Source organism: Streptomyces sp. NPDC047043 (genome assembly GCF_040644055.1).
GTDB lineage: Bacteria > Actinomycetota > Actinomycetes > Streptomycetales > Streptomycetaceae > Streptomyces.
The window spans coordinates 340,502-383,757 of sequence record NZ_JBEYVO010000005.1 but is presented as its reverse complement, the minus strand read 5'-3'; the positions used below and the strand labels follow the sequence as shown (position 1 = coordinate 383,757).

30 protein-coding genes, 1 tRNA gene and 1 pseudogene (1 of these 32 cut by a window edge) are annotated in these 43,256 nt (G+C 71.7%); 25 read left to right on the top strand and 7 right to left on the bottom strand.

Annotated features, from left to right (window positions below):
* The 17 genes and pseudogenes from ABZ880_RS10760 to ABZ880_RS10680 all read left to right on the top strand — a co-directional run.
* Positions 1-356, top strand: a pseudogene (locus ABZ880_RS10760) (hypothetical protein); the annotation flags it as partial.
* 52 nt (positions 357-408) lie between these two features.
* Positions 409-1,293, top strand: coding sequence for a DUF4255 domain-containing protein (locus ABZ880_RS10755; protein ID WP_361259931.1), 885 nt, complete (start codon positions 409-411; stop codon positions 1,291-1,293).
* A 33-nt stretch (positions 1,294-1,326) separates the two neighbouring features.
* The gene (locus ABZ880_RS10750; RefSeq protein WP_361259959.1) at positions 1,327-3,357 is read left to right on the top strand and encodes an ATP-binding protein; all 2,031 of its coding nucleotides are present in this window, start codon (positions 1,327-1,329) and stop codon (positions 3,355-3,357) included.
* Entirely contained in the window at positions 3,348-3,644 is a 297-nt protein-coding gene (locus ABZ880_RS10745) for a hypothetical protein (RefSeq protein ID WP_361259929.1), read from the top strand. Before ABZ880_RS10750 ends, ABZ880_RS10745 begins: the two co-directional genes overlap by 10 nt.
* Positions 3,641-10,207: a DUF4157 domain-containing protein gene (locus tag ABZ880_RS10740; protein WP_361259927.1), complete on the top strand. Its 6,567-nt coding sequence runs from the start codon at positions 3,641-3,643 to the stop codon at positions 10,205-10,207. Before ABZ880_RS10745 ends, ABZ880_RS10740 begins: the two co-directional genes overlap by 4 nt.
* 54 nt (positions 10,208-10,261) lie before the next feature.
* Positions 10,262-10,849 (top strand): HEAT repeat domain-containing protein, encoded by a 588-nt coding sequence (locus ABZ880_RS10735; RefSeq protein ID WP_361259925.1) that lies wholly within the window; start codon positions 10,262-10,264, stop codon positions 10,847-10,849.
* A 34-nt stretch (positions 10,850-10,883) separates the two neighbouring features.
* Complete coding sequence (locus ABZ880_RS10730) at positions 10,884-11,570, top strand: hypothetical protein (RefSeq protein ID WP_361259923.1); 687 nt, start codon at positions 10,884-10,886, stop codon at positions 11,568-11,570.
* An 11-nt stretch (positions 11,571-11,581) separates the two neighbouring features.
* Entirely contained in the window at positions 11,582-11,935 is a 354-nt protein-coding gene (locus tag ABZ880_RS10725; protein WP_361259921.1) for a hypothetical protein, read from the top strand.
* Positions 11,928-13,067, top strand: a complete 1,140-nt coding sequence (locus ABZ880_RS10720) for a hypothetical protein (RefSeq protein WP_361259919.1) — start codon at positions 11,928-11,930, stop codon at positions 13,065-13,067. Before ABZ880_RS10725 ends, ABZ880_RS10720 begins: the two co-directional genes overlap by 8 nt.
* 36 nt (positions 13,068-13,103) lie before the next feature.
* On the top strand, positions 13,104-13,640 hold the full coding sequence (locus ABZ880_RS10715; RefSeq protein ID WP_361259917.1) for a phage baseplate assembly protein V: 537 nt from the start codon (positions 13,104-13,106) through the stop codon (positions 13,638-13,640).
* A gap of 21 nt (positions 13,641-13,661) precedes the next feature.
* Complete coding sequence (locus ABZ880_RS10710; RefSeq protein ID WP_361259916.1) at positions 13,662-13,997, top strand: hypothetical protein; 336 nt, start codon at positions 13,662-13,664, stop codon at positions 13,995-13,997.
* Positions 13,994-14,386: a GPW/gp25 family protein gene (locus ABZ880_RS10705; protein ID WP_361259914.1), complete on the top strand. Its 393-nt coding sequence runs from the start codon at positions 13,994-13,996 to the stop codon at positions 14,384-14,386. The genes ABZ880_RS10710 and ABZ880_RS10705 overlap by 4 nt, the downstream gene beginning before the upstream one ends.
* A complete protein-coding gene (locus ABZ880_RS10700; protein WP_361259913.1) occupies positions 14,383-17,493 on the top strand; it encodes a putative baseplate assembly protein in 3,111 nt (1,036 codons plus the stop codon). The genes ABZ880_RS10705 and ABZ880_RS10700 overlap by 4 nt, the downstream gene beginning before the upstream one ends.
* The gene (locus ABZ880_RS10695) at positions 17,490-21,266 is read left to right on the top strand and encodes a putative baseplate assembly protein (protein WP_361259911.1); all 3,777 of its coding nucleotides are present in this window, start codon (positions 17,490-17,492) and stop codon (positions 21,264-21,266) included. The genes ABZ880_RS10700 and ABZ880_RS10695 overlap by 4 nt, the downstream gene beginning before the upstream one ends.
* Positions 21,266-23,428, top strand: coding sequence for a hypothetical protein (locus ABZ880_RS10690; protein WP_361259909.1), 2,163 nt, complete (start codon positions 21,266-21,268; stop codon positions 23,426-23,428). The genes ABZ880_RS10695 and ABZ880_RS10690 overlap by 1 nt, the downstream gene beginning before the upstream one ends.
* A 71-nt stretch (positions 23,429-23,499) precedes the next feature.
* Positions 23,500-25,056 carry a DUF6519 domain-containing protein gene (locus ABZ880_RS10685; protein ID WP_361259907.1) on the top strand — a complete coding sequence of 519 codons (1,557 nt, stop codon included), beginning with the start codon at positions 23,500-23,502 and terminating at the stop codon, positions 25,054-25,056.
* On the top strand, positions 25,056-25,943 hold the full coding sequence (locus ABZ880_RS10680) for a peptidoglycan-binding protein (RefSeq protein WP_361259905.1): 888 nt from the start codon (positions 25,056-25,058) through the stop codon (positions 25,941-25,943). The genes ABZ880_RS10685 and ABZ880_RS10680 overlap by 1 nt, the downstream gene beginning before the upstream one ends.
* Before the next feature lie 27 nt (positions 25,944-25,970).
* Here ABZ880_RS10680 and ABZ880_RS10675 read toward each other — a convergent pair whose 3' ends face one another.
* The 3 genes from ABZ880_RS10675 to ABZ880_RS10665 form a co-directional block, all read right to left on the bottom strand.
* Positions 25,971-27,341, bottom strand: coding sequence for a M1 family metallopeptidase (locus tag ABZ880_RS10675; protein ID WP_361259903.1), 1,371 nt, complete (start codon positions 27,339-27,341; stop codon positions 25,971-25,973).
* Between the two features lie 77 nt (positions 27,342-27,418).
* Positions 27,419-31,285, bottom strand: a complete 3,867-nt coding sequence (locus tag ABZ880_RS10670; protein ID WP_361259901.1) for a Pls/PosA family non-ribosomal peptide synthetase — start codon at positions 31,283-31,285, stop codon at positions 27,419-27,421.
* 324 nt (positions 31,286-31,609) lie between these two features.
* Positions 31,610-31,697: transfer RNA gene (locus ABZ880_RS10665), tRNA-Leu, on the bottom strand.
* Positions 31,698-31,896: 199 nt separating this feature from the next.
* Between ABZ880_RS10665 and ABZ880_RS10660 the strand changes: the two genes are divergently transcribed.
* The 3 genes from ABZ880_RS10660 (at position 31,897) to ABZ880_RS10650 (ending at position 34,503) form a co-directional block, all read left to right on the top strand.
* Positions 31,897-33,222, top strand: coding sequence for a M20/M25/M40 family metallo-hydrolase (locus tag ABZ880_RS10660; protein WP_361259899.1), 1,326 nt, complete (start codon positions 31,897-31,899; stop codon positions 33,220-33,222).
* Between the two features lie 138 nt (positions 33,223-33,360).
* Complete coding sequence (chpH, locus tag ABZ880_RS10655) at positions 33,361-33,594, top strand: chaplin ChpH (protein WP_361259897.1); 234 nt, start codon at positions 33,361-33,363, stop codon at positions 33,592-33,594.
* 132 nt (positions 33,595-33,726) lie between these two features.
* Entirely contained in the window at positions 33,727-34,503 is a 777-nt protein-coding gene (locus ABZ880_RS10650; protein ID WP_361259895.1) for a chaplin family protein, read from the top strand.
* A gap of 147 nt (positions 34,504-34,650) precedes the next feature.
* On the opposite strand, the gene ABZ880_RS10645 is transcribed toward ABZ880_RS10650, so the two are convergent.
* Positions 34,651-34,839 (bottom strand): DUF5703 family protein, encoded by a 189-nt coding sequence (locus ABZ880_RS10645; RefSeq protein ID WP_007380901.1) that lies wholly within the window; start codon positions 34,837-34,839, stop codon positions 34,651-34,653.
* A gap of 47 nt (positions 34,840-34,886) precedes the next feature.
* On the opposite strand from ABZ880_RS10645, the gene ABZ880_RS10640 reads away from it, so the two are divergent.
* A complete protein-coding gene (locus tag ABZ880_RS10640) occupies positions 34,887-35,594 on the top strand; it encodes a hypothetical protein (RefSeq protein WP_361259893.1) in 708 nt (235 codons plus the stop codon).
* A gap of 79 nt (positions 35,595-35,673) precedes the next feature.
* On the opposite strand, the gene ABZ880_RS10635 is transcribed toward ABZ880_RS10640, so the two are convergent.
* Together ABZ880_RS10635 and ABZ880_RS10630 are read right to left on the bottom strand one after the other, a co-directional pair.
* On the bottom strand, positions 35,674-37,821 hold the full coding sequence (locus ABZ880_RS10635) for a helix-hairpin-helix domain-containing protein (protein ID WP_361259891.1): 2,148 nt from the start codon (positions 37,819-37,821) through the stop codon (positions 35,674-35,676).
* Positions 37,818-38,804 (bottom strand): aldo/keto reductase, encoded by a 987-nt coding sequence (locus ABZ880_RS10630; RefSeq protein ID WP_361259889.1) that lies wholly within the window; start codon positions 38,802-38,804, stop codon positions 37,818-37,820. Before ABZ880_RS10630 ends, ABZ880_RS10635 begins: the two co-directional genes overlap by 4 nt.
* A gap of 112 nt (positions 38,805-38,916) precedes the next feature.
* On the opposite strand from ABZ880_RS10630, the gene ABZ880_RS10625 reads away from it, so the two are divergent.
* Together ABZ880_RS10625 and ABZ880_RS10620 are read left to right on the top strand one after the other, a co-directional pair.
* Complete coding sequence (locus ABZ880_RS10625; protein WP_361259887.1) at positions 38,917-39,972, top strand: LLM class F420-dependent oxidoreductase; 1,056 nt, start codon at positions 38,917-38,919, stop codon at positions 39,970-39,972.
* 236 nt (positions 39,973-40,208) lie between these two features.
* Positions 40,209-40,997, top strand: coding sequence for a ferritin-like domain-containing protein (locus tag ABZ880_RS10620; RefSeq protein ID WP_361259957.1), 789 nt, complete (start codon positions 40,209-40,211; stop codon positions 40,995-40,997).
* Here the strand turns inward: ABZ880_RS10620 and corA are convergent.
* The gene (gene corA, locus ABZ880_RS10615) at positions 40,994-41,989 is read right to left on the bottom strand and encodes a magnesium/cobalt transporter CorA (RefSeq protein ID WP_361259885.1); all 996 of its coding nucleotides are present in this window, start codon (positions 41,987-41,989) and stop codon (positions 40,994-40,996) included. The genes ABZ880_RS10620 and corA overlap by 4 nt on opposite strands.
* A gap of 62 nt (positions 41,990-42,051) precedes the next feature.
* Between corA and ABZ880_RS10610 the strand changes: the two genes are divergently transcribed.
* Entirely contained in the window at positions 42,052-42,738 is a 687-nt protein-coding gene (locus tag ABZ880_RS10610) for a histidine phosphatase family protein (RefSeq protein WP_361259883.1), read from the top strand.
* A gap of 69 nt (positions 42,739-42,807) precedes the next feature.
* Positions 42,808-43,256 carry the 5' portion of a DUF3090 domain-containing protein gene (locus ABZ880_RS10605; protein ID WP_361259882.1) on the top strand. Its footprint extends 142 nt past the window's final position, so 449 of the gene's 591 nt are visible here — the first part of the coding sequence; it begins with the start codon at positions 42,808-42,810; the stop codon falls past the right edge of the window.

The window sequence follows — 43,256 nt, the reverse complement described above, 5'->3', positions numbered from 1 at the left end:
GCCCTCGGGCGGCCGCGGGCCGGCGCTTGGCGGCACGGGGGCGCCCGCCCCGCGACCCCCCCCCGGCCGCGGCGTCCGGCCCCACCCCCCGGGCCCCGGCCGCCGCTTCCCCCGCCGCCGTGTCCGCGGCGCTGCGCCCCAGCGCCGCGGACACGGCGGCCGCACGCGACGCCGTACGGCAGGCCGCGGCCCGGCGGCCGGCCAGGGCCGCCGAGCAGGTGGTGCAGGTGCAGATCGGGCGGCTGGAGGTGACGGCGGGCCAGGCCGCCCCGGGGCCGCAACGCACGACCGCGGCGCCGGGCCGGGCCGGGGCGACCGTCAGCCTGTCGGACTACCTGGCCCGGGGGCGCGAGTGAGCCGCACGCACGAAGCCGCAGCAGGTACGAGAGGAACCGAGGAACTGACGTCATGAGCAACGCACTTGCCATCGCCCATGTCACCCAGGCTCTCGCCCTGCTGATCGAGAACAACGTGGGGCCGGAGTTCGGCGAGGCCGTCAAGGTCGAGCCGCGCAAGCCGCCCGCCGATCCGCAGCTCGAACAGCCCACCATCTCCGTGTTCCTGTACCAGGTCACGCCCAACACCTCGCAGCGCAACAACGACCTGCCGGCGCGCGCGTCCGACGGCACGCTGGTCAAGCGGCCCGCCGCGGCGCTCGACCTGCACTACTTGATCAGTGCGTACGGCGACGAGCGGGAACTGGTCGGCCAGCGGCTGATCGGCTCCGTGGTGCGCACGCTGCACGAGATCCCGGTGCTGCCGAAGGACGTCATCGCACAGGCCGGTGAGCGGCCCTTCCTGGCGGGCAGTGATCTCGCCGAGGCGGCGCAGCGGGTGCGGTTCACGCCGACGGTGATGGACGTCGACGAGACGTCGAAGCTGTGGGGGATGCTCTACCAGACCCCGTACACGCTGTCGGTGGTCTACCAGGCGGCGCTCGTCTTCATCGACGGCCGCGAGGGCCCGGTGCCGGGCAAGCCCGTGGAGCGGCCCGAGGTACGGGTGCTGCCGTTCGGGGCACCGGGAGCGCCGGTCCCTCCGGGGCCCGGGCCGAGGACTGACGCACCGTCAACTGACGGTGCACCCGGCGAGGTTGTGAAGACGGACGCCGAGGAGGCCGGTCCGTCGAGTGCCGGGAAGGCCGCGAAGGCACCTGCCAAGGCCGTGGCCAGGACCGTCGCCAAGGCCCCGGCCCGGGCCCGCAAATCCACTGCCCGGACGGGTAAGTCGGCGCAGCCCGAGCCCCGTAAGAGCGCGCCGCGCCAGGTGGGCGGCAAGGACACGGAGAACTGAGGCGGCATGACGACGACGGGGGCAGGTGAGGACATGGGGGCGCACGAGCCGGCGGCGACCGGCGCGGGCGGCGCGACGCTGACCGCTGAGATCCGGCGCGTCCTGGCCCGCGTCGACGCACACGCGGCGCGCGTGGCCGGGGCACGGGGCGGCGCCGACGGCTCGGATGCCGCGGCCTCCGGTGCCGAGGGGGACGCCGCCGCCTCCATGTCCCACGCGCCCGGCTCCGCTGTCGCCGCGCACGACTCTGCGGCCCCCGGCCCCGGCACCGCCCCGCTCGACGCCCTCGTCACCTGCTTCAGCATCACCCCCTTCGAGCGCGACCTCGTACTCCTCGCCGCCGCCCACGAGTTGGAGCCCACCGCAGCCGCCCGGTGCGCCGCAGCCTGCGGTGACCCCGAGCGGGCGTACCCGACCTTCTCGCTGGCCCTCGCCGCGCTCGCGGACCCGCACTGGAGTGCCCTCACGCCCGTGGCGCCGCTCAGGCGCTGGCGGATCGTCGAACTGGACGACGACTCGCGGCTCACGACCTCCCGGCTGCGGCTCGACGAGCGCATCCTGCACTTCCTGCTCGGCTCGCCCTATCTGGACGCCCGCCTGCACGGCCAGTTGCGCCGCACCCCGGTGCCCCAGGCGCTGACACCGTCGTACGACCTGGCCGCGAGCCGGCTCGCCGAGGGCTGGACGACGGGGGCGCCCGGCGACGCACCGCTCGTCGAGCTGACCGGCGGGGAACTGCGCAGCCGGGCCGACATCGCCGCCGCGGCGGCCGCCCGCGCCGGGCTCGGGCTCTACTCCATGAGCGCCGAGGACGTACCGTCCGAGCCCGCCGACCGCGACCGGCTGGCCCGGCTGTGGCAGCGCGAGGCGATCCTGCTGCCCGCCGCGCTGCTGGTCGAGGTGGCCGAGCTGGACCGCGACCAACGGGCGGCGACCGAGGCGTTCCTGGCCGGGGCCGCCGTACCGGTGGTGGTGTCGAGCGAGGACCCGCTGCGTACGGAGCGGTCGTACGGCGCACGAGTGGCCGTGCCGCTGCTGGACGACGAGGAGCAGTTCGAGCTCTGGGGCGAGGCGTTCGGGGACGTCGCCGACCTCGACGACGGTGAACTGCGGTCGCTGGTCGCCCAGTTCCAGCTGCCGCCGCATGTGGTGCGTTCGGCGGCCGCGACCGTTCGACGCAGGCTCCCGCAGGAGGACGAGCTGGACGCCGCCGGACTCGCCTGGCGGGCGGGCCTGGACGAGGCGCGGATCGGCATGGACGAGCTGGGGCGGCGGATCGAGCCGCAGGCCGGCTGGGGCGACCTCGTACTCCACGAGCGGCAGACGAGCGTGCTGCGGGAGATCGTCGCGCATGTCCGGCAGCGGGCAACGGTCCACCAGGAGTGGGGATTCGGGGCGACCCTGCGTCGCGGGCTGGGCGTCACGGCCATGTTCGCGGGCGGCTCCGGCACCGGAAAGACGCTGGCCGCCGAGGTCATGGCGAAGGAGCTCGGCCTCGACCTGTTCGTCATCGACCTCTCGCAGGTCGTCAGCAAGTACATCGGCGAGACGGAGAAGAACCTCCGCCGGGTCTTCGACGCCGCCGAACGCGGCGGCGCCCTGCTCCTGTTCGACGAGGCCGACGCGCTGTTCGGCAAGCGCAGCGAGGTCAAGGACAGCCACGACCGGTACGCCAACCTCGAGGTCAGCTATCTGTTGATGCGGATGGAGGCCTACCGGGGCCTGGCCGTCCTCACCACCAACATGAAGAACGCCCTCGACACGGCGTTCCTGCGGCGCATCCGCTTCGTCGTCGACTTCCCCTTCCCGGCCGAGCACGAGCGCGCCGAGATCTGGCGCCGGGTCCTGCCGGCGCAGGCCCCGGTGAAGGACATCGACCCCACGCTGCTCGCCCAACTCACCGTCGCCGGCGGCTCGATCCGCAACATCGCCCTGTCCGGGGCCTTCCTCGCCGCCGAGGAGGGCGACCGGCTGCAGATGCGGCACATGCTCGCCGCCGCCCGCACCGAGTACCTGAAGCTGGAGCGCTCGCTGACGCCGACGGAGGTCCGCGGATGGGTGTGAACCTCTCCCGGGACCGGGAGCCCTCGGCGATCCGCGTCGAGATCGGAGAGCTGGTACTGGACGGCTTCCGCGCCGACCCGGAGCGGGTCTCGGCCGCCTTCGAGAGCGAACTGACCCGGCTCGTACGGCTGCACGGCGTGCCCCTGGCCGCGAGCGGCCCACTGGCCGTGGACGCGCTGTCCGGGTTGCCGCCCCTGCCCGCCGGGCTGTCCGCGCGCCGTCTCGGGCAGGAGCTGGCGCGTGCCGTGCACGAGGGGCTCAGCGGGCACGGGGAGGTGAGCCGGTGAGTTCCCAGACCCAGGAGTCGAGTTCCGAGCAGTCGGCCGAGCAGCGCCGCCGCAAGCGCAAGGAGCGGGCCGCCAAGTCCCGTACCCCCGACCCGAAGAACATCGTCAGCGGCGCCGGACAGCCCCTCGACCCCGGTCTGCGACGGGAGTTGGAGGAACAGCTCGGCCACGACCTCGGTCGCGTACGGCTGCACACCGGCCGGGACGCCGGGCAGCTGACCGAGCTGCTCGGCGCGGACGCGGTCGCCGTCGGCCAGGACGTCTTCTTCCGCGAGGGCGCCTTCCGGCCCGGCACCGACGAGGGCCGGCGCCTGCTCACCCACGAGCTCCAGCACACCGTGCAGAACCCGCACGGCCTCGGCGCGCTGCGGGCCGGCCGCGAGCTGGGCGCCGTGAGCCTGCCGCAGCAGGCCGTGGAACGGGAGGCGGAGGCGGCGGCCCGGGCCCTCGTACAGCCCGATGTTGCTTCGGAGGCCCCGCAGGTCGAGGAGGGGCAGGCCACTCCCGGCTGGCTGCGGTACGCCACCGTCGACGCCGACCGGATGCGCGCCGAGGCCGTGGACCCGGCGACCCTCGTGGACCGGCTCGCGGGCAATGTGCTGCGCTCCCTGCGCGGCGACCCGACCGACGCCTCCGGCCGGGTACGGCTCCAACTCGGCCGGATGTCGGAGGAGTTGGAGGACGCGGTCGTCGAGCGGCTGGAGAACCGGCTGCTGACGCCCGAGTACGACCGGCTTCTGGAGATCGCCGACCAGGCCCGCCCGGGTCCGGTCGAACTCCAGCCCGCCGAAGCCCGGTTGCCCGAGGTCGACCTCTTCGAAGAGCTCGGCGTCGAGCGTGTGCAGTGGAAGAAGAAGCAGGAGTCGGACCGCGGTTCGGCCGACCGGCGTGCCGCCGACGCCCGCGAGGAGCAGAAGGACGCCAGGTCCCGCGACGAGAAGAGCGGCAGCGACCGCAGCCGGGCCCGTTCGGACGCGGCCACCGAGCAGCAGGAGGCCGCCCAGCGCACCGAGCAGGAGGACGAGCGCAACGCCTCCCGGCAGCACGACAAGGAGGAGGAACAGCAGGGGGACGAGCAGGCCGCCGCCGACCGCGACCGCACCGACCAGGCCGCCGACGAACGCGCCCAGGGGCAGCAGCAGGGCACCGAACAGGCCAAGGAGGAGCGCAAGGAGCAGCGCGAGCGCGAGGAGGCCGACCCGAAGCAGGCGAGCGCGCCCGGCGCCGACAAGCGCAAGCGGCAGGACGACCAGACGCAGCCCGCGGCCGGCTCCAGGCGCGAGGAACCGGACCCGAAGCAGAAAGCCCAGCCCGGCCCCGTACGCCCCGAAAAGGTCGACGAACGCGCCGAGCAGCCCGACTCGGCGCTGTCCGAGCACGGGCTCAACGACAAGGACGAGGACGGCGGCGCCGAGCCCGAACTCCGCGAGGAGGAACGGCCGTTGGGCCTCGAGGCGGGCGCCGACCAGGAGGTCGCCGGCGGCGAGGACGACGGCGACCGGGCGCCGGGCGCCGAACACGAGCTCGAGATCAAGCCCGAGGACTACCTGCCCGAGGCCGACCTCGACCTGTCCGCCGTGGCGACCGCGGACAAGCTTCAACCGGGCGCCGCCGAGCCGTCGTTGCCCTCCTTCCCGACCCCGCCGCCGACGAAGGCAGAGAAGACCGAGCAGGAGCGGGAGAAGCGGGACCAGGAGCAGGACGAGGACGACGCCGGACCCGAGCAGAAGGCCCCCGGCCAGGACGAGGGACCCGTCGAGGGCGAGGCGCCGCAGCCCGAGAACGGGCCCGCCGCGCAGGCCCGGGACCGGGGCACCAAGGACCTCCAGGAGACGGAGAAGCCCCTCGACCAGGAGGTCGGCCCGGACCTCGCGACCCAGGACAAGGACCGGCCCGAACCCGAGGCCGAGAAGCCCGACCCCGAGCAGCAGCAGGAGAAGGAACACACCAGGGAGCCGGAGTCCTCCGAGGATTCCCAGGCCGACGACGACGAGAAGCCGGACGCCAAGGACGCGCAGGAGGAGCAGAGGGAACAGCGGGAGCGTAAGGCCACGGAGTCCCGTACGACTGCCGCGTCCCCGGCGCCCTCCGTCGTGACCCCGGTCGCGGCGGCCGTGTCCCGGCCCGCCGGTGCGCAGACGCCCAGGACGCCGGTCGAGGACCGCGACCCCTCGCCCGCCGCCCGGCGCGGTGCCGAACCGCCCAGGTCCGAGCGCGAGGCGCCGCCCGCCAAGAGCCGGGTGCCCAAGGAGAGCGGGCCCGGCGCCGCGCCGCGCGGACCTGTGGGAGCCGCCGAGAAGACCACCGGGCCGACGACCGCCGCCGGTCCCGGTGCCGCGCCGTCCGCCGCGCAGGCGGCGGTGAGCCCGGCCGCCGAGCAGACCGACACGCCGGGACAGACGGCGGAGAGCGACGCGCCCCGGCCCGAGGCCTCGCTGGAGAAGGACGGCGGCGGCTGTGCACCGCCGGCGCCCGCGCCCGAGAAGGACGAGGGCGGGCAGGGCAGTTGCGGGGGCGGCGGTGGCGAGGCCGCGCCCGAGCAGAAGCAGGAGGAGCCGCCGGACGTCTCGGGGCAGGACCCCAAGGCGGCCGTGGCCACCGTGAGCAAGCTGGCACCGGACCAGGCGGCCGCCGCCATGCCCGGGGTCGACCGGGCCGCCGACAAGAAGATCGGCGAGGAGCAGCAGCGGCTGGATGCGGCGCCGCCCACGCGGGAACGTCCTTCGGGGGCGCCCCAGACGCGTTCGGCACCGCCCGAGGCCGCGCCGGCCGCGGCTCGGGTCACCGGCAAGGTGGAGCGGATCGGCCCGGAGGACCAGGGCGACAAGCAGAAGGCCAAGGGCGGCGACAAGGCAGAGGGCAAGCAGCCCACGGCCGACGTGGCGCCGCCGCCCGCCCCCGCCGTGCCCGACAAGGGACTCAGCGAGGCGGAGGCGAAGAACGTCGAGGCCGCGGCCGACGCCGTCCCGACCACCGACCCCGAGCTCGAGAACAAGACGGTCGGCCCGGCGCCCAAGATCCGCCTCGAGGGCGCCAGCGACCCGACGCGCACCGACGACCAGGCGAAGGCGCTCAAGGACAAGCAGTCCGACCTGCAGTCGACGGGTCGCGACGACGCGGCGAAGCCGCTCGGCGAGGACCAGATCTTCCCGAACGCCCCCGGGGAGCAGCTGCGGGGCAAGGCCTCCGGCGGTGCGGGCGGCGGCAAGGCGGGGGGCCTCGAGGCCACGCCTGCCCCGAAGGCCGGCGTCGGCGCGGTCGCCAAGCAGGAGAAGGGCGGCGAGATCACCGCCGGCGCGGGCAAGGCGCAGGGCGACCTCGACGCGAAGGACAAGGAACACCAGCAGAGCGAGCAGCAGGCCAAGCAGGACAAGCAGGCCGAGATCGACCGCGAGGTCGAGCAGAACACGGCACAGCAGACTTCGGAACGCGGCCGGGTCGCCCAGGAGACGCAGAAGCAGCGCGAGGACTGGCGGAACGAGCAGGACAGGAAGATCGAGGACGCGGACAAACAGTCCGACGACGAACACGGCAAGAAGAACAAGGAGATCGTCAAGGCGCGCGACGACAAGGACAAGGAAGTCGGCGAGCGCAAGGACAAGGACAACGCCTCGATCGACACCGAGCGGGAGAACGCCGAGAAGGAGGCCCAGAAGAAGAAGGAGGAGCAGAAGCCCTCCGGAGGCCTGCTCGGCTGGATCGCCGACAAGGTCGCCGACTTCTTCAAGGGCCTGCTCGCGGCGGTCACCGCGGTCTTCGACGCCGCCCGCAAGGCGGTCAACGGCATCATCGACAAGTTCAAGGAGTGGGCCAACCAGGCCATCGACTTCGTACGGGATCTGGCCGTCAAGGCGATCAACGCGCTCGCCGACGTCCTGATCGCGCTCGGCGACACGCTCCTGGCGGCCTTCCCCGAACTCCGCGACCGCTTCCGCAAGGCCATCGAGGGCCTGCGGGACGCGGCGATCGCGACGGTGAACCAGCTGGCGGACGGCCTGAAAAAGGCGGTCAACTCACTGCTGGACGCACTGGCCGCAGGCCTGAACAAACTCCTGGACGTCCTCGAAGCGGGCGTCAAGGCGGTCATCAAGGCCTACCAGGCCGTCATCGTCGGGGCGATCAAGTTCGCGCAGGCGGCGATCGAGGCGCTGGGGAAGTTCGCGGCGCTGGTCGCCGACATCGCACCGGACCCGGGCGGCTGGATCTCGAAGGCCGGCAGCTCGGCGAAGACCGGCATCACGGACCATCTCTGGGGCGCCATCAAGGTGGCGGTCAAGCAGTGGTTCGACACCAAGGTCGAGGGCATCCTCGGCCTCGGCAAGACGGTCATCGACGTCCTGGTCAAGGGCTGCGTCTCGATCAAACAGATCGGCAAGATGGCATGGGACGCGATAGTCGCCTCGCTCCCGATGATGATCGCGTCGCTGGTCATCGAGAAGGTCGTCTCGATGATCGTCCCGGCGGCAGGGGCGATCCTCACCATCGTCCAGGGCCTGATGGCGGCCTGGTCGACCGTCAGCTCGATCCTGTCGGCGTTCGGAAAGTTCTGGGCCTACCTCAAGGCGGTCAAGGCGGGCCCGGCGGCGTGCCTGTTCGCGGAGGCGGTCGCGGCGGGTGTCGTGGCCCTCCTGGACTTCATCACCAACTTCCTTCTCCAGAAGCTGTCTTCGGCGACAAAGGGCGTCGGCAAGCGCCTCAAGGGCATGGCCCAGAAGATCATGGAGGGCCTGAAGAAGGTCGGGGGCGGGGCGAAGAAGGCGGCGGGGTCGGCGGTGAACTCGGCGCGGGGGGCGCTGCGCAACGCGAGGCAGGCCCTGTCCAGGCCCGGCACCGCCGAACGACCGAAGGGCAGGCCGACACCGGAACCGAAGTCCCCGGTGAAGCCGAAGGACCACGCGACGCCGAAGGGGCCGGCGAAGAAGCCGGACGGGGCGGAGACGAAGCCGAAGGACAGGGCTGAGGAACCGGGCACGGACAGGACGCCGGAGCGGGATCCGGCGAAGGACAGGACGCCCGAGAAGGACAGGACCCCGGACAAGGAACAGGGTCCCGCCAAGGACAAGACGCCCGAGTCCGCGCCGAAGAAGAAGCAGAAGGAGATCGAGGGCCCCAAGCCGACCAAGCCCAAGAAGCCCAAGTCCCCGGTGGGCAAGGCCCTCTCGAAGGCCAAGGGCGCGGTCAAGTCCGCCCTCAAGAAGGTCGGCAACGCGGCGAAGACACTCGGCCGGAAACTGAAGAAGTCGAAGGTCGGCAAGGCGCTGAAGAACGGTGCGTCGAAGCTGCGGAACTACTTCAAGAAGAAGAAGGACCAGCTGCGCGACCACAAGCGACGGCAGCAGGAGCAGAAGAGGCGCAAACAGGACCAGCGGAAGAAGGACGAGAAGTCCAAGGAGTCGAAGGAGGCACGGCTCAGCAAGATCGCCGCTAGTCTCCGGCCCCGGGTGACCGCTCTGCTCAAACGCGGTGTCCCCGACGCTCCGTTGAGGGCTGCTCTTGCGGCCATGCGCGTGTGGTACCGACTCACCGATCTGGCTCGGGTGGGCGCGGGACGGTTCACCATCGATGCGAGGCTGAACCCGCAGGTCCAGATCCAGGACGGCGTCGAGGTGGATCGGGATCGCCTTCTGATCGAGCTGCGCCGTATCTCTGACGAAATCATCGAGGAGAACTCGACGAGAGGTACGGTCGGCCGGATCAGGGAGACAGCACCGACACCCGGTTCGCGAGACGAGGCGGGGAATACCCGGGAAATTCCGACCTACTCCATCCCCACTCGGGTTCGGATGCCGGCAGTTCTCGCCTTCGCGCGCAAGATGAGTTTCGCCGGGCCTGGTAAGAAAGAAATTCTTTCTTTCGAGGACCAGCCTTCTCCCGTCGAGGAGAACGGTGCGGTGACCGGTGTGGACTTCGAGCGCGCGGGCGTTGCACGACAGCAAGGAGCGTTCGGGAAATCGCTCACCAACAAAATCGTGAAGATGTTGCGTGGCGGCAAGGAAGTCAGGGATCAGCTCGACTACGACGCCATCGGCCAGGCCGTCAAGGCCAGCGGTGAGGGCCCGCAAGTCGCGAGCGATGTCATCAAGTACTTCCGGGGTAAGCGCGCGAGGCGTGAGAACAGCGAACTCGCCTCCTTCCTGGCCGTCCTGACGGTTGTGCAGGAGGGCCACCGGAATCCGTCCGCCGTGGCCACCGCAGCCATGACGTTCCAGTCGGCCCAGGCTGGACAGGACTTCAGGGAAGCGCTGACCGACATGCCCATGGCGCTGACTCGCGAGGAATACACGAACCGGCGCGGAAACACGGCGTACCGGGGAGGCGCCGTTCCCGCAGCGAACCAACTGAACCGATACCTCCGGCGCGCGGGGCAAGGAAGGGGAACCGAGCAAGGCCCCGGAGGACGGTTCGGCAGAGAGATGATGGAGCGTGAAATCCGGGCTGTCCAACAATGGATCAGCTACACCGGAAATCTGAATGTGGACACCGAGCAGGATGCCCAGAAGATTGAGCAGCAGATCTTCGAACAGATAAGGGCGCGGATACGGCGGGTCTATGGGATGTCATAGTGTCCGCAGTCGATCAGCCCCATGGCATGGGCAGCAACTACAAGGAGCAAGGCCGTGAATTCGACTCATCACCGGTCGGACCGCCTGGTCCTGGGCCGTTCACCCCAGGACGAGGCGGTGGAGGAGCTTGCCGAGGAACAGGGATGGCAGCGCGTCGAAGAGGTAACCGAGGACGGGGCGCGTCAGATCCTCTGGGCCGTCGGGCCCGGTACCTCCCTCACGTATGCCGAGGACCCTGTGTCGCACAACGCCTATGCCGTGCTGGTGAGCGAGGACAAGGAGACGTTCGAAGAGACCCTGGACGTCGTCCTCGACGAGCTCATGCCCTGGCAGCCCAGGGCACTGCTGTCGTCGATCGAGCAGGCCGAAGACGCACTGGCTCGTGCCCGAGCGGTGATCCGGGCCGGCCTCGGTGCCCCCGACCGCTATGACGAGCACTTCTTCACCCGGATCCGGGAAGCGTTCGAAAGCTCCGACAGATGGGTTCGGGAAGCCGCCGTGTGGGCCACGGCCTACTCGCCGTGGCCGCAGTACCGCCCGCTCCTCGAAGCCACGGTGCGGAACGACCCGGAGGAGAAGCTGCGCGCCGACGCGGCCTCGATTCTCGCCGGCTTTGATGCGCAAGGGGTGCAAGGCCCGTGACAGCAGCAGCCCGTACTCGATCGGAGAAGCGGCAGTGACCCGCTACGCAGACATCCCCAAACCCATCCGCTCCGGCCTGGTCGTAGTGGACCCCGACCGTGGCACCCCCCAACGAGTCATCGTCCTCCAGTTCAACCCCGACACCCTGGAGCGCAGCATCGCCCCCCAGTCCGCCGGGGACAGCGGTGATTCCGGCGCCGGAGGCAACGGCGGCGGGGACAGAAACGAGGCTCTCCGGCTCAAGGGTCCCGCCGAGGAGACCTGGAAGTTCACCGCCGAGATCGATGCGACCGACCAGCTCGAGATCGCGGCGCCCGACGGGATCCACCCGCAGCTCGCCACCCTCGAGATGCTCGTGCAGCCGACCACGGCGCAGCTGCGCGCCGCCAGCCGGCTGGCGCAGAACGGGACCATCGAGATCAGCCCGATCGAGATGCCGTTGACGCTGTTCACCTGGGGGAGCAAGCGGGTCATGCCCGTGCGGCTCACCGAGCTGTCCGTGAACGAGTCCGCCTTCGACGTGAATCTCAATCCGATCCGCGCCTCGCTCGGGATCGGCATGAAGATCCTCACCGTCAGTGATCTTCCCGCGGGGCACCGCGGTGCCGACCTCTACATGGCCCACCTCGCGCAGAAGGAACGCCTCGCCGCGGCAGCGCGCGGCGGCAGTCTCGGCGCCCTCGGGCTGCCGGGAGCAGACGTACTGAGCGGAAGGGGCTGAGGAACACCACCATGGCCGACATCGAGTCCTACGAGAGCGCCCTGGGCGCGATACCCGGCGCCCACCCCTACCCGCGCACGAGTCGCTACCACGACGTCGAGATCGGGGTCCATCGACAGCCCGACGGGACCGAAGTGCGTTACGCCAAGCGCCGGTTGCTGCCCCCGCTCGACGCGCTGGAGACGCAGGAACACGTCGTCGGCGCCGGCGAGCGGCCCGATCTGCTCGCCCAGCGGTTCTTCGGCGACCCCGGTCAGTGGTGGCGGATCGCCGACGCCAACCCCGTACTCGATCCACGTGAGTTGACGGACGAGGCCGGCCGGATCGTCGACGTCCCCGAGTCCGGGGGACACCGGCGTGTCTGAGCAGCCCGTGGGGCAGGGCCCCGTCCACATCACGCTCCTCATGGGGCCGAAGCTCGCCCGGCCCGTCCCGGCCGAGGTGACCGAGGCGCTGCTGTCCGCGCAGATCACCGCAACGGCCGGTGAGCGCAGCGGATTTCAGCTTGCCTTCGATCTGACGAAGAACGGAATCATCAACCGGCGGCTCCTGCCCGAGGGGTTCTTCGATCCCAAGACCCGGATCATCGTCACCGTGAGCGTGCGCGGGACTCCCGACGTGCTCTTCGACGGGCTCGTCGTCCGGCAGGAGGTCGGCGCCAGCAACCAGCCCGGGCACTCCACCCTCACCGTCACCGGCGAGGACCTCACCCTCCTCCTCGATCTCGAGGAGCGCACCGCCCGTTACCCCAACCTGCCGCCCTCCGAGCGCGTGCTGTCCATCCTGCGCCGGTACTCCGACTACGGCATCCGGCCCGACGTGTACGCAGAGAAGATCGCCCAGCCGCCGCACCAGGACCTGCGGGTGCACTACCAGACGGGTACCGATCTTCAGTACGTCACCGAGCTCGCCCGGGCCAACGGCTACACCTTCTACCTCGAGCCCGGGCCCAACCCCGGCCAGTCCTCCGCCCGTTGGGGGCCGGAAGTCCGCCTCGGCATCCGTCAGCACGCCCTCAACGTCAACATGGACGCCAATACGACCGTCGACCAGTTGACCTTCGCCTACGACGGGACGGCGCGGGAGGAGCCGCAGGCCCGCTGGCAGGACCCCGGGACCCGGCAGTCCACCCTGCTGCCGCAGCCGCCGATCAGCCCGCTGCGGCCGCCCCTCGGCCGCCGCCCCACCCCGGCCCTCAAGCGCAGGACCCTCTCCGGCACCGCCAAGCAGCAGCGCGAACAGGCCGAGGCCGAACTCCTCGCCCGCGCAGCCGTGTCCGCCGACGTCGTCTCCGGGTCCGGCTCGCTGGACGTCAACCGGCACGGCTACATCCTGCAGCCGCGCCAACTGGTCGGCGTGCGCGGCTCGGGACGGGCGTACGACGGCGACTACTACGTCAAGTCCGTCACGCACAACCTGCGCCCGGGCTCGTTCCAGCAGAACTTCACCCTCTCCAGGGAGGGCCTGGAAGCCCGCAGCGACTACGTCCGGCCGTAAGTGCCGTAAGTCCCCACCGATCAGGAGCAGTTCAGCATGGCGGCACCCAACAATCGCTACCTCGGCAAGTTCCGCGGCCGGGTGGTCGACAACAACGACCCGCTGCGCATCGGCCGTATCACCGTCGATGTGCCCGACGTCCTCGGCGACGAGGCGTCCACCTGGGCGCTGCCCTGCCTGCCGTTCACCGGGCCCGAGGCCGGACAGTTCGTGGTGCCGCCACCGGGGGCCGGTGTGTGGGTGGAGTTCGAGCAGGGAGACCCCAGTTTCCCTGTGTGGACCGGGTGTTGGTACGGCGCCGCCGAGGAGCTGCCGCCCGACGCGCGCCGTGAGCTGCAGGCGAACTCGCCGAACAAGCCGGTCGTCGTGCAGACACCGGGCGCGCACAAGTTCGTGATGAACGACAACGCCGGTGCCGAGCAGGGGATTCTGCTCCAGGCCCAGGGCGGGGCCTACATCCGCATCACCAGGGAAACTGTGATCATCGCCAACGGAGCAGGTGCCGAAATTCTGCTGCGTGGCGATCAAGTCACCATCAACCAGGGTCAGTTGACCGTGGCCTCGAAGCGATAGCAACACGGGGGAGAAGAGAAGTTGTCCGGGAGTCTGCTCGACGCCGGCGCCGTGATCGGCTGCCCGCACGGCGGTCGCGCCACCGCCGCCACCACACCCTCCGGCGGCGTACGCATCGGGGGCGCCGCCGTCGCCACGGCCGCGCACGCGTACGTCGTCACCGGCTGCCCCCACACCGTCGGCCGGGTGCCCTCGCCGTGCGTCTCGGTCCGCTGGACCGCCGACGGCAGCGGCGTCACGGTCGACGGTGCCCCCGTGCTGCTCGACACCTCCGCGGCCCAGTGCTTCACGGCGGCCTTCGTGCCGCAGGGACCGCCCGTGGTCCAGGCCGCACAGCGAAAGGTCACCGTCCGATGAGCCGTCAGACGCGCCGGCACCCGCGCACCGACATCGCGTTCCCCTTCCGCGCCGACCGCCGCGGGCGCACCGCGCACGCCGACCACGCCGCGCACGTCCACGACCTCATCGAGCAGTTGCTCTTCACCAGCCCGGGCGAACGCGTGATGCGCCCCGACTTCGGCTGCGGACTGCTGGACCTGGTCTTCGCGCCGAACAGCCCAGAGCTCGTCAGCACCCTCGAGCTCTCCGTGCAGGCCTCGCTCCAGCGCTGGCTCGGCGACCTCATCGACGTCGTGGCCCTGGACGTGGTGAGCGACGACAACGCCGTTCGGGTCCATCTGTCGTACGTCCTGCGGGCCACCGGCACCCGGACCGACGACGTCTTCGAGGGGAGGGCCACCGCATGACCACCGTCACGTCCCGCCGCGCCAAGGTAAGGGCCGCCCAGCTCAACGGAGTCGACGCCGTGGAGGTCGGGGACGACGGGCTGCTGCTCACCGTCACCTTCCTCGGCAAGGCCCCGCACGGCCTCGGCCCGGAGAACATCCGTGTCGACGGCGGCCGCCGGATCACCGGCATCACGGCTGTCGACGTCAGCATCGAGCGCGAGGACGACCCGGAACTCGACGACCGGCTCTACGTCACCCTCGACAAGGCTGGCGACACCTCCCGGTACCGCTTCTCCCTCGTCGAGACCGACCCGTACGGCCGCCCCGGCACCGAGCCCTTCCGCGGCTTCGACCAGCGCTACCACACGGCCTCGTTCTCCTTCCGGCCCGACTGCCCCACTCCCTTCGACTGCAAGGAAGAAGAGCAGCAGACAGCGGACTTCCCCGCGGCCCCCGTCGTCGACTACACGGCCCGCGACTACGACACCATCCGCAAGCTGCTCCTGGACCGGCTCGCGCTCACCACCCCCGACTGGGTCGAGCGCAACCCCGCCGACCTGGGCGTCACGCTCGTCGAACTGCTCGCCCACACCGGCGACCAGATCAGCTACCAGCAGGACGCGGTGGCCACCGAGGCCTACCTGGACACCGCGCGCCGCCGGGTCTCCGTACGCCGCCACGTCCGGCTCATCGACTACGCGATGCACGACGGCTGCACTGCGCGGGCCTACGTCACCGTGCAGACCGCCGGTGACACGACGCTCGCCCCGGGCACCTTCCGCTTCGCCTCCGTCGACGTCCGCACCCTCGACCCGCACGACCGACCCGAACCCGGCACGGTCATCGACGAGATCGACCTCGGCGACCTGGACGAGCGCGGCTCGGTGGAGGTCTTCGAACCGGTCGTCGCCGCCGACCCGTTGGAGCTGAAGGTCGCGCACAACGCGATCCGGCTGTGGACCTGGTGCGGCGAGGTGTGCACCCTGCCGAAGGGCACCACCTCCGCGACCCTGCGCGACGAGTGGGAGGACCCGGAAACCTGCCGGGACCGCCGACTCGCCCTCAGGCCCGGCGACTTGCTGGTCCTGGAGGAGGTCAGGGGCCCGCGCACCGGCACTCCCGGTGACCAGGACCCGAGCCACCGCCAGGCCGTGCGTCTCACTTCCGTCACCCCGGCCGTCGACCGCATCGAGGACCAGCCGGTCCTGGAGGTCACCTGGGCCGCCGAGGACGCCCTGCGCACCCCGTTCTGCCTCACCACTCGCGGCGGCCGTGACTGCCTGCCCGTCGAGGACGTGACCCTGGCCCGCGGCAACGTCGTCCTCGTCGACCACGGCCGCACCCTCACCGGGCTCCCCGAGACGGCCACCGTGCCGCCCGATCCGGCCGTCGTCGCGCCCTGCGACCCGCCCGCCTTCGGCTGCGGCGACCGGGAAGAAGGCAACGCCCCGGCTCGTCTCGTCAACTCCCTCACGGACAAGGCGGAGAGCGGGGAGGCCCTCGTACCCGACGATGTCCGCGAGCTCTTCGAGGTGGTCGGCGAGCCCGCGACCGTACGCGCCGGACTCGGTCTGGAACGCGCCGGGCAGCGGCACGAACGCGTCGTCCCCGGCACGGCGTACGCCCAGGCGACAGCCCTGCGCACCCTGCTCGCGCAATCCGTATATCCCGGCATCACGCCGCGCTTCCGCCCCGTCCTCGGCCGGGCGCCGGTCGTGCAGGCGGTGGCCTTCCCCGACGCGCAGGCAGTGGCCGCCGGGCAGGCCGAGCGGATCGCCGCGATCCCGGGACGGGTCCGGCAGCGGCTCGTCGAACTGTGGCGCAGCGCCCGCGACCGCGACGGGCTCGCCGACGAGGAGATCGACGAACTCACCGTGGTCTACGGCCTGAAGGTCGTCGAGCGCTTCGAACTGCGCACGCATCCCGTCCGCGCCCTGCGCGAACTCCTGTACAGGAACGACGAGTTGCTCGACGGCAAGCTGAGCCGCGTGGAGGTCCTCGCGGCCCGCGCCCGCGCCGGCGCCGTCCTCGACGGCCACCTCGCCTGGGAGATCGCGCACAGTTGGGGTCCGGCGTACGCGGCCGGACTGCACCCCGACGAGCCGGTGCTGCGGGGATCCGCGACCGCCGCGCTCGTCCAGGACCCGCGCCGCGCGCTGCCCGCCGTACGTCTCCAGCAGGATGAGCACGTCGTCTGGGAACCCCGCCGCGACCTGCTGCACAGCACCTCCCGCGACCGGCACTTCGTCGGCGAGCTGGAGGACGACGGCCGCCTCGCCCTGCGCTTCGGCGACGGCCGGCACGGCGCCAGGCCGACGCCGGGCTCCCGGCTCGCACTGCACTACCGCCTCGGAGGCGGCATCGCGGGCAACGTGGGTGCCGAGGCCATCAACCACCTGGTCGTCCAGAGCGACTGCGAGCAGCCGCCGGCCGCGGTCGTGCGCAACCCGCTGCCCGCCACCGGTGGCACCGAGCCCGAACCCGTCGAGCAGGCCCGCCAGTTGGCCCCGCTCGATCTGCGCCGCACCCGACTGCGCGCGGTCACCTCCGAGGACTACGCGGCCCTCGCCACCGAACTGCCCGGCGTGCAGCGCGCCGCCGCCGAGATCCGCTGGACCGGCAGCGTCCAGGAGGCGCACATCGCGATCGACTCGTACGGCAGCGCCGAGCCGTCGCCCGAACTCCTCGCCCGGGTCGAGCAGTCCCTCGAGGCGTACCGGCGCATCGGCCACGACCTCGTGGTCGGCCCGGCCCGCCTGGTGCCGCTCGACATCGAGCTGCGCGTGTGCGCCGCGCCCGGTCACCAGCACGGACAGATCCTGGCCGAGCTGTACCGGGTGCTGGGGAGCGGCCGCCTCACGGACGGACGGCTCGGCTTCTTCCACCCGGACGCCCTGACCTTCGGCGGGCCCGTACGGCTCAGCCGTCTGGTCGCCGTCGCCGCAGCCGTACCGGGTGTGGAGAGCGTCCAAGTCACCCGGCTGCGGCGGCTGTTCGAGCAGGACCGAGGAGAGAGGGAGGACGGCGTGCTGCGGCTCGGCCCGCTGGAGATCGCCACCTGCGACAACGACCCCGACCGGCCGGAGAACGGCCGGCTGGCGATATCCCTGGGAGGTGCCCGATGACCGCGACCGACACCTGCACCTGCGGCGGGGCGTGCGGCGGCGGCCACGACGAGCGGCTCGCGCCCGCCCCGGTCCACAACCCGCCCGGCCGCACCGCCCTCGACTACCGCGTCGGCGAGTACGGCTCCTTCCTGGCCGCCCTGCTCGACCGGCTCGCCTCACCTGCGTACCCGGCCCTGGCGGGGCTCACCGTGCGCACCCCGGACGACCCGGCGATCGGCCTGCTCGACGCCACCGCCGTCCTCGGCGACCTGCTCACCTTCCACTCGGAGCGGATCGCCGACGAGGCGTATGTCCGTACGGCGAACGAGCATCGCTCGCTGGTGCTGCTCGGCAGGCTGGTGGGTCACCGCCCGCGCCCCGGTGTCGCCGCCGCCACCCATCTCGCGTACACCCTCGAACGCGACCCGCGCGCCGAGACGCTGTCCGTGCTGATTCCGCGCGGGGCGCGCGCCCACAGCGTGCCCGCGTCCGCCGACGAGGAGTCGCTGACCTTCGAGACCAGCCGGGACCTCATGGCCCGGTGGGACTGGAACGAGCTGAAGGTACGCAGGCGCCGGCCGTCGCTCGTGACACCGGAGGACCTGGAGAAGCGGTCCGAGCTGTTCGTCGAGGGCACGACCAACTCCCTTCAGACCGGGGACCAGTTGCTCTTCGTCTTCGGTGAACAGGCGGGCGGCCAGCGGAAGTTGATGCAAGTCGCCGGTGTGCGGATCGATCGGGACGACGACACTACGGCGATCACGCTGCCGAAGTCGGCCCCGGCGACGCTTCAGGAGCTCATCGACGAGGTACGGCGCTGGACCGCCGAGCCTTCTGCTCCCGGTGAGCCGGGGGACGAGCCGCCTACGCCCGAGGTGCCCAACCCGCGGCCGGTCAGTCGGCTGATCGAGGACTTCGAGGATCAGGTGCTGGCGCCGTTGCGGGCCGCGCTGGACGGGGTGAAGACGCCGGAGAGTCTTGCGGTCGTTCTTGCAGAGCCCGTTTCCCGTCTTGGTGAGGCGGAGGTGTTGGCGGAGCCCTGGGAGGACGTGGCTGCCTGGTTCGAGCAACTGCAGGCCGTGCTCGTTGAACTCGCTCGTCGGGCACTGGAGTTGGCGCCTGCGCAGGGCACGACTGAGAGTGCCACGACAGGTGGTCCGGTGTCTGCGGCGTCGTCTGGGCTGGTCGCGCCCACGCGGCGGAGCCGCCCATCGACACGGCCCGCGCCCCTGGAGGGCGATCCGCGCGCCGCTGCCTTCCAAGCACTGGCAGCTGTGCTTCCCGCCCTGCGCTCCGCAACCCCGTCAGCACCGGGAGCTGCGCAGCCCACCACCGACCCGGCGCGGCTTCTTTCCGCCCTCAACCCCTCCCTCGGCAGCCTCTACCCGGCGTGGCGCAAGGCCGCCGCCCCCGGCACCGCACAGCTCCTGCGCGACCTGCTCGCCATGCGGGTCACCGCCGCGCCCTTCGGGGCCACCGCCCCGCTCAAGCCGGTTCAGGACGACAAGGGGCGGGTCATCCGGTCCGCGGACTGGCCGCTGACCGGGGCCGTGCTCACCGGGATGCGGGTCGTCTACGACACCGCGGCCAAGGCGCCGGTGCGGGCGGAGTTCCAGTACGTCGAGGGCAACAGCTCCGACCAGCGGGCCGTGACCCTGCCGCTCACCCAGCAGGTCAACTTCGGGCTCGGCCCCGGGCACGTCGACCTCTCCACCGGCTCCGGCCAGGAGCCCGCCGTCACCGTCCACCTGCGCGACGGCCTCCCCGAGCGCACGCTGACCGTGTCCCGGCCGGGCGACGACGGGCTGATCCACGTCGGTGTGAACAACGGGACGGCGCAGGACGTCCCCCTGCGGCCCGGCGTCCCCGTGCAGTTCACCCACGGCGAGTACGAGGTGAGCCTGCGCTACACGGTGGGCAGCACCGAGCCGAACGTCGAGATCGTCATCGCCAGCAAGCCCGCGCCGGTCAACCGCAAGGTGCTGCAGCTCGACTCCGTGCACACCGGCATCACGGTCGGCAGCTGGGTCGCCATCCAGCGCCCCGCGAAGGGCGCCCAGGACGGCGTACCCGGCGACGCCGAGCTCGCCTTCGTGACCACACAGGTCGTGTCGGCGCGTACGGCGGCGTACACCAACTACGGCATCACCGGCCGCGGCACCGAACTCACCCTCGCCGACCCGTGGTTGGACGAGTTCGACGTCCTGCTCTCGCACATCCGCGACACCACCGTGTACGCGGCGGGCGAGCCGCTGCGCCTCGCGGACGAACCGCTGGGCGAGGAGGTGCACGGCAACGAGATCGAACTCGCGGAGCTGTACGACGGGTTGAGGCCGGGTCGGACCCTGATCGTCGCCGGTGAGCGCAGCGACATCCCGGGCACGACCGGCGTCACCGCCACCGAGGTCGTCACCATCGCCGCCGCCGACCCGGCCGTCGACCCGCAGCTGCCCGGCGACCACGTCCACACCCGGCTGACCCTCACCACCGACCTCGCCCACCGCTACCGCCGCGAGACGGTCCGGATCCTCGGCAACGTCGTCGAGGCCACTCACGGCGAGAGCCGCGAGGAGGCCATCGGCAGCGGCGACTCCGACCGCACGAACCAGACGTTCGCGCTCTGGCAGTCCCCGCTGACCTGGCTCGCCGACGACAACCCCCTCGGTGCCACACCGGTGTTGGAGGTCCGCGCCGACGGCGTGCTCTGGCACGAGGTCGACAGCCTCGCCGGACGCGGCCCCAACGAGCGCGTGTACATCACCGGCACCGCCTCCGACGGCCGTACGACGGTCACCTTCGGCGACGGCATCCACGGCGCCCGCCTGCCCAGCGGCCATGAGAACGTCCACGCCCGCTACCGCTTCGGCACCGGCAAGGCGGCCAACGTCCCCGCGGACCGGGTCACCCAGCCGCTCACCCGCCCGCTCGGCGTCACCGCGGTCACCAACCCGCGCTCGGCGACGGGCGGCGCGGACGCCGACGGACCCGGCCTGACCCGCCGTACGATCCCCCTTGCCGTCTCAGCCCTCGACCGGCTCGTCTCACCGGCCGACTACGAGGACTTCGCCCGCTCCCGCGCCGGCATCGGCCGAGCCGCCGCGCGTGAACTCTTCGACGGACGACGCCGCCTGCTGCACGTGACGGTCGCCGGCACGGACGACGTGCCGCTCGACGGCGACTCGGACACCCTGCGTGCCCTGCGCGGGGCGCTCACCGAGTACGGCGACCCCAACCTGCCGGTCCGCGTGGACGTACGGGAGCTGGTGCTGCTGCTCGTCGCCGCCAAGGTGAAGGTCGCTCCCGACTACGCCTGGGAGTACGTCGAGCCCCGGCTGCGGGCGGCACTGCTGCACCGACTCGGTTATGGGGGACGGGAGTTGGGGCAGCCGGCCCGACTCTCCGACCTCCTTGCCACGGCCCACACCGTGCCCGGCGTGGACTACGTGGACGTCGACGTCTTCACCGGCGTCCCGGCGTCCGCCACCCCCGAGGAGCTCGCCGGACTGCTCACCGACCCCGGGGAGCCCAGGTCGAGTGTCCCCGCGCATCCGGCGACCTACGAAGAAAAGATCCACACGGTGCGGGCCGCGGACGGCGAGACGCTGTCGGAGATCTGCCACCGCTACGGCATCCCGCTCGCCGAACTCCTGCGCCTCAACCCCGACATCACCGACACCCGGCGCCTGGCGAAGGGCCGGTCGGTGTTCGTCTTCCGCGGCATCCGCCCCGCGCAGCTCGCCCTGCTGTCGCCGCGAGCCGCGGACACCCTCATCCTCACGGAGGTCAAGTGATGGCCGCGCATTCGGCGGATGTCCAGTTCGACACGGCCGCCCCGGTGACGTCCCGGGAACCGGACGGCCTCGCCGCCCTGCTGCCCCGCTGGCACCTCCTGCGCGACGCCGAGGAGGGCGAGCCGCTGCGCGCGCTGCTCGCGGTGATCGCCGAGCAGCTCGACCGGGTCCGCGACGGCGTCGAGCAGGGCTACGAGGACCTGTTCGTCGAGACGGCCGCCCCGTGGGTGCTGCCGTACCTCGGCGACCTGGTCGGCTACCGCACCCTGCCCGGCTACGAGCGCGTCCTCACCACCGGCCTGCACGAGGGCGGACGAGCCGCGCTCGCCGAGGCCATCGCCCCCCGCGCGGACGTGGCGGCCACGGTCGCCAACCGCCGCCGCAAGGGCACGCTGCACCTCCTGGAGGAGATCTCCGAGCAGGTCGCCGGCTGTCCCGCCCGTGCCGTCGAGCTGTCACGGCTCGTCTCGCACAACCAGTCGGTGAAGCTCCACCGGGACACCGGACGGGGCCGCCTCCTCGACCTCCGGGACGGCTCGGCGCTCGCGCTGACCGGCACTCCCTTCGACACCGGGGCCCGCACGGTCGACGTACGCCGCGCCAACTCGTCCAAGAGGCAAGGCGGTTGGACCCCCGCCGGAGTCGCCCTCTTCGTCTGGCGGCTCAAGGCGTACCCGCTCACGTCCTCCCCGGCGTACTGCATCGACCGCGCCCGCAACCTCTACACGTTCTCGATCCTCGGCAACGACACCCCGCTGGTCACCAAGCCGGTCCCGGAGCCGTCGCCGACCCACATCGCCACCGTCGACAACGTCCCGGCCTTCATCACCCGCCGCCTGCTCCACGACCGGCTGCTGGACTACTACGGCCCCGGCAAGAGCTTCGTCATCCGGCGCGACGGCGAGGACAAGCCCGTACCGCCGTCCGACATCGTGGTCACGGACCTCTCCGACTGGCGTTACCGGCCAGGGCGCGGCCAGGTCGCCGTCGACCCGGAGCTCGGGCGGATCGCGTTCGGGTCCCGGTCGGCGCCGCGGCAGGGCGTGTGGGTGGACTACCACTACGCGTACGGCGCCGACATGGGCGGCGGCGAGTACGAGCGGCCCGACCGCGTCGACCGCCCCGACGCCGTCTTCTACCGGGTCGGCCCGGGACAGCCGTACCGCCAGATCATGGACGCCTACCGGGCCTGGCAGCACGACCGCCGGGCCGACCGCACGGGCCCCGACGGCATCATCGAGATCACGCACAGCGGCGCCTACCAGGAGCAGCTGGACTTCGACCTCGACCCCGGCGACCGGCTGGAACTGCGGGCCGCCGAAGGCACCCGCCCGGTGATCCGGCTCCTGGACTGGTACAGCAACCGCCCCGACGCCCTCAACATCCGTGCGGTGCACGACGATTGCGCCCCGCACGAGCGGCCGCGCATCGTCCTGGACGGGCTGCTCGTGGCCGGCCGCGGCATCAACGTCACCGGTCCGATGGGTGCGGTCGTCGTACGGCACAGCACCCTCGTCCCCGGCTGGTCGCTGGAGCCCGAGTGCGAGCCGCACTCGCCCGAGGAGCCCAGCATCGTCCTGGAGCGCACCACCGCCTGCCTCCAGGTCGAGCACAGCATCCTGGGCACCATCGAGGTCATCGGCGACGAGGTCGGCGAGGACCCCCTCGACATCCACCTGCGCGACAGCATCCTGGACGCAACCGGCCACGACCGCGAGGCCCTGTCCGCCCCGGACTGCCGCCACGCCCACGCCGTGCTCCATGTGCACCGCACGACCGTCATCGGCGAAGTCCACACCCATGCCGTGGAGTCGGCCGAGAACTCGATCTTCACCGGCAAGCTGCACGTGGCCCGGCGCGGCATCGGCTGCCTCCGCTACTCGTACGTCCCGGCCGGCTCACGCACCCCGCGACGGCACCGCTGCCAGCCCGATCTCACCCCGGGCGTACGGCCGTTGTTCGCCGCCGTGCGCTACGGGACGCCCTGGTACGGGCAGTTGGCAGACCGGTGTCCCGAGGAGATCCGGCGCGGCTCCGACGACGGTGCCGAGCTGGGCGCCTTCCACGACCTGTACCGGCCGCAGCGCGAGGACGGTCTGCGCGCACGGCTCGCGGAGTACGCGCCCGCGGGCACCGACGCCGGGATCTTCTTCGTGACATGAGCCCCAGCGGCGTGAGCCGTACCCACCGACTTTGCGAACCCGCACTTTCCTGAACCAGGGGGACCCCCTTCATGCACGCCGATCTCTCCCGTCTCACCTTCCGCCCGGAGCGGCACTACTCCGCGGTCGTCGCCCAGCAGGGCCGTGTCCAGCTCGACGCCGACGCCAACGAGCAGACCGCGATCCAGCTGTACCAGGCGCGCACCGTCGCCGCCGACCTGATCGGCCGCTACGGCGGGCCGCGCGACGCAGCGGGCTTCCGTATCGAGTACGTGGGCGGCAAGCACGACATCGACACGCTGTACATCCACGGCGGCCGCTACTACGTCGACGGCATCCTCGTCGACTCGGACCGTCCGGCGCCCGGAGTGCCCGTACCGGACGAGGACGCCGAGGAGGCGGCCGAGCAGGACACCGCGACCCCGCCGTCGTACTGGACCTACTGGGACCAGCCCGACGCCTTCCGCGACCCGGAGAAGCCCGGCGACCGGCTGCCCTCGCCCGCACAGTCGCCGTTCGTGGTCTACCTGAACGTCTGGGAGCGGTCGGTGAGCGCGGCCGAGGACCCGGCGATCCGCGAGGTCGCCCTCGGGGCCACGCTGCCGGACACCGCGGCCCGGGTGAAGGTCGTCTGGCAGGTACTGCCGCTCTCCCTCGCCGAGTTGGCGATCGAGGACGCCGACCCGTCGAAGGAGGTCGTGCGCGCGGCCTTCGAGAAGTGGGCCAAGCGCCAGGCCCTGTCCTCCGCGCGCCTGGCCGCCCGCAGCGAGCGGCCCGACCATGCGGACGAGGACCCGTGCCTGGTCAAGCCCGACGCCCACTACCGCGGCCAGGAGAACCAGCTGTACCGGGTCGAGGTGCACGCGGGCGGCGAGGCGAAGGACGCCACCTTCAAGTGGTCCCGCGAGAACGGTTCCGTGGTCTTCCCGGTCGACGAACTCGACGGTACGTGGGTGCAGTTGGCGTCCCTCGGCTACGACGACAAGCTGGACCTGGACGTCGGCGACCACGTCGAGTTCACGGACACGGCGTACTCCTCGCGCCTGGAGGCCCTGCCGCTGCTGCGAGTGGAGGAACTGGACCTGCCGGGCCGTCGCGTCCGCCTGTCCGCCGAGCCCGAGCCGGGCGTCGGCCGGCTGCCCGGCCTCAACCCCTTCCTGCGCCGCTGGGACCACCACGAGGGACCGAAGCGCAAGGGCCGTACGACCTCCCTGAAGGGCGGTGCCGTCCCCGTCACGGAGGGGGAGTGGCTGCCCCTGGAGGACGGCGTCGAGGTGTACTTCGCCAAGGGCGGCGGCTACCGCACCGGCGACCACTGGCTGATCCCTGCCCGCACCGCCACCGGCAGCGTCGAATGGCCCACCGACCCGGCCCGCCGCCCGCTGCTCCAGGGCCCCGCCGGCATCGCCCGCCACCTCGCCCCGCTGGCCCTGGTCAAGGGCGAGGAGAGCGCCGTGGACCTGCGGCTCGCCTTCGGCCCGCTGGCCAGCAGCATCCCGGCCGCGGACGAGAAGACCCTCGCAGCGGAGGAGCAGGCGCGCCGTGAGGAACTGGCGGCCGAGGACCCCTCGCACGGGAGGTCCCAGACCACGGCGGATGCGGAGGCAGCGGTGGAAGGAGACAACTGATGGCCACACCCCTGAGCGCGTCCAAGCTGCTGCAGATCCTGCGCGCGGAGGGCCTGACGGTCCACGAGGTGCGCAACTGGCGTCACCACAACCGCAATACGAAGGGCCCGTGGGGCCCGGTGAACGGCGTGATGATCCACCACACCGTCACCTCGGGCACCGACGCCTCCGTGAACATCTGCTACAACGGCTACTCCGGCCTGCCCGGCCCCCTCTGCCACGGCGTCATCGACAAGAAGGGCGAGATCCACCTCGTCGGCAACGGCCGTGCGAACCATGCCGGGTTGGGCGACAGCGACGTCCTGCGCGCCGTCGTCAACGAGTCCAGGCTGCCGCACGACAACGAGGCCGACACCGACGGCAACCGCCACTTCTACGGCTTCGAGTGCATCAACCTCGGTGACGGCAAGGACCCTTGGCCCGAGGCGCAGAAGGAGGCCATCGAGAAGGTGTCCGCCGCGATCTGCCGCCACCACGGCTGGAGCGAGCGGTCGGTCATCGGCCACAAGGAGTGGCAGCCGGGCAAGCAGGACCCGCGCGGCTTCACCATGGACGGCATGCGCAAGCGGATCGCGCAGCGGCTGGCCGGAAAGTCCCCGGACCCGGAGCCCGACCCGAAGCCCACCCCGTCCAAGCCGTCGTACGCCCCCTTCCCGGGCGCAGCCTTCTTCCACGACGGCCAGAAGTCCCCGGTCATCACCGCCATGGGCAAACGCCTGGTCGCCGAGGGCTGCAGCCACTACGACGAAGGGCCCAGCCCCGAGTGGACCGACGCCGACCGCGACTCCTACAAGGCCTGGCAGCGCAAGCTCGGCTTCAAGGGCAAGGACGCCGACGGCATCCCGGGCAAGGTCAGCTGGGACAAGCTGAAGATCCCCGCGACCTGAGCCCGGCCGGACGGCCGGCCCGCCCGCCTACGCCGACTCGGCGTTGGTGGGCGGGTGGTTGGGGCGGGCCGGACCCTGCGTGGGCAGCGCGGGCAGCGCCGTGCGGTTCACCCACGCGTCGAACAGCCCGTCCAGCGACTCGTCCGCGAACCGGTTGACATGGGCGGTGAACGTCCTCGTGGTCACCGCCCCGCCCCGGTGCAGCCCCGCCCAGCCGCGCAGCATCCGGAAGAACGCCTCGTCGCCCATCGCGCAGCGCACCGCATGCAGGACGAGGCCGCCGCGCTCGTAGAGCCGGTCGTCGAACATCAACTTCCGTCCGGGGTCGGACAGTCGCAGGTCCTGCGGCTGCGAGGACAGCAACCGGTGTGCGGCGGCGGCCAGTTGCTGGGCCGTACGCCCGCCCGAACGCTCCGACCACAGCCACTCGGCGTACTTGGCGAACCCCTCGTTCAGCCAGATGTGCCGCCAGTCCGCGATGGACACGCTGTTGCCGAACCACTGGTGCGCCAGCTCGTGCGCCACCAGCCGCTCCGAACCCCGCGCCCCGTCCACGTGGTTGGCGCCGAACAGCGACAACCCCTGTGCCTCGACGGGGACATCGAGCTCCTCGTCCGTCACCACGACCGCGTACTCGTCGAACGGGTAGGGCCCGAACAGCTCCTGGAACAGATCCATCATCTGCGGCTGGCGTGCGAAGTCCCGTGAGAACTCCGGCAGCAGGTGCGCCGGGATGTGCCCGTGCTGCGGCACCCCGCCCGGCCCCGGATCGCCCAGCAGCACCGTCTGGTACTTGCCGATCGCCAGCCCGACCAGATAGCTCGACGTCGGCGCGGCCTGCTCGTACACCCACGTGGTCGTGGAGGCGCGCGTGGTACGCGTGAGCAGCCGTCCGCCCGCCACCACCGCGTACGCGGACGGCGTGGTGATCGAGATCTGGTACGAGGCCTTGTCGGCGGGCCGGTCGTTGCACGGGTACCAGGACGGCGCCCCGATCGGCTGGCTCGCCACCAGCGCCCCGTCCTCCAGCTCCTCCCAGCCGAGCCCGCCCCACGGGCTGTTCACCGGCTTGGGATTGCCCGACCAGTGCACCTCGACCGTGAACGCGGCACCCGCCCGGACCGGCTTCGCGGGACGGATGCGCAGCCGGCCGCCGCGGTGCGTGTAGTGCGGCTGACGGCCGTCGACCCGCACCCGGCCGATCTTGAACTCGGACAGGTTCAGGCTGAACTCGGTCAGCGGCGACCGGCCCGCGATGGCGTTGATCCGGGCCGACCCCGCAAGGCGGTTGGGCCCCGGGCGGTAGTCCAGCGTGAGCTCGTACCGGTGCACCCGGTAACGCGCGTCACCGTGTTCCGGGAAGTACGGATCCGAACCCGCCGCCTGCTGAACTGCCACTGCCGCTTCTGCTCCCTGCGCTGTGCTGCCACTCGTCGCCGCCGGTGCACCGCTCACCGACTCCGAGTGGCCGGCGCTCAGGGACGCCATGCCTCGATCGGGTTGCCGAGCCAGCGGGTGTCGTCCGGGACGGACTCCGCGGCCATGACGAGCGACGCGGGACCCAGTGTCGTACGGGCCCCGACCGTGCTGCCGGGCAGCACGATCCCGCCAGGGCCCAGCGTGGCGCCCTCACGGAGAACAACAGTATCCGTCCGCAAGATCCGGTCGTGGAAGAGGTGGGTTTGCAGCACGCAGCCGCGGTTCACGGTCGCCGCGTCCTCCAGGGTCACCAGATCGGTCTCCGGCAGCCAGTAGCTCTCGACCCAGACACCCTTGCCGATCCGCGCACCGAGACCCCGCAGCCAGGCCGTCATCACCGGCGTACCCGGCACGGAACCGGCCAGCCAGGGCACGGCCACGACCTCGACGAAGGTGTCCGCGAGCTCGTTGCGCCACACGAAGCCGCTCCACAGCGGGTGCTCCCCGGTGCGGTGCCGCCCCACGAGCAGCCACTTCGCGACGAACGACACGAGCCCGGCCACGGCACCGGCAGCCAGCAGCACCAGCCCCGACAGCAGCGGAGCCCAGGGCCCGAGCAGGCACAGCACGGCGACCGTGCCGACCGCGATCGCGGCCGAGCAGAACACCGGCACGATCCGGCACAGCTCCACCAGACCCCGCGCCCACAGCAGCCGGGCCGGCGGATCGTACGTCCGGCTCTGGTCACCCCTCTCCGCGTTCCGCGGCAGCTTCACCGGCGGCAGCCCCAGATACGAGCTGCCCTTCTTCGCCTTCTTCGGCGTCGCCGACAGCACACCGACCAGCCCGCCGTCCGGGACGCTCCGCCCCGGCGCGGTCATCCCGGAGTTCCCCAGGAACGCCCGCCGCCCGATCTCCGCACGCCCGATGTGCATCCAGCCACCACCGAGCTCGTACGGCGCCGTCAGCGTGTCGTCGGCCAGGAACGCGCCCTCGCCGACCGTCGTGAGACTCGGCAGCGCCAGCACGGTGGACACCTCGGCGCCCCGCCCGATCCGCATCCCGAGCAGCCGCAGCCACACCGGCGTGACCAGCCCGGCGTACAGCGGGAAGAGGGTCTCGCGGGAGCGGTCCATCAGCTGCGTGACCGTCCAGGCCTGCCAGCCGATCCGGCTGTGCGTCGGGTGCGTGCCCTCGCGCAGGCCGAGGCTCAGCAGCCGTACGGCGACGAGGATCAGCAGCGCGTACGCCGCCCCGAAGGCCAGCGTGGCCGGGACGAGGGCGAGCGCGGCACCGCGCAGGGGCGCGGCCGGGTCGATGAGGGCGTGCGCCACCAGGAACGCGGCGGCACCGGCCAGCAGCGGCAGCGCGGAGAGCGCGAGGCCCGTCAGGCCGTACATCACCCGCCAGTACGTGCCGCGCTGCGGGCGCTCCTTGGGCCAGTTCCGCTTGGCCTTGCCCAGCTTGACCGCGGGCGCGCCCGCCCAGCGCTGACCGGTGGGAATCTGCCCGGTGACGGCCGAGCCGGGGGCCACCTCGGCCCGCTTGCCCACGCGAGCGCCGGGGAAGAGAATGCTGCGGGTGCCGACGGTGGCATGCGCGCCGACCTTGACCGCGCCGATCTCCAGGCGGTCGCCGTCCAGCCACCAGCCGGACAGGTCGACCTCGGACTCCACGGCCGCACCCCGGCCCAGCTTCAGCAGACCGGTGACCGGCGGCAGCGAGTGCAGGTCGACGTCCTGTCCGACCTTGGCGCCCAGCGCCCGCGCGTACCGCTCGAGCCAGGACCCGGTCAGCGAGGTCGCCCCGCTGAACTCGGCCAGCCGCTCGGCGGCCCAGAGGCGCAGGTGGACGCTGCCACCACGTGCGTACCGGCCGGGCTCAACGCCACGCAGCAGCAGCCGCGCGCCGCCCGCGGCGATCGCGAGCCGTCCGGGCGGGCTGAACAGCGCCACGGCACCGGCCGCGATCAGCCACCAAGGGGCGGTCGGCAGCCAGGAGTGGGCGGGCAGCAGGTTCCCGGCCGCGGCGAGCGCGACCGTCCAGCGCAGCCCGAGCAGGGTGAACAGCGGCACCAGGACGAGCAGTTGGATCACCTGGGCCCGGACCGGAACCGGCGCGACCACCCGGGAGGCACCGTCGTCCTGTACCGACTCCTCCAGCCGGCGGGCCAGCTTGCGCAGGGTCGGCTGCTGGTAGATGTCGAGGACGGCGGCGCTCGGGTAGCGGGTGCGCAGCCGCGTGGTCAGCTGGGCGGCGGCCAGACTGCTGCCGCCGATCGCGAAGAAGTCGTCACGGGCGCTGGTGACCGGGATGCCGAGGACTTCCGCCCACTGCTCGGCCAGCCACGCCTCGGTGCCGTAGAGTTGCTCGGCCGGACCGCCGGTCTCCAGACCCTCCAGGGGCCAGGGCAGGGCGTTGCGGTCGACCTTGCCGCTGGTCCGGGTCGGCAGGTCCGCCACGGGCGCCAGCAGCGGCACGAGCGCGGCCGGCAGCTCGGCGCGCAGCTTCTCCACGGCCGTCGCATGGTCCCAGCCGTCCTGGGTGACGACGTAACCGACCAGCAGCTGATTGCCGCTGCGGGCGGTGCGCACGGCGGCAGCGGCGCCCGCGACACCGGGCAGCGCCTGCAGCGCGGCATCCACCTCACCGAGCTCGATCCGCCGCCCGCCGAGCTTGATCTGCTCGTCGGCACGCCCGAGGAAGATCAGGCCCTCGGGCTCGGCCTTGACGAGGTCACCGCTGCGGTACGCCCGCTCCCAGCCCAGCGACTCGAGCGGCGCGTACTTCTCGGCGTCCTTCTCGGCGTCCAGGTACCGCGCGAGCCCCACGCCACCGATCACCAGCTGCCCGCTGCCGCCCATCGGCACGGGCTCCCCGGCCTCGTCGACGACGGCCAGTTCCCAGCCGTCCAGCGGCAGCCCGATCCGGATCGGCTCCGCACCGGACATCAGCGATGCACAGGCCACGACGGTCGCTTCCGTCGGCCCGTACGTGTTCCAGACCTCGCGCCCCTCCGTCACCAGCCGCTGCGCCAGCTCCGGCGGACAGGCCTCGCCACCGAAGATCAACAGGCGTACGTCGTTGAGGGTCTCCGGCTCCCAGAGCGCGGCGAGCGTCGGGACCGTGGACACCACGGTGATCTCCTGCTCGACCAGCCAGGGCCCGAGATCGGCACCGCTGCGGACCTGCGAGCGGGGCACCGGCACCAGACAGGCCCCGTACCGCCACGCCAGCCACATCTCCTCGCAGGACGCGTCGAACGCGACCGACAGACCAGCCATGACCCTGTCACCAGGACCGACGGGGTCGTCCGTGAGGAACAGCGCGGCCTCGGCGTCCACGAACGCGGCGGCACTGCGGTGACTGACCGCGACGCCCTTGGGCTTCCCGGTCGAACCCGAGGTGAAGATGATCCACGCGTCGTGCCCGGTCCCGGGACGGGCGGCGGGCACCTCGCTGCGCCCGTTGACGGTCAACTCGTGCCCGGCACCGATGACGGCCCGCACGTCCGCCTCCCCGAACACCAGCTCGGCCCGCTCGTCCGGGTCCTCGGCGTCCACGGGGACATAGGCGGCACCGGCGGCGAGCACGGCCAGGATGGCGACGTAGAGGTCATTGGTACCGGAGGGGACACGGACGCCCACGCGGTCGCCGAGGCCGACACCCGCGGCGGCCAGGCTCCGGCGCAGCTGCTCCACCTCGGCGGCCAGCGCACGGTAGGTGAGACGGACCGAGCCGTCGTCCAGTGCGAGTTCGTCCGGGTACGACCGCACGGACGCGTCGAAGATGTCCACGAGCGTGCGCGGGGAGGCCGCCTGACCTCCGGAAAAACGTGCGGTGTCGCCGAACTGTTGGTGGATCTCAGCGCTGAGCTCTTCGTCGAGCAGGCCGAGAGCGCTGCTCTCGTGTATGGCTGCCATCGGTCCTCGCGTCTCGATCCCGGAAGCCTCCGGGGCGCTGGCGGGCCCGCAGGTCTGCCTGGGGTTGTCCTCCTCCAGCTCCGTAACAAGCCGGAAATTTTAGTACGAAGCTAGGTTCGCGCTGCCTGATCGGCTACTCGGAAGGGCCGTTCGGGGGCCGCGAGGACTCCCTCGACACCCCGTGACCTGCGCTCTTCACTCCGGGGAGAGATGCCCCACACCGTGGGTGAGGGCGGTCCCCGGGGCCGCCCGGTCCCACCGGTCCGACAGTGTCCAGAACGCCTACGCGAAAGCCCCGGCCGCTCAGCGGCCGGGGCTTCCGGTTGGTGTCCGAGGGGGGACTTGAACCCCCACGCCCGATAAAGGGCACTAGCACCTCAAGCTAGCGCGTCTGCCATTCCGCCACCCGGACAAGGTGTCTGTCGTGCGGGGTTTCCCCCGCGGCGACGAAGGAAACATTACCAGGCTTTCGCAGGGTCCCCGATCACCCCCCGTCGCGCCCGAGGTCCTGTCGTGAACGGCGTGTGACGGACCGGGTCCGCTCTTGGGACAGGGCAGGAGACAGAGGAGGATGAAGGGAACCACCAGCAGTGACAGCGGGAGGAAGCAGCGTGAGCGACACGGACACGGCCAGGACCGTCACCGGCGAGGACGAGGTCGTGGACCTCTGCCGCGAGCTGATCCGGATCGACACCAGCAACTACGGCGACCACTCGGGTCCGAGCGAGCGCAAGGCGGCCGAGTGGACCGCCGAGAAGCTCGCCGAGGTGGGTCTCGAACCGCAGATCTTCGAGTCGCACCCGGGCCGGGCCTCCACGGTGGCCCGCATCGAGGGCGAGGACCCGTCGCGGCCCGCGCTGCTCATCCACGGCCACCTCGACGTCGTACCGGCCAACGCCGACGACTGGACCCACCCCCCCTTCTCCGGCGAGGTCACCGACGGATGCGTGTGGGGGCGGGGCGCCGTCGACATGAAGGACATGGACGCGATGACGCTGGCGGTCGTCCGCGACCGGCTGCGCAGCGGGCGCAGGCCCCCGCGCGACATCGTCCTGGCGTTCCTCGCCGACGAGGAGGCCGGCGGCACGTACGGTGCGCGGCACCTCGTCGACAACCACCCCGACCTCTTCGAGGGCGTCACCGAGGCGATCAGCGAGGTGGGCGGGTTCTCGTTCACCGTGAGCGAGCAGCGGCGGCTCTATCTGATCCAGACGGCCGAGAAGGGCATGCACTGGATGAAGCTGACCGTGGCCGGCACCGCCGGGCACGGCTCGATGATCCACCGCGACAACGCCATCACCGAACTGTCGGAGGCCGTCGCCCGGCTCGGGCGGCACAAGTTCCCGGTGCGGGTGACCAAGACCACCCGGGCCTTCCTCGACGAACTCGGCGACGCGCTCGGCACCCAGCTGGACCCCGAGGACATGGAGGGCACGCTCGCCCGGCTCGGCGGCATCGCCAAGCTCATCGGCGCGACCCTGAGCAACACCGCCAACCCGACGCAGCTCGGCGCCGGTTACAAGGTCAACGTGATCCCGGGCGAGGCCACCGCGCACGTCGACGGGCGGTTCCTGCCGGGGCACGAGGAGGAGTTCCTCGCCGACCTCGACCGGATCCTCGGACCCAAGGTGCAGCGCTCGGACGTGCACTCCGACAAGGCCCTGGAGACCTCCTTCGACGGGGCGCTGGTCGACGCCATGCAGTCCGCGCTGCTCGCCGAGGACCCGGCCGCGAAGGCGATCCCGTACATGCTCTCCGGCGGCACCGACGCCAAGTCCTTCGACGACCTGGGTATCCGCGGCTTCGGCTTCGCACCGCTCAAGCTGCCGCCGGAGCTGGACTTCGCCGGCATGTTCCACGGCGTCGACGAGCGGGTGCCGGTCGACGGCCTGAAGTTCGGCGTGCGCGTGCTCGACCGCTTCATCGACGCGTCGTGACCTTCGTAATCGGCAGCGCGTACGGAGCGGGCCCGAGAAGAGTGAATGCGACCATCAGCTCGTAGCTCCATTACTTCCTCCTCGTTACAGGTAATGCGATCAGCAACACGGGATCGCTTTTGCCAACAAGGAGGAATAATGATCAAGAAGGTCGTCGCCGCTGCGGCTGCCACTGGCGGTCTGGTTCTCGCGGGTGCGGGCCTCGCTGTCGCCGACGCCGGTGCTCAGGGTGCTGCGGTGCACTCCCCGGGTATCGCGTCCGGCAACGTCGTTCAGGCGCCCGTTCACGTCCCGGTGAACGTCTGCGGCAACACGATCTCGGTGATCGGGCTGCTGAACCCCGCCTTCGGCAACACCTGCGTCAACAAGTGACGTCGACCCCCTGAGGGTCGTTCTCGCCCGTCGGCTCCGGAGTGCGCTCCATGCATTCCGGGGCCGACCGGCCTTTGCGCGAGATTCTGCGCGCAATTCCAGGTCAGGAATGAAGGCAGGGAGAATTCAGCAATGCGACACGTCACCCGCAAGGGCCTGATGACCGTGGCTGCCGCGACCGGCGTGCTCGCCGCCGCGAGCGGCTATGCCCACGCCGACTCGGGCGCGAGCGGCTCCACCTCGGACTCGCCCGGCGTACTGTCCGGCAACACGGTGCAGGCCCCGGTGCATGTGCCGGTGAACGTCTGTGGCAACACGGTCAACGTCGTCGGGATCCTCAACCCGGCGATCGGCAACGACTGCTCCAACCACGGCGGCGGCAGCGGATCCTCCGGGAGCGGCTCGTCCGGCAGCGGGTCCCAGGCCGACGGGCACGCCAGTGACTCGCCCGGCATCGGCTCGGGCAACCACGTCCAGGTGCCGGTCGACGTGCCGGTCAACGTGTGCGGCAACAGCGTCAGCGTCGTCGGGGTCGGCAACGCCGCCAAGGGCAACGACTGCACCAACGGCGGCGGTTCGGGCGGCGGGCACACCACGCCTCCGGGAGGCGGCCACGAGACGACGCCGCCCGGGAAGCCGGGCCACCCCGGCAACCCGGAGCACCCGGGCAACCCCACGGAGCCCGGTCACCCCGGCACCCCGAGCACGCCGCCCACCGCGGGCGGCACTACGCCGGGGGGCTCCTCGCAGGTCAACCACCCGGGCGCCCAGTCGGTCAGCCAGCCCCGGGGCACCGCGCAGCTCGCGCACACCGGCAGCGACCTCCCGGTGGGCGTCGTGCTCCCGGTCGGCGCCGGGGCGCTGCTGGCGGGCGCGGTCCTGTACCGCAAGGCACGGGCGGCGGCGTAACCGGCCCATGCCGGCCCATGTCCACGCAAAGCACCGGTGACTTCCCCGACGGTGCGTAGAAAACGGAGCGGGCCCCGCCGACGCGGGGCCCGCTCCGTTCGAGTCGATTCCGTCCTCGGTTCGGTCCGTTTCCGTCCTGGCCTCAGCTCACCACGTGGCGCGCACCTGGCGGATGATCCGTCGGCGCAACCGCACCCTGCGGCTGCCGTCCCGCATCAGACTGAGGCGGTCCAACTCCCAGTGTCCGTACTCGGCATGGTCCGTCAGTAGACGTGTGGCGTCCTTGCGGGATACCCCGCGAGGTACGTACACGTCGACAAATTCGTATTCCGGCATCGCATCTATTGTGCGGGCTGGGGCCCGGTACGGATAGCGTCTGCACTATGTCTGATGCTGCGCAGCCCACCGCTGCCGAGGTACGCGCCGCCGCCGAGGCGGTCAAGACCGCGCTCGACCGCCACCTGGCCGCGGTCGAACGCAGGTCCGGGGAGGACGACCCGGCCGTCTACGAGGCGTTCAACCAGCTGGCGGCGGCCGCCGAGGCGTACGACGAGCTGCTCTACGACCGCTATGACGAGGTCACCCCCTTCGAGATCCCCGGTGCGGAGGACGGCCTGCCGCCGTACACGGGACCCGAGGAACCGAACGCGCTGAGTGTGCTGATCCGCCGTGACTACGCCGTGGTGGAGCCGCAGCGGCTGCTGGCGCAGGCGGAGCGGGTCGAGGCGGCGGACGACGAGGGGACGGGCGCGCAGGCCTCCGGCACGATCCACGGGGCGCTGGGCCTGCTGTTCGGCGAGTTCGAACCGGACGAGATCGCCTCGCGGCACAAGGAGTTCGGGCTGGAGGAGGGCGACTCCACGCTCTGGGTCACGGCCACGGAGGAGCCGTCCGAGCCGGGCGAGTGGCTGGAGGCGCCGTTCGAGCAGATCGATCCGCAGGGTGTGGTCTGCCGCTTCGACGTGAGCGCGGTCTTCGACGACGAGATCGACGACGACGGTATCGGCGGTGCGGACGAGGATCTCGAGGACGACCTCGATGCGGATCTGGACGGTGACGAGGATCTGGAGCCGTTGGACGCGGAGCGCTAGCGCGCGGCCGGCATCGGCTGTCACGGCGGCGGCGTTCACGGAGATCGTCCGGGAACGCCGCCGCCGTGCGTGAGTGCGGTCAGCCGGCCGTCGGCAGTTGGGTTGCCAGCAGGACCGGCAGGCGGGTCGTGCGGGGCTTTGCCGGGATTTCTGCCACGGCTCGGGGGAGGGCCTGTTCTGCGCCGTGGACCACGGAGAGGTGAGAGGCGGCGCGGCTGAATGCGGTGTAGACCCAGGGGCGGCTGAGTGCCTGTACGGCGTCGCCCGGCAGCACCGCGACCACCGCGCGCCAGGTGTTGCCGGCGGCCTGGTGTGCGGTCAGGGCCCAGCCGTGCCGTACGGACTGCTCCACCCGGTCCTTCGGTACCACCACGGGGTAGCCGGAACACGTCAGGTGCAGTCCCTCGGCGTCCGCCTTCACCGCCTTGCCCGGCAGTGTGCGGCCCGGGGCGGGCGAGTACGCGATCCGGTCGCCGGGGTCGAAGCCGCCGAAGCGGCCGGGGCCGGGGTTGAGCCGCTCCTTCAGCGCTGCATTGAGCGCGCGCGTGCCGGCCGCGCCGCCGTGGCCCGGGGTGATCGCCACGGTCTCGTCGGCCGGGACGCCGATCGCCCTCGGCACCGAGTCCGTGAACAGCTGGACGGTCCGGTGCACGGCCTCGCCCGCGTCCCGCACCGGCACGATCACGACCTCGTTCTGCGGGGCCGCCACCTGGCTCAGCTCGCCGATGCCGATGCCGGAGACCAGCTCGCCCAGGGGCCCGGGGTCGGGCCGGCGCGAGGCGATCCGGGGGCAGACCCGCGCCGCCAGCAGATCCGCGAACACCCGCCCCGGTCCCGCGGACCACAGCACCTCGGGGTCCCCGGCCAGCACCAGTCGGGCGCCGTCCGGGAGGGACTCGACGAGCAGGGCCGCCGTCTCCACATCCAGCTGGGGAGCGTCCACCACGACGAGGAGATCGACGGCCAGCGCGCCCTCCGCGTCCCGGCCGGGCCCCTCGGCGCCGGACAGCAGGGCGGCGACGGTGGTGATGGCGGGCCCGTCGGCCGGCGGGGAGTCCGGCAGGTGGAGCATGGCGAGCCGGGCGGCGAAGTGGCCCTGGCCGTGCGGGGTGTGGGCGGCGGCGCAGACGCGCAGCCCCTGCCGGTGCGCCTCCTGCACCAGGGCCGCGGGCTCGTCCAGGGACGCCTGCCCGCCGGTGTGCAGCACCAGGCCGTGGTCCGCCACCGCACGGGCCAGGTCGCCGGCGAAGTCGCCCGCAGCGGTGACCGTGCCTTCCCAGGCCGTGGCCGAACCGCCTTCCTTGGGCACGGAGTTGATCAGCCGGGCCAGGCCGTCGGCGAGGCTCTCCTCGGCGAGTGCGTACCGCTCCAGGCCGACGAGGATCCGGACCGGCCGCTCCTGGCCCTCCGCACCCTCCTCGGGCTCCTCCTGCTGCGGCGCGCGCGGGTCGAGGGCGTCCTGGAAGACCAGGGCCTCGCCCTCCGCGACGGCACTCTGCACCGCCTCGTCGGCATCCGGCACGCCACGCTGGGCCAGCGCGGCGGTGAGCGCCGGCATCTCCAGCGCCGTGTGCCCGGCGAGCGCCGCCTGCTCCAGCAGCCAACCGGTCAGCGCCCGTCCCCGTCGCTCGTCGTCCGGTCCGGCCTCGGCGCCGAGCAGCGCGCGCGCGAAACCGTCGGCGTGCTCGATCCGTACGCCGCCGACCCGCAACAGCAGCCAGGGGTCGGCGCGGAGCTGCTCGTCCGCGCCCTCGCCGAGTGCGGCGGCGACCTGTGCGGCGAGCGCCTCCGGTGCGCCGCCCTCGGTCAGCACGGCCCGCACCGCGTCGACGGCGTCCGCCGCCGGGGCCGCGGGCGCGACGGCCGCCGGTGTCGGCTGCGGACGCCGTACCGGCTCGGGAGCCGGGCGGCGCGGAGCGGGCTCGGGGTCGGCGAAGACGGTGGCCACCGGCTTCTCGCCGCTCTCCACGGCGCGGACGGCGGCCAGCAGGTCGGCGGCCCTGCCGCTCAGCTTGGTGCCCGCCTCGACGGGCCCCTTCTTCTCGGCCTTCCGCCGCTCGATCCGCTCCCGCTCCAACCGCTGAGCCGCCAACTCGGCCTCGGCCTCGGACAACTGGGGCGCGGATTCCCCCTCGCCGCCGGCGCCGGACTCCGCGGTCCCGTCCGCAGACTCCCCGGCGGTGCCCTCCGGCTCGGTCTCCTCCGTGGTCTCGGGGTCCGTGCTCACAGCGTGCTCCAGTCGTGATCGGGGTAGCGGTGCAGGGGCGCCGACACATCGTCGAGCGCCCGGCAGATCTCGTCAGGAAGACTAAGGGCCTCCACTGACAATGCCGCCGTGAGCTGCTGTGCGTTGCGCGGACCGATGACGGGCGCGGCCACTCCGGGCCGGTCGCGGATCCACGCGAGGGCGACCTGAAGGGGCGTCACCGCAAGGCCGTCGGCCGCCGTCTGGACCGCGTCCACGATGCGGCTCGCCGTGTCGTCGAGGTACGGCGCGACGAACGGCGCCAGGTGCTCCGAGGCGCCCCGCGAGTCGGGGGGCATGGCGTCGCCCCGGTACTTGCCCGTCAGAACCCCACGGCCCAGCGGCGAGGACGGCAGCAGGCCGATGCCCAGGTCCAGCGCGGCCGGCAGCACCTCGCGCTCCACGCCGCGCTGCAGCAGCGAGTACTCCATCTGCGTGCTCGCCAGCCGCGTCCGCACGCCCGGCGCCCCGAGCTGCCATGTCGCCGCCTTCGCGAGCTGCCAGCCGCAGAAGTTGGAGACACCCGCATAGCGCGCCCGCCCGCTGCTGACCGCCAGGTCGAGGGCCTGGAGGGTCTCCTCCAGCGGGGCGTACGGGTCGAAGGCGTGGATGTGCCACACGTCGACGTAGTCCGTGCCGAGCCGGGCGAGCGAGGCGTCCAGCGCGGAGAGCAGATGCCCGCGCGAGCCGTCGACGCGGCGGTCCGGGTCCGCAACGCTGCCCGCCTTGGTCGAGATCACCAGGTCCCGGCGCGGGACCAGGCCTTCTATCAGGCGTCCGAGCAGATACTCGGCCTCCCCGTCGCCGTACACGTCGGCCGTGTCGACGAGGGTCCCGCCCGCTTCCCAGAACGTCTTCAAGAGGTCCGCGGCGTCGTGCTCGTCGGTGTCCCTGCCCCAGGTGAGCGTGCCGAGTCCGATTCGGGACACGCGAAGGCCGGTCCGGCCGAGATACCTCTGCTCCATGAACGCCGAGATTACTGGCCCGAACCTACGGTGTGGGGGCCTGTGGACAACCAGTTTCCACGCGCTAGGGTCTCCCGAACAGGGACGTTACTGATCGGTAAGGGGATCGGCCATGCAGCTCGGGATCAACCTCGGCTACTGGGGTGCCGGAATGGACGCGGACAACCTCGAGGTCGCCAAGGAGGCCGACCGCCTCGGGTACGCCGTGTGCTGGGCCGCCGAGGCCTACGGTTCGGACGCGGCTACCGTGCTCTCCTGGGTCGCCGCCCACACCGAGCGCATCGACGTCGGCTCGGCGATCTTCCAGATCCCGGCCCGTCAGCCCGCGATGACCGCGATGACCGCCGCCACCCTGGACTCGCTGTCCGGTGGCCGCTTCCGCCTAGGCCTCGGCGTCTCCGGCCCGCAGGTCTCCGAGGGCTGGTACGGCGTCAAGTTCGACAAGCCGCTGGCACGCACGCGTGAGTACGTCGAGATCGTACGGAAGGCGATGACCCGCGAGCGGCTGTCCTATGACGGCGAGCACTGGACGCTGCCGCTGCCCGGCGGCCCGGGCAAGCCGATCAAGCTGACCGTGCACCCGGAGCGCGAGCACATCCCGCTGTACATTGCCGCGATCGGCCCCAAGAACCTCGAGCAGACCGGCGAGATCGCCGACGGCGCCCTGCTGATCTTCCCCTCCGCCGAGCACCTGGAGGAGACCACGATCAAGTACCTGCGCGCGGGGCGGGAGAAGGCCGGAAAGACGATGGACGGCTTCGACGTCCACCCGACGCTCCCGCTCGCCGTCGGCGAGGACAAGGACGTCCCTGCGCTCGCCGACGCCTTCCGCCCCTACACCGCGCTGTACGTCGGAGGGATGGGCAGCGCCAAGCAGAACTTCTACAACCAGCTCGCCCAGCGCATGGGCTTCGAGCAGGCGGCCGCCGAGGTCCAGGAGAAGTACCTGTCCGGCGACAAGCAGGGCGCCGCGGCCGCGATCCCGCACGACCTGATCGACCAGACGACGCTGCTCGGTTCCGTGGACCGCATCGCGGACCGGATGCAGGCGTACGCGGCGGCCGGTGTCACCACCCTGAGCCTCAACCCGGCGGGCTTCACGCTGGAGGAGCGGATCGCCTCCCTCCGCGCCGGCACCGAGGCCCTGGAGCGCGCCGGACTGGCGTAACACAGGAAGCGGGGCGAGGAGATTTTTCTACGGCCGTGGTGGGGGCTCGGGGGTCTTCCCCGCCACGGCCGTCACGCAGAACAACGCGCCCGCGCCCGCGCGGTTACGCACCCGGCCCTACCCGGTGGGTCCTCCTTTTGGCGGAGTTGTCGGACACAGCTGTTGCAGCACCTCTCTTGCCGCATTTGACTCGTTCTTTGCGGAATCCGGCGGAATCCTGCGGAGAGGTGAACACGATGCTTTCGGCCAAGAGTCTGTTCCAGGAGATCCTCGACGACGACGAGTCCTTCGCGCTGTTCTGCTCCATCGCGGCCAGCGGGGAGTCGCAGGGCGGCTGGGAGAACGCCCGGATCGCCGCGCTGGTGCCGCAGAGCGAACGAGAACTGGCCCCGAAGATCACCCGGCACGGCGCCGACGAGGACAAGCACGGGCGGATCTTCAACGCCCTGATGAAGAAACGCGGCCTGAAACCCGTCCCGGTACCGCCCGAGACCGACTACACGATGCTTCTGGAGAAGCACGGCATCGGCCTCGCCCACGAGAAGCTCAAGAGCGACGAGCCGCTCACCGTGCAGGACATCGTCACCTACCTCGCCCACAGCCGGGTCACCGAGCAGCGCGCCTCCGAGCAGATGGACCTGCTGCGCAAGCACTTCGCCGACCACCCCGACATCGGCCGCGCGGTGAAGATGATCTCCGGCGACGAGGACAACCATCTCGCCTACTGCCACGAGGAGTTGCTGCGCTTCGCGCAGGGCGGGCACGGCCGCGCAATCCAGCACACGCTGCGGGAGTGCGCGCTCGCCGAGATCCGCATCTACCGCGACGTCAGCCTCGCCGTCATGGACCACATGGGCCGCATCCTCGGCTGGCCGAGGGCCAAGGCGGCGGTGCTCGCGGCCGGCATCCACGCCGTGTACGCCTACGAGCGGTTCGCGGGCTGGCGGCGGATGGTGAGCCTGAGGATGCCCGAGCGCCGGGACGCGCTCGGCGGACCGGCGAGCGCCGCCCCGGAGTTCGCCTAGAGCCAGCCCCGGTGCTTGAACAGCCGGTACAGCAGGATCTCCAGGGCGACCATCGCCCCGATCACCGCAGGGTACGACCACAGCCAGTGCAGCTCCGGCATGTGGTCGAAGTTCATGCCGTAGATCCCCGCGATCATCGTGGGGACAGCGGCCATGGCCGCCCACGCGGAGATCTTCCGCATGTCGTCGTTCTGCCGGACGCTCATCTGCGCCAGATGCGCCGACAGGATGTCCGAGACCAGCCGGTCCAGGCCCTCCACGGACTCGTTCACGCGGGCGAGGTGGTCGCTGACGTCGCGGAAGAACGGCCGCGCCTTCTCGTTCACGAAGGGCACCGTCCCGCCGGACGGGCCCGAGCCGACGAGGCGGGTCAGCGGCAGCGTGAGCGGTCCGGTCGCCCGGCGGAACTCCAGGACCTGCCGTTTGAAGGTGTAGATCCGGGACGCGGTGTGACGCGAGCCCCCGCCGTCCGGCGAGAAGACCTCCGCCTCCAGCTCCTCCAGGTCGGTCTGCAGCTCGGTGGCCACGTCCAGGTAGTGGTCGACGACGGCGTCGGAGATCGCGTACAGCACTGACGTGGGGCCCTTCCCGAGCAGCTCGGGCTCTTGCTCGAGGCGCTTGCGAACCGCCCCCAGCGGGGAGCCCTCGCCGTGGCGGACGGTCACCACGAAGCAGTCCCCGATGAAGACCATGACCTCACCCGTGGAGACCTGGTCGCTGTCGGGCTCGTACACGACCGGCTTGAGCACGAGGAACAGCGAGTCGTCGTACACCTCGAGCTTGGGCCGCTGGTGGGCCTTCAGGGCGTCCTCGACGGCCAGCGGGTGCAGCCCGAACTCCTCGGTGACCAGGTCGAACTCCTTCTCCGAAGGCTCGTGCAGCCCGATCCAGACGAACCCGCCCGCACCGCGCGCCTCCTCCAGGGCGTCGGAGAAGTCCTCCGGGCCCTCCATGCGGTGCCCGTCGGCGTAGATGGCACAGTCGACGATCACGGAGCGTGTTCCCCTTCCTCGCGGGCCCCACGGCGAGCGGGCGTATGCCTACCCTGGGCCGCATGCCCACGCTGATCCTGGTCCGGCACGGACGTTCCACCGCCAACACCGAGGGGGTGCTCGCCGGGTGGACGCCCGGTGTCGCCCTCGACGAGCGCGGGGCCGCGCAGGCCGCCGCTCTGCCCGGGCGGCTCGCCGCGCTGCCCATCTCCGAGGTGGTCAGCAGCCCGCTGCAGCGCTGCCAGGAGACCATCGGCCCCCTGCTGGCGGCCCGGCCGGAACTCACCGCCCACCTCGACGAACGGATCGGCGAGTGCCACTACGGCGACTGGTCCGGCCGCAAGCTCGCCGAGCTCAAGGACGAGCCGCTGATGGAGGTCGTGCAGGCGCACCCGTCGGCCGCCGCCTTCCCCGGCGGCGAGTCGATGCGGGCGATGCAGACCCGCGCCGCCGAGGCCGTACGCGAGTGGAACGCGCGCGTGGAGCGCGACCACGGCGCAGACGCCGTCTACCTCATGTGCTCGCACGGCGACATCATCAAGTCCCTCGTCGCGGACGCACTCGGACTTCATCTCGACCTCTTCCAGAGGGTTTCCGTTGAACCGTGTTCCATCACCGCGATCCGTTACACCCGTCTCAGGCCGTTCCTCGTCCGCCTCGGTGACACCGGTGACTTCGCCTCCCTGGCGCCCCGCGAGGAACCCCCGGCAGGAGACGCCACGGTCGGGGGCGGTGCGGGCGCACCGTGATCGTCGGGCGCAGTAGGGTGAAGCGGTCGCAGTAGCGCCGAACCCATCCACGACTCCAGGAGACAGGACGTGTCCCGTCAGGTGTTCCTCTACGACCCTCCGGACCGCTTCGTGGCCGGCACGGTCGGACTGCCCGGACGCCGTACGTTCTTCCTCCAGGCCATCGCAGGCTCCCGGGTGACCAGCGTGGCCCTGGAGAAGACGCAGGTCGCCGCCCTTGCCGAACGCATGGACGAGCTGCTCGACGAGGTCGTACGGCGCAGTGGCGGCAATGCCGCCGTCCCCGCCGTGGCCCCCACCGAGATCTCCGACACCGAACCCCTGGACACCCCCATCGAGGAGGAGTTCAGGGTCGGCACCATGGCCCTCGCCTGGGACGGCGAGGAGCAGCGCATGATCGTCGAGGCGCAGGCCCTCGTGGAGCTCGACGCCGACTCCGAGGAGGACCTCGCCGAGGCCGAGGAGCGCCTGCTGCAGGACGAGGAGAACGGGCCCCCGATGCTGCGGGTCCGGCTGAC

What these genes read in the sequence shown, in the direction of transcription:
- ABZ880_RS10750 (WP_361259959.1), top strand. Translation starts at nt 1,327, where the DNA reads ATGGGGGCGCACGAGCCGGCGGCGACCGGCGCGGGCGGCGCGACGCTG.
- ABZ880_RS10695 (WP_361259911.1), top strand. Translation starts at nt 17,490, where the DNA reads ATGACCGCGACCGACACCTGCACCTGCGGCGGGGCGTGCGGCGGCGGC.
- ABZ880_RS10690 (WP_361259909.1), top strand. Translation starts at nt 21,266, where the DNA reads ATGGCCGCGCATTCGGCGGATGTCCAGTTCGACACGGCCGCCCCGGTG.
- ABZ880_RS10640 (WP_361259893.1), top strand. Translation starts at nt 34,887, where the DNA reads ATGTCTGATGCTGCGCAGCCCACCGCTGCCGAGGTACGCGCCGCCGCC.
- ABZ880_RS10620 (WP_361259957.1), top strand. Translation starts at nt 40,209, where the DNA reads ATGCTTTCGGCCAAGAGTCTGTTCCAGGAGATCCTCGACGACGACGAG.
- ABZ880_RS10610 (WP_361259883.1), top strand. Translation starts at nt 42,052, where the DNA reads ATGCCCACGCTGATCCTGGTCCGGCACGGACGTTCCACCGCCAACACC.
- ABZ880_RS10705 (WP_361259914.1), top strand. Translation starts at nt 13,994, where the DNA reads ATGAGCCGTCAGACGCGCCGGCACCCGCGCACCGACATCGCGTTCCCC.
- ABZ880_RS10650 (WP_361259895.1), top strand. Translation starts at nt 33,727, where the DNA reads ATGCGACACGTCACCCGCAAGGGCCTGATGACCGTGGCTGCCGCGACC.
- ABZ880_RS10670 (WP_361259901.1), bottom strand. Translation starts at nt 31,285, where the DNA reads ATGGCAGCCATACACGAGAGCAGCGCTCTCGGCCTGCTCGACGAAGAG.
- ABZ880_RS10715 (WP_361259917.1), top strand. Translation starts at nt 13,104, where the DNA reads ATGGCGGCACCCAACAATCGCTACCTCGGCAAGTTCCGCGGCCGGGTG.
- ABZ880_RS10725 (WP_361259921.1), top strand. Translation starts at nt 11,582, where the DNA reads ATGGCCGACATCGAGTCCTACGAGAGCGCCCTGGGCGCGATACCCGGC.
- ABZ880_RS10755 (WP_361259931.1), top strand. Translation starts at nt 409, where the DNA reads ATGAGCAACGCACTTGCCATCGCCCATGTCACCCAGGCTCTCGCCCTG.
- ABZ880_RS10680 (WP_361259905.1), top strand. Translation starts at nt 25,056, where the DNA reads ATGGCCACACCCCTGAGCGCGTCCAAGCTGCTGCAGATCCTGCGCGCG.
- ABZ880_RS10700 (WP_361259913.1), top strand. Translation starts at nt 14,383, where the DNA reads ATGACCACCGTCACGTCCCGCCGCGCCAAGGTAAGGGCCGCCCAGCTC.
- ABZ880_RS10645 (WP_007380901.1), bottom strand. Translation starts at nt 34,839, where the DNA reads ATGCCGGAATACGAATTTGTCGACGTGTACGTACCTCGCGGGGTATCC.
- ABZ880_RS10630 (WP_361259889.1), bottom strand. Translation starts at nt 38,804, where the DNA reads ATGGAGCAGAGGTATCTCGGCCGGACCGGCCTTCGCGTGTCCCGAATC.
- ABZ880_RS10625 (WP_361259887.1), top strand. Translation starts at nt 38,917, where the DNA reads ATGCAGCTCGGGATCAACCTCGGCTACTGGGGTGCCGGAATGGACGCG.
- ABZ880_RS10745 (WP_361259929.1), top strand. Translation starts at nt 3,348, where the DNA reads ATGGGTGTGAACCTCTCCCGGGACCGGGAGCCCTCGGCGATCCGCGTC.
- chpH (WP_361259897.1), top strand. Translation starts at nt 33,361, where the DNA reads ATGATCAAGAAGGTCGTCGCCGCTGCGGCTGCCACTGGCGGTCTGGTT.
- ABZ880_RS10685 (WP_361259907.1), top strand. Translation starts at nt 23,500, where the DNA reads ATGCACGCCGATCTCTCCCGTCTCACCTTCCGCCCGGAGCGGCACTAC.